The sequence below is a fragment of the Asaia spathodeae NBRC 105894 genome (assembly GCF_025994195.1).
Classification (GTDB): Bacteria; Pseudomonadota; Alphaproteobacteria; order Acetobacterales; family Acetobacteraceae; genus Asaia; species Asaia siamensis.
Map to the genome: position 1 here is coordinate 1 of NZ_BAPY01000019.1, position 57,671 is coordinate 57,671.

48 protein-coding genes (1 of these 48 running past the window's edge) are annotated in these 57,671 nt (G+C 59.4%); 24 read left to right on the plus strand and 24 right to left on the minus strand.

The annotated features are described in order from the left end of the window. The first annotated feature begins 168 nt into the window (after nucleotides 1–168). Complete coding sequence (locus AA105894_RS08515) at nucleotides 169–1,938, plus strand: methyl-accepting chemotaxis protein (RefSeq protein WP_267311347.1); 1,770 nt, start codon at nucleotides 169–171, stop codon at nucleotides 1,936–1,938. A 25-nt stretch (nucleotides 1,939–1,963) separates the two neighbouring features. On the opposite strand, the gene AA105894_RS08520 is transcribed toward AA105894_RS08515, so the two are convergent. Next, the gene (locus tag AA105894_RS08520) at nucleotides 1,964–2,803 is read right to left on the minus strand and encodes a MurR/RpiR family transcriptional regulator (RefSeq protein ID WP_267311348.1); all 840 of its coding nucleotides are present in this window, start codon (nucleotides 2,801–2,803) and stop codon (nucleotides 1,964–1,966) included. A gap of 212 nt (nucleotides 2,804–3,015) precedes the next feature. Between AA105894_RS08520 and AA105894_RS08525 the strand changes: the two genes are divergently transcribed. From AA105894_RS08525 to AA105894_RS08580, 12 genes are all read left to right on the plus strand, one after another. Next, the gene (locus AA105894_RS08525) at nucleotides 3,016–4,941 is read left to right on the plus strand and encodes a bifunctional 5-dehydro-2-deoxygluconokinase/5-dehydro-2-deoxyphosphogluconate aldolase (protein ID WP_267311349.1); all 1,926 of its coding nucleotides are present in this window, start codon (nucleotides 3,016–3,018) and stop codon (nucleotides 4,939–4,941) included. 17 nt (nucleotides 4,942–4,958) lie between these two features. Continuing rightward, nucleotides 4,959–6,815, plus strand: coding sequence for a 3D-(3,5/4)-trihydroxycyclohexane-1,2-dione acylhydrolase (decyclizing) (gene iolD / locus AA105894_RS08530; protein ID WP_267311350.1), 1,857 nt, complete (start codon nucleotides 4,959–4,961; stop codon nucleotides 6,813–6,815). Nucleotides 6,816–6,867: 52 nt separating this feature from the next. Then, a complete protein-coding gene (gene iolE / locus AA105894_RS08535) occupies nucleotides 6,868–7,767 on the plus strand; it encodes a myo-inosose-2 dehydratase (RefSeq protein WP_267311351.1) in 900 nt (299 codons plus the stop codon). Beyond that, nucleotides 7,764–8,564, plus strand: coding sequence for a 5-deoxy-glucuronate isomerase (gene iolB / locus AA105894_RS08540; RefSeq protein ID WP_267311352.1), 801 nt, complete (start codon nucleotides 7,764–7,766; stop codon nucleotides 8,562–8,564). The genes iolE and iolB overlap by 4 nt, the downstream gene beginning before the upstream one ends. 24 nt (nucleotides 8,565–8,588) lie before the next feature. After that, nucleotides 8,589–9,602: a Gfo/Idh/MocA family protein gene (locus AA105894_RS08545; RefSeq protein WP_267311353.1), complete on the plus strand. Its 1,014-nt coding sequence runs from the start codon at nucleotides 8,589–8,591 to the stop codon at nucleotides 9,600–9,602. 168 nt (nucleotides 9,603–9,770) lie between these two features. Continuing rightward, complete coding sequence (locus AA105894_RS08550) at nucleotides 9,771–11,237, plus strand: sugar porter family MFS transporter (protein ID WP_267311354.1); 1,467 nt, start codon at nucleotides 9,771–9,773, stop codon at nucleotides 11,235–11,237. A gap of 16 nt (nucleotides 11,238–11,253) precedes the next feature. After that, on the plus strand, nucleotides 11,254–12,375 hold the full coding sequence (locus AA105894_RS08555; RefSeq protein ID WP_267311355.1) for a Gfo/Idh/MocA family protein: 1,122 nt from the start codon (nucleotides 11,254–11,256) through the stop codon (nucleotides 12,373–12,375). A 60-nt stretch (nucleotides 12,376–12,435) separates the two neighbouring features. After that, nucleotides 12,436–12,825: a tautomerase family protein gene (locus AA105894_RS08560; protein WP_188425639.1), complete on the plus strand. Its 390-nt coding sequence runs from the start codon at nucleotides 12,436–12,438 to the stop codon at nucleotides 12,823–12,825. 31 nt (nucleotides 12,826–12,856) lie between these two features. Beyond that, complete coding sequence (locus tag AA105894_RS08565) at nucleotides 12,857–13,687, plus strand: TIM barrel protein (protein WP_267311356.1); 831 nt, start codon at nucleotides 12,857–12,859, stop codon at nucleotides 13,685–13,687. Between the two features lie 305 nt (nucleotides 13,688–13,992). After that, a complete protein-coding gene (locus AA105894_RS08570) occupies nucleotides 13,993–14,577 on the plus strand; it encodes a sigma-70 family RNA polymerase sigma factor (protein WP_267311357.1) in 585 nt (194 codons plus the stop codon). Then, complete coding sequence (locus AA105894_RS08575; RefSeq protein WP_267311358.1) at nucleotides 14,574–15,053, plus strand: hypothetical protein; 480 nt, start codon at nucleotides 14,574–14,576, stop codon at nucleotides 15,051–15,053. Before AA105894_RS08570 ends, AA105894_RS08575 begins: the two co-directional genes overlap by 4 nt. Further along, entirely contained in the window at nucleotides 15,050–15,502 is a 453-nt protein-coding gene (locus AA105894_RS08580) for a hypothetical protein (RefSeq protein WP_267311359.1), read from the plus strand. Before AA105894_RS08575 ends, AA105894_RS08580 begins: the two co-directional genes overlap by 4 nt. A gap of 102 nt (nucleotides 15,503–15,604) precedes the next feature. On the opposite strand, the gene AA105894_RS08585 is transcribed toward AA105894_RS08580, so the two are convergent. Further along, entirely contained in the window at nucleotides 15,605–17,137 is a 1,533-nt protein-coding gene (locus tag AA105894_RS08585; RefSeq protein WP_267311360.1) for a Hint domain-containing protein, read from the minus strand. 370 nt (nucleotides 17,138–17,507) lie between these two features. On the opposite strand from AA105894_RS08585, the gene AA105894_RS08590 reads away from it, so the two are divergent. After that, nucleotides 17,508–18,968 carry a catalase gene (locus tag AA105894_RS08590; protein ID WP_267311361.1) on the plus strand — a complete coding sequence of 487 codons (1,461 nt, stop codon included), beginning with the start codon at nucleotides 17,508–17,510 and terminating at the stop codon, nucleotides 18,966–18,968. 293 nt (nucleotides 18,969–19,261) lie between these two features. Here AA105894_RS08590 and AA105894_RS08595 read toward each other — a convergent pair whose 3' ends face one another. Further along, a complete protein-coding gene (locus AA105894_RS08595; protein ID WP_267311362.1) occupies nucleotides 19,262–20,338 on the minus strand; it encodes a tyrosine-protein phosphatase in 1,077 nt (358 codons plus the stop codon). 335 nt (nucleotides 20,339–20,673) lie between these two features. Here AA105894_RS08595 and AA105894_RS08600 point away from each other — a divergent pair, with 335 nt between their 5' ends. Then, nucleotides 20,674–21,027, plus strand: a complete 354-nt coding sequence (locus AA105894_RS08600; RefSeq protein ID WP_267311363.1) for a helix-turn-helix transcriptional regulator — start codon at nucleotides 20,674–20,676, stop codon at nucleotides 21,025–21,027. Here AA105894_RS08600 and AA105894_RS08605 read toward each other — a convergent pair. After that, nucleotides 20,990–22,003, minus strand: a complete 1,014-nt coding sequence (locus tag AA105894_RS08605; RefSeq protein WP_267311364.1) for a LacI family DNA-binding transcriptional regulator — start codon at nucleotides 22,001–22,003, stop codon at nucleotides 20,990–20,992. The two genes, AA105894_RS08600 and AA105894_RS08605, sit on opposite strands and share 38 nt — an antisense overlap. Before the next feature lie 588 nt (nucleotides 22,004–22,591). Here AA105894_RS08605 and AA105894_RS08610 point away from each other — a divergent pair. Beyond that, nucleotides 22,592–22,921 carry a carboxymuconolactone decarboxylase family protein gene (locus tag AA105894_RS08610; protein ID WP_188425646.1) on the plus strand — a complete coding sequence of 110 codons (330 nt, stop codon included), beginning with the start codon at nucleotides 22,592–22,594 and terminating at the stop codon, nucleotides 22,919–22,921. A 2-nt stretch (nucleotides 22,922–22,923) separates the two neighbouring features. Then, on the plus strand, nucleotides 22,924–23,664 hold the full coding sequence (locus AA105894_RS08615; RefSeq protein WP_267311365.1) for an SDR family oxidoreductase: 741 nt from the start codon (nucleotides 22,924–22,926) through the stop codon (nucleotides 23,662–23,664). A gap of 31 nt (nucleotides 23,665–23,695) precedes the next feature. On the opposite strand, the gene AA105894_RS08620 is transcribed toward AA105894_RS08615, so the two are convergent. After that, nucleotides 23,696–24,589 (minus strand): LysR family transcriptional regulator, encoded by an 894-nt coding sequence (locus tag AA105894_RS08620; RefSeq protein WP_267311366.1) that lies wholly within the window; start codon nucleotides 24,587–24,589, stop codon nucleotides 23,696–23,698. Nucleotides 24,590–24,715: 126 nt separating this feature from the next. On the opposite strand from AA105894_RS08620, the gene AA105894_RS08625 reads away from it, so the two are divergent. Together AA105894_RS08625 and AA105894_RS08630 are read left to right on the plus strand one after the other, a co-directional pair. Next, a complete protein-coding gene (locus AA105894_RS08625; RefSeq protein ID WP_267311367.1) occupies nucleotides 24,716–25,105 on the plus strand; it encodes a (R)-mandelonitrile lyase in 390 nt (129 codons plus the stop codon). Between the two features lie 40 nt (nucleotides 25,106–25,145). Next, nucleotides 25,146–26,129, plus strand: a complete 984-nt coding sequence (locus AA105894_RS08630; protein ID WP_267311368.1) for an aldo/keto reductase — start codon at nucleotides 25,146–25,148, stop codon at nucleotides 26,127–26,129. Here the strand turns inward: AA105894_RS08630 and AA105894_RS08635 are convergent. Beyond that, nucleotides 26,126–26,506: a winged helix-turn-helix transcriptional regulator gene (locus AA105894_RS08635; protein WP_188425651.1), complete on the minus strand. Its 381-nt coding sequence runs from the start codon at nucleotides 26,504–26,506 to the stop codon at nucleotides 26,126–26,128. The genes AA105894_RS08630 and AA105894_RS08635 overlap by 4 nt on opposite strands. Before the next feature lie 99 nt (nucleotides 26,507–26,605). On the opposite strand from AA105894_RS08635, the gene AA105894_RS08640 reads away from it, so the two are divergent. Continuing rightward, a complete protein-coding gene (locus tag AA105894_RS08640; RefSeq protein ID WP_267311369.1) occupies nucleotides 26,606–27,670 on the plus strand; it encodes an SDR family oxidoreductase in 1,065 nt (354 codons plus the stop codon). A 45-nt stretch (nucleotides 27,671–27,715) separates the two neighbouring features. On the opposite strand, the gene AA105894_RS08645 is transcribed toward AA105894_RS08640, so the two are convergent. Next, nucleotides 27,716–28,930: a DUF1501 domain-containing protein gene (locus AA105894_RS08645; protein WP_267311370.1), complete on the minus strand. Its 1,215-nt coding sequence runs from the start codon at nucleotides 28,928–28,930 to the stop codon at nucleotides 27,716–27,718. Between the two features lie 3 nt (nucleotides 28,931–28,933). Continuing rightward, nucleotides 28,934–30,250, minus strand: coding sequence for a DUF1800 domain-containing protein (locus AA105894_RS08650; protein ID WP_267311371.1), 1,317 nt, complete (start codon nucleotides 30,248–30,250; stop codon nucleotides 28,934–28,936). 217 nt (nucleotides 30,251–30,467) lie between these two features. Between AA105894_RS08650 and gmk the strand changes: the two genes are divergently transcribed. The 3 genes from gmk to AA105894_RS08665 all read left to right on the plus strand — a co-directional run bounded on the left by gmk (nucleotide 30,468) and on the right by AA105894_RS08665 (nucleotide 35,060). Next, nucleotides 30,468–31,097 carry a guanylate kinase gene (gene gmk, locus AA105894_RS08655; RefSeq protein ID WP_267311372.1) on the plus strand — a complete coding sequence of 210 codons (630 nt, stop codon included), beginning with the start codon at nucleotides 30,468–30,470 and terminating at the stop codon, nucleotides 31,095–31,097. Nucleotides 31,098–31,286: 189 nt separating this feature from the next. Further along, nucleotides 31,287–32,612, plus strand: a complete 1,326-nt coding sequence (gene tcuC / locus AA105894_RS08660) for a tricarballylate/proton symporter TcuC (protein WP_267311373.1) — start codon at nucleotides 31,287–31,289, stop codon at nucleotides 32,610–32,612. A gap of 258 nt (nucleotides 32,613–32,870) precedes the next feature. Next, nucleotides 32,871–35,060: a methyl-accepting chemotaxis protein gene (locus AA105894_RS08665; protein ID WP_267311374.1), complete on the plus strand. Its 2,190-nt coding sequence runs from the start codon at nucleotides 32,871–32,873 to the stop codon at nucleotides 35,058–35,060. 126 nt (nucleotides 35,061–35,186) lie between these two features. Here the strand turns inward: AA105894_RS08665 and AA105894_RS08670 are convergent, their stop codons facing one another. The 4 genes from AA105894_RS08670 to sdhC are packed head-to-tail and all read right to left on the minus strand — an operon-like array spanning nucleotide 35,187 to nucleotide 38,642. Continuing rightward, a complete protein-coding gene (locus AA105894_RS08670; RefSeq protein ID WP_188425659.1) occupies nucleotides 35,187–35,966 on the minus strand; it encodes a succinate dehydrogenase iron-sulfur subunit in 780 nt (259 codons plus the stop codon). A gap of 11 nt (nucleotides 35,967–35,977) precedes the next feature. Beyond that, on the minus strand, nucleotides 35,978–37,780 hold the full coding sequence (sdhA, locus tag AA105894_RS08675; RefSeq protein WP_267311375.1) for a succinate dehydrogenase flavoprotein subunit: 1,803 nt from the start codon (nucleotides 37,778–37,780) through the stop codon (nucleotides 35,978–35,980). Continuing rightward, on the minus strand, nucleotides 37,777–38,184 hold the full coding sequence (gene sdhD / locus AA105894_RS08680) for a succinate dehydrogenase, hydrophobic membrane anchor protein (RefSeq protein WP_188425661.1): 408 nt from the start codon (nucleotides 38,182–38,184) through the stop codon (nucleotides 37,777–37,779). Before sdhD ends, sdhA begins: the two co-directional genes overlap by 4 nt. Further along, nucleotides 38,181–38,642 carry a succinate dehydrogenase, cytochrome b556 subunit gene (gene sdhC / locus AA105894_RS08685; RefSeq protein ID WP_229719602.1) on the minus strand — a complete coding sequence of 154 codons (462 nt, stop codon included), beginning with the start codon at nucleotides 38,640–38,642 and terminating at the stop codon, nucleotides 38,181–38,183. Before sdhC ends, sdhD begins: the two co-directional genes overlap by 4 nt. A gap of 258 nt (nucleotides 38,643–38,900) precedes the next feature. Between sdhC and zapE the strand changes: the two genes are divergently transcribed. Beyond that, nucleotides 38,901–40,022: a cell division protein ZapE gene (gene zapE / locus AA105894_RS08690; protein ID WP_267311376.1), complete on the plus strand. Its 1,122-nt coding sequence runs from the start codon at nucleotides 38,901–38,903 to the stop codon at nucleotides 40,020–40,022. A 15-nt stretch (nucleotides 40,023–40,037) separates the two neighbouring features. On the opposite strand, the gene AA105894_RS08695 is transcribed toward zapE, so the two are convergent. The 12 genes from AA105894_RS08695 to pspB form a co-directional block, all read right to left on the minus strand. Beyond that, entirely contained in the window at nucleotides 40,038–42,341 is a 2,304-nt protein-coding gene (locus AA105894_RS08695) for a Ca2+-dependent phosphoinositide-specific phospholipase C (RefSeq protein WP_267311377.1), read from the minus strand. 3 nt (nucleotides 42,342–42,344) lie between these two features. After that, a complete protein-coding gene (locus tag AA105894_RS08700) occupies nucleotides 42,345–45,032 on the minus strand; it encodes a TonB-dependent receptor (RefSeq protein ID WP_267311378.1) in 2,688 nt (895 codons plus the stop codon). A 653-nt stretch (nucleotides 45,033–45,685) separates the two neighbouring features. Beyond that, complete coding sequence (locus AA105894_RS08705; RefSeq protein WP_267311379.1) at nucleotides 45,686–47,809, minus strand: M3 family metallopeptidase; 2,124 nt, start codon at nucleotides 47,807–47,809, stop codon at nucleotides 45,686–45,688. 100 nt (nucleotides 47,810–47,909) lie between these two features. Next, nucleotides 47,910–48,518, minus strand: coding sequence for an IMPACT family protein (locus AA105894_RS08710; protein ID WP_267311380.1), 609 nt, complete (start codon nucleotides 48,516–48,518; stop codon nucleotides 47,910–47,912). Nucleotides 48,519–48,611: 93 nt separating this feature from the next. Next, the gene (locus AA105894_RS08715) at nucleotides 48,612–49,982 is read right to left on the minus strand and encodes a hypothetical protein (protein WP_267311381.1); all 1,371 of its coding nucleotides are present in this window, start codon (nucleotides 49,980–49,982) and stop codon (nucleotides 48,612–48,614) included. A gap of 264 nt (nucleotides 49,983–50,246) precedes the next feature. Next, on the minus strand, nucleotides 50,247–51,629 hold the full coding sequence (radA, locus tag AA105894_RS08720; RefSeq protein WP_188425668.1) for a DNA repair protein RadA: 1,383 nt from the start codon (nucleotides 51,627–51,629) through the stop codon (nucleotides 50,247–50,249). 81 nt (nucleotides 51,630–51,710) lie between these two features. Next, the gene (locus AA105894_RS08725; RefSeq protein WP_188425669.1) at nucleotides 51,711–52,499 is read right to left on the minus strand and encodes an ABC transporter ATP-binding protein; all 789 of its coding nucleotides are present in this window, start codon (nucleotides 52,497–52,499) and stop codon (nucleotides 51,711–51,713) included. Next, nucleotides 52,496–53,281 carry an MlaE family ABC transporter permease gene (locus tag AA105894_RS08730; RefSeq protein ID WP_188425670.1) on the minus strand — a complete coding sequence of 262 codons (786 nt, stop codon included), beginning with the start codon at nucleotides 53,279–53,281 and terminating at the stop codon, nucleotides 52,496–52,498. The genes AA105894_RS08725 and AA105894_RS08730 overlap by 4 nt, the downstream gene beginning before the upstream one ends. A gap of 110 nt (nucleotides 53,282–53,391) precedes the next feature. Then, on the minus strand, nucleotides 53,392–54,801 hold the full coding sequence (locus AA105894_RS08735) for a DUF2807 domain-containing protein (RefSeq protein ID WP_267311382.1): 1,410 nt from the start codon (nucleotides 54,799–54,801) through the stop codon (nucleotides 53,392–53,394). 61 nt (nucleotides 54,802–54,862) lie between these two features. Beyond that, nucleotides 54,863–56,062: a GIN domain-containing protein gene (locus AA105894_RS08740; protein WP_267311383.1), complete on the minus strand. Its 1,200-nt coding sequence runs from the start codon at nucleotides 56,060–56,062 to the stop codon at nucleotides 54,863–54,865. Next, nucleotides 56,059–57,474, minus strand: a complete 1,416-nt coding sequence (locus tag AA105894_RS08745; RefSeq protein ID WP_267311384.1) for a hypothetical protein — start codon at nucleotides 57,472–57,474, stop codon at nucleotides 56,059–56,061. The genes AA105894_RS08740 and AA105894_RS08745 overlap by 4 nt, the downstream gene beginning before the upstream one ends. After that, nucleotides 57,471–57,671, minus strand: the 3' portion of a protein-coding gene (gene pspB / locus AA105894_RS08750; protein WP_188425674.1) for an envelope stress response membrane protein PspB. The gene runs 54 nt beyond the window's last position; 201 of the gene's 255 nt are visible here — the last part of the coding sequence; its start codon lies beyond the right edge, outside the window — the gene reads right to left on this strand; the stop codon is at nucleotides 57,471–57,473. The genes AA105894_RS08745 and pspB overlap by 4 nt, the downstream gene beginning before the upstream one ends.

The window sequence follows — 57,671 nt, forward strand, 5'->3', positions numbered from 1 at the left end:
ATATAACTGATAATATTTTAAATATAATATTATATATTATGCAAAGTTAAATCCTGCTTCCTGATTTGTTAAATAAATATTATAGAGATTCTCTTAACTTTTTTGAAATCGGTTTTTCCATAATCCCGAATGATCATGACTGTATGTGCCTGATGAATCGGTGAAGAGATGACAAAAAACATCAGTATTCTGGGAAAATTGACGCTGTCATTCTCCATCATTGTGGGGGTGGTGGTTATCTTCTCATTTGTCGCTTTCCGCTCGCTCTCGCAGATCAGGACGGCAGATCTGGGTAATGAGCAGGCGCAACAGACGATCACCGCACTCAATGATCTGCTCGATACGCTGGTCGAAAGCCAGAATGCGATGCGTGGCTATGTTGCCAGCACGAACAGGCAGTTCATTACCCGTATCGATGGCTATCAATCGCGCGTTCCGCCCCTACTGGCTCGGCTCGAGGGCGCAGTGCCGCGCGGTCAGATCGACAGCGATTATCGACCGCTTCTGGCTGCGATCAACGTCTTCAATGCCCAGATGGCGGGAACCATTGCGGCAATGTCGCATCCGGAGCTTATCGACCGGACGCGTGTCGAGATTGCCAATACGGCCCGGCTCACGGCGATCCGTCTGCATATCGGCAATCTCGTCAAGGCTGAACGGGAGACGGTCTTATTGCGAAGCGCCATGGCAGTGCGGGCTCATCGAACCGGCACGCTCACCCTGTGCGTCGGCGGAGGGGTGACGGCCCTTATTGCCATTGTCATGGGCGTGGTCCTACTGCGATCCATCGCCTCCCCGGTGGTCAGGATGACAGGCGCCATGAATGCTCTGGCGGCAGGTGATACCGCGATCATGGTGCCCGGTTCGGATCGACGTGACGAGATCGGCATCATGGCCGGATCTGTCGAGGTTTTTCGTCAGGGGGCGATTGAAAAAGCCCGTCTTGAAGAAGAGGCAAGACAAACGCAGCGCCTGCAGGAGCAGGAAAATCTGAAAAGACAGGCTGAAAGCGAACTCGCCGCCCGGCAGGTGCAGGAAGCGACCGATCTTCTTGCCGAAGGGCTTGCCAGAATGGCGAAAGGCGATCTGTCGGTTCAGATCAGCAAGGAATTTGCCCCGCAACTCGAGCCATTACGCGCAGATTTCAATCGATCCTTCGTTCAGCTCTCGCGTGCTTTTTCCAGTGTCTCGGGTTCGGCACTCGGAATCGGCAATTCGACAGAGGAGCTCGCCACGGCCTCCGATCATCTTTCCAGACGGACCGAACAGCAGGCCGCAACTCTAGAGGAGACGGCCGCCGCCCTAATTGCCATCACTCATCGTGTGCAGGAGACGACCGACGAGACGACCACCATGCACAGGATCATCGATTCCTCGAAGGCAGATGCCGAGCAGGCCGAGACTGTGGTGATCCGTGCCATTGAAGCCATGGGCCGGATCGACGGTTCGTCCAGATCGATCGCCAAGATCGTGCAGATCATCAGTGATCTGGCATTCCAGACCAATATCCTGGCCCTGAATGCGGGCGTCGAGGCCGCACGTGCCGGCGATACGGGACGCGGTTTTGCCGTCGTGGCGGGAGAGGTGCGCAATCTGGCGCACCGGTCGGCTGAGGCGGTCAAGGAGATTTCGGCTCTCATTGCCACGTCATCCGGGCAGGTCGAGGCGGGCGTTTCTTCCGTTCGTGAAACCGGTGAGGCGCTGCAGAGACTCCTTGGTCAGTTTGCGACGACAAGCACCCTGGTTGCCAATATCGCCCAGGCTACACGCGATCAGCTGACCAGTATCAGGCAACTCGATGCGGCCATGAGAAGCATGGAAACCGTCACCCAGCAGAATGCGGCTTCTGCCGAACAAAGCGCGGCAGCCAGCCGCCACCTTGCCACTATGGCGGGTGGCCTGAAAAAACTGGTCGGGAGTTTCGAACTGGCGGAATGAGAGAGGTCGCGCTCAGCCCCGGCGCTCAGCCCCGGCGCTCTGCCACGGCAGCGGCGAGCGTCGAGACCAGAACCATAGAGGCGGCGTTTGAGCGAAAGCCCTGAAAATCCGCCTCGTGTACTTCAAGCCATAGCCCTGATTGCGGAATGACCGGACTGGCAGCACTGTCGGTCATGGAAATGACGGGCACCTGTCGCGCCTCGAGGGCTTCGAACAATTCCACGGTGCGTGGAGCATAGGCCTTGTAGCTCAGAAGCAGGGCGGCATCTTTTGGCCCGGCATGGGCAAAGCTTTCTTCTTCCATGCCGGTTTCGAGCCCGATGATCTGGTGGCGGATATCGAGCTTTGCGAGAAGATAAGACAGATAGCGAATGACCGGCATCGAGCGTCTCAACCCGAGAAGATAGAGACACTCGGCCTGGGCCAGGGTTGTGACCGCAGCCTCGAGCCTGTCTGGCATCAGCTGTGTCTGAAGCGCGCGCAGCGATTCCTGGGCTGCTTCATAAAACCCGTTGAAAATGACCGAGGCTTCCACCGCCTCGCCATCGACGCGGTGCAGCGCATTGACCCGCTCCCGATAGGTGACATTGCGCACGCGCAGCCTGTCGCGAAAAACGGCCTGCATATCCGAAAAACCGGCAAATCCAAGCGTGCGGGCAAAGCGCACCACGGTAGAGGGCTGCACCCCGGCCTGGCTGGCCAGGGAACTGACCGTGCCCAGAGCGACTTCGTCGGGCGCATCGCTGACGAAATCTGCCAGCTGCACCAGTCTTTTCGGCAGTTCGGCGTAGCAAAGGCGCAGCCGGTGATGAAACGCGTCAAAATCGGATTGGGAGGGTGAGGGATCTTCGGGAATCTCGGTCAAGGCTGCACAATCCGAAAAGGGAATAAACATTCCATAGCATTTCACGCCCCCCGGACGAAGCGGCCGCACGATGCGCCCCGGGCGTTCGGCCAGACTTAATCACATAAGCGTGCGAAGTTAAAGAAAATTAGGGAATGTACGTTCTACGACGTGACCATGAACGGAATGTATGTTCTTATCATGTGCAACGTAACATGCTGCAGGAGTCGGGGATGCGCGGACAGGATCTCGATATCGTCGCAATAGGACGTTCTTCAGTCGATCTTTACGGACAGCAGATTGGCGGCCGTCTCGAAGATATGGCCAGTTTCAGCAAGGCTGTCGGCGGGTGCCCCGCCAATATCGCGATCGGCACCGCCCGTCTCGGGCTCAAATCGGCGCTTATCACGCGCGTGGGGCACGAGCATTTCGGCCGGTTCATCACGGAGCAGCTTCAGCGCGAGGGGGTATGCATCGACGGTGTGCGTATCGACCGCGACCGCTTCACGGCTCTGGCCATTCTGGGTGTGCGTGACCGTGAAAATTTCCCGCTGCTTTTCTATCGCACCGATTGCGCCGATGCGGCGCTTGACGAGGGCGATATCGACCCGGCGCTGATTGCACGCACCAGAGCGGTTGTCGTGACCGGTACGCATTTTTCACGTCCGGCATCGGCCAAAGCCCAGCGCAAGGCTATGGATCTTGTCCATGAGCATGGCGGCAAGGTCGTCTTCGACGTGGATTATCGCCCCAATCTCTGGGGGCTGGCCGGGATCGGTGACGGAGAGTCACGCTATGTCAGATCTGACAGCGTGACGGCCCATCTGAAAGAGATCCTGCCGCATTGCGATCTTATTGTCGGGACCGAAGAAGAGCTGCATATCGCAGGTGGCAGCGAGGATACGCTTGAGGCCATCCGTGCCATCAGGGCGGTGTCGAAAGCCACGATCGTCTGCAAGCGCGGACCGATGGGGTGCGTCGTGTTCGAGGGCGCCATTCCGCCTTCGCTTGAGGACGGCATTTCCGGCCCCGGCTTCCCCGTCGAGGTCTATAATACGCTCGGTGCGGGCGATGCCTTCATGTCAGGTTTCCTGCGTGGCTGGGTGAGGGGCGAGAAAATCGCCGAGTGCTGCCGTTTCGCCAATGCCTGCGGGGCTTTTGCCGTGTCGCGCCTGCTCTGCTCGTCGGAAATTCCGACCTGGGAAGAGCTCAGCTATTTTCTGGCAAAAGGCAGCAGCGAGCGCGCCTTGCGTCATGATGGCGCGCTCAACCACCTGCACTGGGTCACCACGCGGCGTCAGCAGGCCACGCCCATCATGGCTCTGGCCTGTGATCATCGTCTGCAGCTTGAAGAAATCGCGACCTCTGTCGGTGCTTCCTTCGACCGCATTCCCGCTTTTAAGAAACTCGCGGTCCAGGCGGCAAGATCGGTGGCGCAGGGGCGTCCCGGTTTTGGTGTCTTCATGGATGGGCGCTACGGTCAGGAGGCGTTGTTCGATGCCTCTCATGCCGGGCTCTGGACGGCACGCCCCATCGAGAAAACCGGTTCGCGCCCGCTCGATTTCGAAAGCGGCGGATCGCTTGGCGCCCATCTTGTGGAATGGCCGAGCGAGCAGGTGATCAAATGCCTGTGCTTCTACCATCCCGATGACAGCGAGGAACTCAAGGCGCGTCAGGAGCGCGAACTGATCCGTGCTCAGGATGCCTGCCGCAAACTGGGCAAGGAAATTCTGATCGAGATCATCGCGGGCAAGAACGGTGCGCTCAGCAGCAACACCGTCTCGTCCATTCTCTCGCGTCTTTACGATGTCGGGCTGCGTCCCGACTGGTGGAAGCTCGAAGGGCAGCGCGACCCGAAGGCCTGGGAGAATATCGGCGCAGTCATCGAAGCGCGCGATCCTCACTGCCGCGGTGTGGTCATTCTCGGCCTCGATGCCCCGGCAGAAGAGCTGATGGAAGCTTTCAGGGCTTCGGCAGCCACGCCCTGGGTCAAGGGCTTTGCCATAGGGCGCACCATTTTTGCCCAGCCTGCTCGTGACTGGCTGGCTGGAAAAACCACCGATGAGCAGGCCGTTGCCGAAATGGCGCGTCGTTTCAGCGCCTTCGTAGAGGCCTGGACATCGCGCGACCAGTCGGCGCTGTCCGGCGCCAACGCCTGAAGCCAGGGAGCAGGGGAATGAAAACGATCCGTTTGACCATGAGCCAGGCCCTTGTGCGGGCCATGATGGCGCAGAAGACCGAAATCGACGGGCGTATCGAGCCTTTCTTTGCCGGTGTCTGGGCTATTTTCGGCCATGGCAATGTGGCCGGTCTGGGTGAGGCGCTGCATGCACAACGCGATGCGCTGCCGACGCTGCGCGGTCATAACGAGCAGGGCATGGTTCATGCGGCCACGGCTTTTGCCAAGGCGTCGCGTCGCCGTCGGGCGATGGCCTGCACCAGCTCGATCGGGCCGGGCGCATTGAACATGGTCACGGGTGCCGCCGTCGCCCATGTGAACCGTCTGCCGGTTCTGCTTCTGCCGGGCGATGTGTTTGCCAATCGTATTCCCGATCCGGTGCTTCAGCAGGTAGAGGATTTCGGCGATGGCACGGTCAGTGCGAGCGATGCCTTTCGTTCGGTCTCCCGCTATTTCGACCGTATTACCCGGCCAGAGCAGATTATCCCTGCATTCAACCGTGCCATGGCCGTTCTGACCGACCCGGCAGAATGCGGCCCTGTCACCCTCTCTCTCTGTCAGGATGTGCAGGCCGAGGCCTTCGATTATCCCGAGAGTTTTTTTGCAGAGCGCCTTCACCGCATTCGCCGCCCGGTTGCAGATGAGGTCGAAGTGGAAGAGGCCATTGCCCTGATCAGCCAGTCGCGCAAGCCATTGGTGATTGCAGGTGGCGGTGTGCTCTATGCCGGTATCGAGAAGGAGCTTGCGGCTTTCTGTGCTGAGCGAGGCATCCCCGTCGGTGAGACCCAGGCAGGACGCTCCTCCCTGCCGACCTCGAACAGCCTGAACATGGGCGGTATTGGTGTCAGCGGCAGTTCGGCAGCCAATGCGATGGCCGCCGAGGCGGATCTTGTGATTGCTGTAGGCACCCGCCTGGCTGATTTCACTACCGGGTCCTGGGGGCTGTTCTCCAATCCCGATATGAAAATCGTCTCGCTGAATATCCAGCCTTTCGATGCCACCAAGCATCAGGCCCTGGCGGTTGTTGGCGACGCCGGTAAATCGCTGACGGCGCTTCAGAACGGCCTCAAGGGCTGGAAAGCTGCCCCGGAATGGACGGGCAAGGCGGAGCGCGAATACCGGAACTGGATGGAGATTTCTGCCCGCTATCAGGCACTGCCCGACGCGAGCCAAAAGACGCTGCCCACCGATGCGCAGGTGATTGGCGCCGTGCAGCGCGCCGGTCGCCCCACCGATACGGTCGTGTGCGCGGCGGGCGGTCTGCCAGCCGAATTGCAGAAGCACTGGCAGGCCGAGCAGCCCGGCGGATACCATATGGAATATGGCTTTTCCTGCATGGGTTATGAGCTGGCCGGCGCTTTGGGCGTCAAGATGGCCTGCCCTGATCGCGAGGTGATCGTGATGCTGGGCGATGGTTCCTGGCTGATGCTGAATACCGAAATCGCGACATCCGTGCTGCTCGACAAGAAGCTGATTGTCGTGCTGCTCGATAATCATGGCTATGGCTGCATCAACCGGCTGCAGCAGGAATGCGGCGGGGCCCCGTTCAACAATCTCTGGGAAGATTGCCAGCAGGTGCGCCCCTTCGCGATCGACTTCGTGCAGCTCGCCCGTGGGCTGGGCGCGCATGCGGAAAAAGTCGCTGGCCTTCCGGCACTGACCGAGGCTGTCGAGCGCGCCCGTTCTGCCGATCGCACCACGGTTCTGGTGATCGACACCGATCCCGCACCGACCACGACCGATGGCGGTGCCTGGTGGGACGTGGCCGTGCCGGCGGTCTCGCCAAGACCTCAGGTGGAAAAGGCCCGCGAAGGTTACGAACGCAAGCGCGGCGCACAGCGCATCGGCAACTGAGACAGATTCATGCCGCCCCGCCCAAGACAGGCGGCGGGGCAAGGAGACGAGTATGACGATCAAGATCGGCGCCAATCCTATCATCTGGTCCAATGACGACATGCAGTCGGTTGGCGCATCCACGACGCTCGAGATGTGTCTGGCTCAGGCCAGAAAGGCCGGGATCCAGGGCATGGAACTCGGGCATAAATTTCCCCAGACCGTTTCCGGCATGAAGGCGGCACTTGATCCGTTCGGGCTTGAATTCATTTCCGGCTGGTGGTCGACCGAGTTGCTGACGCGCAGCGCCGAGGAGGAAATTGCAGCCCTCAAGCCGCGTCTCGAACTGCTCAAGGGCATGGGATGCAAGGTCTGCATCGCGGCCGAGACATCGAATGCCATTCATGGCCAGATCGATACCCCGCTTTCTGCGCGCCCCTATCTGGCTGCTGGTGAGTGGCAGGAATTTGCCCGCCGCATGACGGTCGTGGCTGGTTTCCTTGCCGATCACGGGATCGACCTTGTCTACCATCATCATATGGGCACGGTCGTGCAGTCGCGCGAGGATATCGGGCGCTTCATGGATCTGACGGGGCCGTCAGTGAAGCTGCTGCTCGATACGGGTCATGCGCTCTGGGGTGGCTCCGACCCGGCAGAGCTGGCACGTTCCTATCGTGAGCGCATCCGCCATGTGCATGGCAAGGATATTCGTCCGTTCAAGCGCGCCCAGGCTGATGTCTATGACTGGAGCTTCCTGCGCAGTGTGCTGTCTGGCGTCTTTACCGTACCCGGCGATGGCTGCATCGATTATGCCCGCGTCATGCGCGAACTGCCCGATTATTCCGGCTGGATCGTGCTCGAGGCCGAACAGGACCCTGAAATTGCCAATCCGCTCGTCTATGCGCGCATGGGCCGCAATTATCTGGTCGATACGCTGATTGCGACGGGCCATATGAAAGGGGATGCGTCATGAGCTCCCGGCTTCTGGTGCATTCGCACAAGCCCGACGAGAAGAAACGTACGGTCTCGGTCACACCGCAATTGGCGGGGTGGGGTTATATCGATTTCAATGTCCGGTCTCTGGCCGCGGGTGAGCAGATTGCAGACCGCACAGGGCCGAACGAGGTCTGCCTTGTGCTGGTAAGCGGCAAGGCACGTATCATCGGCGCCGGGCAGGATTTCGGTGTGCTGGGTGAACGCATGGACCCGTTCAGCGGGGCGCCCTGGTCGGTATATCTTCCTTCAGGTGCGGAGTGGCGCGTCGAGGCTGAGACATCGGTGGAACTCGCCGTCTGCGGATCGCCCGCCAAGGGGAAATATCCGGCAAGGGTCATTCCCCCCTCAGAGGTCGGCGAACTGACGCGCGGCACCGGCACCAATCAGCGCTTTGTGCGCAATATCCTGCCCGATACGGCGCCAGCGGAAACGCTGCTTGTGGTTGAGGTCATTACACCGGGCGGACATTGGTCGAGTTATCCGCCGCACAAGCACGATACGGATGATTTTCCGAATGAGACCTATCTCGAGGAAACCTATTATCACCGTCTGAAACGCGGCAGCGGTTTCGCGCTGCAGCGTGTCTATACCAAGGATGGGTCGCTCGACGAGGCCATGGCTGTGGCCGATCGCGACGTGGTGCTGGTGCCCAAGGGCTATCACCCCGTCGGCGCCCCGCACGGGTTTGACCTCTATTATCTCAACGTGATGGCAGGGCCGCGCCGGGTGTGGAAATTCACCATGGACCCCGACCAGGCCTTTCTTCCCTACTGATCCGGAAAAGCGGAGTTCAGAGACATGACTCTCAAGATTGGTGTCATTGGCACGGGTGCCATTGGTGAAGACCATATCCGTCGCTGCATGCAGGCACTTTCTGGTGCTGAGATCGTTGCCGTGACGGATGTCAATCTCGATCGCGCCCGCGAGGTGGCTGGAAAATACGCCCCCGGCGTAAAGGTGCCCGATGACGGTGAATCGCTGATTGCCCTGCCCGAGGTCGAGGCGGTGATCGTGACCTCCTGGGGGGGCACCCATGCACGATATGTGCTCGAGGCCATCCGCCATAAGAAATATGTCTTCTGCGAAAAGCCGCTCGCAACAACGGCTGAAGATTGCCTGAAAATCGTCGAGGCCGAGGCGGCCTATGGCAGGAGGCTGGTGCAGGTCGGCTTCATGCGGCCTTATGATACCGGCTATCGCGCGCTCAAATCGCTCATCGACAAGGGTGAGATCGGTGAGGTGCTGATGATCCATGCAGCCCATCGCAACCAGCGTGTGGGTGCAAATTACAAGACCGACATGGGGATCACCGATACGCTCATTCATGAGCTGGATGTGTTCCGCTGGATGCTCGGTGATGATTATGTAAGCGCGCAGGTCATTTTCCCGCGCAGCAGCAGCAAGGCCATGGCGCATATCCGTGACCCGCAGATCGTTCTGCTGGAAACGAAAAAAGGCATCCGTATCGATGTCGAGATCTTCGTCAATTGCCAGTACGGCTACGATATCAAATGCGCGGTGGTCGGTGAGCTGGGTGAAGCCAGCCTGCCGATGCCGCCTGCCGTTGAACTGCGCAAATCGGCAGCCCTCTCGACAGAAATCATGACCGACTGGAAAGAGCGTTTCATTGCGGCCTATGACGTCGAGCTGCAGGATTTCATCAACGGGGTGAAGGCAGACGCGCTCAATGGCGCGACGTCATGGGATGGTTACTGCGCCTCTGTCGCCGCCGATGCCTGCGTCAGAGCGCAGGAAACCGGCCAGATCGAGAAAATAGACATGACAGCACGTCCGTCTCTCTACGGCGGCTGACCATTTTCAGGCGGAAGGAAGAAAACCGCATCGACAGGGCCGTCGGGATCTGCCGCGTCATCGCAGGCGCATGAGCAGCACAGGGCGCACAGGATCCAGAACGGCTGTCTGAACCCAATCAATGACTGTCCCTCCCGGCGATAAAGCGCCGGGAAAGGAGAACATTTCATGAGAAGAGTAAAAGATGTCGTCATGGTGCAATCAGAGCGTCATGATGTGGGCTATGTGCTGCGTATCTGTGCGATCGCGGCCCTGGGCGGTATCCTGTTTGGCTATGACACGTCGGTCATTTCCGGCGCGATTTCGCCCTTGCAGGAATATTTCCATCTTTCGCCGGCCCAGACGGGTTGGGCTGTCTCCAATGTCGTGATCGGCTGTATGGTCGGCGCCATTGTTTCGGGCGCCATGGCAGACCGTTTCGGCCGTCGTATCACCCTGTTCATCTGCGCTCTTCTATTCAGTGTGCAGTCGATCGGCACAGCGCTTGCCACCGATTTTACCTGGTTCGTCATTTATCGCATGCTGGGTGGCGTTGCTGTGGGCGTCGCCTCTGCCGTGTCGCCCATGTACATGTCCGAGGTCTCGCCAAAGGACATGCGCGGCCGTGCGCTCAGTATGGAGCAATTCGCGATCGTCTTCGGTCAGGTCGTGGTGTTTATCGTCAATTACCTCATTGCCCGTTCGGCCACGCCCGAATGGCTGCTGGATATGGGGTGGCGCTGGATGTTCGGGTCGGAAATCGTGCCCTGCATCCTGTTCTGCGCAATGATTTTCTTCATTCCGGAATCGCCGCGCTGGCACGTTCTCAAGGGGCGTCATGACGAAGCTCTGAAAACACTCACGCGTATCTCCAATGAACATCATGCCCGCAATCTGCATGCTGAAATCAGGCAGTCCCTCGGCGCAGTCGCCAAAAGCTCGCTGGGTTTCAGCAAGGTGCTGGGTGACGCCCGGGCGCGCTGGATCATTTTCGTGGGGGCCAGCATCGCTGCGCTGCAGCAGGTCACCGGCATCAATGTCATGATGTATTACGCACCGATGGTGCTGAAATCGACCAGTGGCAGCCTTCAGGCGGCCCTGTTCCAGACCATCTGGATCGGTTTTGCGCTTCTGCTCGGCTGCATCATCGGCGCCTGGATTGTCGATCGTCATGGTCGCAAACCTCTCATGCTCTGGGGTTCCATCGGGATGATCCTGGGTTTGCTGGTCGTGTCCTGGGGGCTCTACACGCAATCCACCGGTCTGATGGCGCTGTCAGGCATGCTCGTCTTCATGCTCATGTTCGGTCTGTCCTGGGGGCCAGTCTGCTGGATACTGATTTCTGAAATCTTCCCCAACCGTTTCCGCGCCGTGGGCATCAGCCTGGCCGTGACGTCGCAATGGGGCATGAATTTCATCGTCAGCCAGTGCTTCCCCATGCTGAGCGAAAACAAATACCTCTCCGAGCAATTCCATGGTGCCTTCTCGATGTGGCTGTTTGCGCTGCTCGGCCTGTTTGCCCTGTGGTTCGTGATGAAATTCGTGCCCGAGACAAAAGGGATCTCGCTCGAAAAAATCGAGGACACGATGATCAATCACCGCACGGTCTCGGCTTCCGCCTCGACGGTTGCTTCCAACACCACGCGTCATGTCTGAGCGAGGACTAACGACCATGAGAAAAACCATTCGCGTCGGTCTGATCGGTACCGGCTTCATGGGGAAAGCCCATGCGCTTTCCTATCAGGCCGCAGGCAATGTGTTCGACGATATCCCGCGCCCGGTTCTGCATGCCGTGGCGGATATCGATGGCGCACGGGCCGAATTGTTCAGGCATCAGTTCGGGTTCACCAGAGCCCTGACTGACTGGCAGCAACTGATCGAAGACCCCGAAATCGATGTAGTGTCGATCACAACCCCGACCCTGTTCCACAAGGAAATGGCGCTGGCAGCCATCGCTGCGGGCAAGCATGTGCATTGTGAAAAGCCACTGGCCATCAGCGCCACAGATGCGCAGGAAATGACGCTGGCAGCCGAACAGGCTGGCGTGCGCACGGCAAGCGGGTTCAATTATCTCAAGAATCCGCTCCTGAAATATGCCCGCGAGATGATTGCTGCGGGTGAACTGGGCGAGATTACCGACTTCAACGGCATTCACGCCGAAGGCTTCATGGCTGATCCGCAAACGCCCTGGTCATGGCGTTGTGACCCTGCCGGCGGTCAGGGCGCAATTGCCGATGTGGGCAGCCATATCATTGCCATTGCCCGTTTTCTGCTCGGGCCTGTGACACAGGTTTTTGCCCAGCTCGATACGCCCATCAAATCGCGCCCGGTCAAACCGGGAAGCAGCGAGCACAAGCCAGTGGGCGTGGATGATATCGCCCGCATGATCGTGGGGTTCGAGCGTGGCTGCTCGGGGACATTGCAGGCCAACTGGCTGGCGACTGGCCGCAACATGCAGCTCGGTTTTCAGGTTTCGGGCAGCAAGGGCACGCTGGTGTTCAACCAGGAGCGCATGAACGAACTGCAGTATTTCAAGGCAGGGGAAGACACGCGCAGCAATGGTTTTCGTGTGATCGAGTCCGGCCCGCAACATGCGCCTTATGGTGCGTTCTGTGTGGCGGGCGGTCATCATCTTGGCTTCAACGACCTCAAGACCATCGAAATGGCCGAGTTCATCCGGGCCATCGATCAGGGTGTCGCGGCGAGCCCCGATTTTCGCGAGGCATGGGAGGTGCAGCGTCTGATCGATGCCGCCGTCATGTCGCACAGGGACAGAACCTGGCTCTCGCTCTGAGCCCCGGCCCCCTTCCTGTGGCCTTGTCCGGGGAGGTGGCGTCAGAAACAAGGAAGTATCATGCCGCTGCTGCATTTTCATGTCGTAGAGGGACGCAGTGACGCCGAGATAAAGGCGATGCTCGATGCGGCCCATGAGGCCATGCTTGAAGTATTCGAAGTGCCTCGCGGGGATCGCTACCAGATCGTCTCGGAACACAGGAAGACCCATATGATTGTCGAGGATACCGGTCTCGATATCCCCAGAACCGACAGGATGCTGGTCTTGCAGATGTTCAGCAGACCTCGCGGTGAGGCCAAAAATGCTGCCTTCTACCGCCGTCTGACCGAGCGCCTAGAACGTGACTGCGGCATAGTGCCGTCTGATGTCATGGTTTCGGTTGTCGAGAATGAAGACGCGCACTGGTCTTTCGGTCATGGCCGCGCACAGTTCCTGACCGGCGAGTTGTAAGAGGCGTTTCTGCGTCAGGAGGAAAGCCATCATGCGTTCCGGAACCGGGCCGGAGGGCCAGTCGGATCAGTTTTCTCTCGCCGTCTGTGCAGAGATGGTGTTTCTCGATCTGCCTTTCATCGAGCGGGTGAGGCATCTCGCAAGAGAAGGATTTCTGGTCGAGATTTGGGACTGGACGCGTCATGATCTGAAGCGTCTCGCCGCCAGCGGCGCTGTTTTCTCCTCCATGACGGGCTATGTCAGTGGGACACTCGCTGATGACGCGGGCGCTCATGAGATGCTGCGCACGGCAGAACTCTCGATATGGGCGGCGAAGGATCTGGGCGTGCCGCGGCTCAATTTGCACGGCACCGGGCTTGGGCCTGGGGGGCTGCCGGTCAAACCCTGCGTCAGGGGAGCTGACGGGGCCATGTGGATGAAGGCCCGCGATACCCTGTCTCGTCTGGCTGACCTGGGAGAAAGGCACGATGTCATGTTCGTGCTCGAAAATCTCAACGCGGCGGTCGATCATCCCGATGTGCCATTCGGCCGGGCGGAGGATTGCCTGAGCCTTGTGCAGGCAGTCGATCATCCCTCCCTGCGCCTGATGCTCGATCTTTATCATGCGCAGATCGGGGAGGGGAATCTGATTGCCCTGCTGGAACGCGCCCTGCCGTTCATCGGCGAAATCCAGGTGGCTGATGTGCCGGGGCGGTGTCAGCCCGGAACAGGTGAAATCAATTATCCTGCCATTGCCAGAGCACTTCGCCGCCTTGGTTATCGGGGGGTAATCGGTCTTGAAAGTTGGGCAGAGGCGGGCGACAGCGACCGCGCCCTGCGCGATTTCGCCCAGGCGTTTAATCCTTCGGTGGCAACTGCGTAAGGATAAGCCTGACCCGGACGCATAGCGGTAACGGGAGTGGGGAGGCGGTTCGGATGCATCGCGGGTAATAACGAGCCCCGTCCGTCACGCTTCTGAATAAGATTTCAGAAGGGCGATTTCCGCTTCAACTTCCCGTTATTTGCGGCCAAGATGTCGTCCAGTTCATGCGGCGGACACGTATCAGCTGCGGGACAGGATGCCTTTTGCCCAGATTGAGTACGAGACGTCCTGTCCGCGATATGCAGGTGAAAATGACGATCTCGGCTTCGACGATACTGAAAATGCACAGCGCAGGATTTTTCTGAATGAGCAGGCAGGCAGAGAGCTATGCCAGTGCATCAGATGAATTGTTGATGGCATGGTCTGGCGAAGGAGATCCGGAGGCGTTCAGTCATATCGTCTCCCGTTACAGCCAGTTTGTGGTCAGGGTGGCTGCACGCACTCTGGGGAGTGTCGATATGGCAGAGGAAATCTCGCAGGATATTTTCATCAAGCTCTGGAAAAACGCAGATAGTTATACGAGCGATCGATCAAAATTCTCGACATGGCTTTATCGTATCGTGGTGAATGCCTGCATCGATATCGCTCGCAAACGGAAATGCGAGGCGCTGCCAGAAGCATTCGATCTTATTGATGAGAGCGAAAACCCCGAAGAAACTGTTTCCCGTAAGGAACTGGAAAGCATGTTGGCGGTGGCGGTGGATCGAATTCCTGTGCAACAGAGAGAGGCTATCACTCTGGTCTATGGAGAAGAGCGTACAGGTACCGAAGCGGCCCGACTGATGGGTCTCTCTAGAAAAAAGGTAGAGCGTCTCCTGAGTTCAGGCCGTTCACGCCTTCGGAAAGAAATGTTAGGAATGAGATCGAAATGGAACCCCAGGTCTTCATGATGGACATTCAACGTTTCACATCACTGGCAGGCACTTACGGGGCAGCTTTCGAGCGTTGGCCGGAAGAGGAGCGCCTTGCTGCACGGGCGTTTGTCGAGCATAGCGCCGAAGCGCAACGCCTGATCGCCGATGAGCGTCTTCTCGACGAGGTCATTGAACGTGGTCTGCGTCTTCGTACCAATGACCAGGCCGTGTCAGAGGCCGCAGGGCGCGTTGCCTTGGGTGTCATGAATACGATCAGGGCGAACGAGGCCGGGAAACGTGCCAGACACACGGGCGGTAGTCGATTATGGCAGCGCCTGGATGTCGTTCGCAGTTTTGTGGCGCGCCATATCGAATGGCGTTACGCAACCCTGGGTCTGTGTATGGTATCCGGGCTCGGAGGTATCTGGCTCGGGCTCGAGCGGCCGGACCACGTAATTGACGGGGTGACAATGGCGATGCTGAACGCGGCATTGAGCGGAGGCGGTCTGTGAGTCTGCCACGCCGTATGACGGGTCTAACTTATGCTGTTCTGCTCGTATCGGTCATGCTCAATGCTTTTTGTCTCTCATTTCTGGGGATACGGTACGTTCAGAATCGCGCGCCGATCTGTATCGACCATCGCGTGACGATCAACGGGCTGATTGCGAGCCTGCCTCGCGCTGATCAGGCCAAATTCGCAGCCGTCCTGAAAGAAGAGAAGCCGCAATATCTGAAGCAGCTCATGACGATTGGTGTTCGGCGCGCGGCGCTCGACCAGGCCGTTCAATCTGCGAGCTTTTCGCCCGAACTGGTCCAGCAGGAGTTCAAAAGCTGGCAGAATGCGTGGAATGATTTCATCTCTGTATTCGGTTTTACCCTGATCGACGCCACTGCCCGTATCTCTCCGGAAGGTCGGCGCGCGCTCATACAGGCCTTTCCCAATCATCCACATTGCAACTGAGCGGCCTGATCTAGGTGATCCGCTGGTGCCGGAATGCCTGATGACAGGTGCCACGCTGCCGGCCATTGTCATCAGGCGTTCCTGCGCACCGCTCTGCTGATGTCACTGCAGGAATAGGGCTTCCCTCTCCCCGAACTCCAGAGGAGAGATGTGGGGCGATGTGTCCTGCGTCTGGTTGAGGATATAGGGGCCGCTCAGCACCAGTTCGATCACGAGCAGCGCAGGGTTTTTCAGGTCGAAAGCCTCCAGAGGGAGTTCGGCAAGGCCATCTGTCCACCGATAGAGGGGATGTTCGCAGCCATGCCACCCCATCAGGAGCGGGTCCTGCCGGTAGCTGGTCACGTCAATCAATCCTGATGACGAAAAGAGAGAGAGGCTGGCGACAAGCACACCCAAAGACCGGCGATCATCCATGAACGGCCCGACATAATCGCAGGGACGACTGTGTCGTGAGCGGATCCAGACATGGGTTGTGCCAGGATCGATCAGGAAGACATAACGATTATCGGATTGCCGCCGCGGTTTGATCAGTGTCCCGTCATCAGCCAGAAGGCACAGGGCGGGATCATTTGTGGTGGTCAGATTGGGGCGTGATATCGCATATCCCAGGCTTTGGGCGCGAATGAGCAGGGATTTGTAAAGCGGCTCGACAAACTCGCGTGCCGTGCAGAGGGGCAGAGCGGCATCCGTGCTCCATGTCTTGCGCCGGGCGCCAATTGTCATGGAAGAGCGGCCTTTTTCCTGAAAGAGCGATCGATTGCCAGTGTCCAGATAGCTTTCGGAAAGGGCGCCATTGGCAATGAGAATGCCGTGCTGCTCCAGAGCCAGATGGTAAACCGTCGCCTCAAGCGCCTCGTCCTGGATGATCGTGGCGTTATTGACGAGCATTCTGGAGGGGACAAAGCAGTTGTCAAAAACGAGACTATGCTCGGGTGTGACAAGCAGATCCTCGAAGGGGATGCGTGGTGCGAAAGCATCACGTCGCACCCTGACCAGGCGGTCCTGATCATTCTCGATCCTGATCCTGCGCGAACCGATCCAGACGAGCGGGTGAGCCGTTTCCCGACCATCAATCATGACGCTCACCATATCGCCGACCTGCAGATCCTCGATACGGATCTGCCCCGCGGGGGTCTTGATGAACGTGCCCTCAGCATAGCAGAGGATACGGATCTGGCCGTCACCCTTGGAGGTGGCGAGCGTGATACTCTGCCCGACCTTCAGACCATTCGAATTGCCTGGTATGACGATGTAGACGGTGATCGAGCTTTTTATGGGAAAAATGCCACCGGTCACTTTCAGGGCAACGGTCGTCATGGTGCCATCATAGCTCATCGTCGCTTTGACATTGGGCGCATTGAGCGAATAGCTGATGATCAGTTCTTCGGGCGGGACATTCTGCAGATTGATACTGTATTCGTAATTTCCGGAAAAACCGCTGAAAATGGAAGAATCGAGATCGACATCGATCGTTCCCCCCTCCGGGCCGATAGTCGCATAGGCGTTGGACGTCTTGCCAAAACCCAGTAAACCGGCGCTCGTATCGAGTTGAAGCGTTCCGCCATTGATCAGGTATTTCTGCTGATCCTCATATTGAGCAGCTGGGTCATTGGGATCGAGGGTAATTACCGACATTATTCGTCATCCATATCCTGGTTTTCCGGTGATACGGCGCGGTTCTGTCAGGTGGTCGGCACGACATCTTATGTCGTATTCACAAGAACGGGAGATGCCCTTGCCTGTCGCAGGAGAGAGAACGGCATTGAAAGATCCGATTGAACCTTTCGGCGCTGCAAGGCGTTGGTTAATTTCCGTTTACAAGTATTCGGGCTTCTCTCGCGGGAGAAAATTCTACCGCAATAGTAAGAGATGAGATTCATTCTCAACTGCTTATAAGTTTTATCCGAATTTCTCTCTGGTTTTCAAAATATACCGATAAAGGGCTCAGGGAACCGTCTTCGTTGCGGGCCTTTATAGTGTCACGTGATTATACCGGAGAGCCTCCATGTCTGATACTCGTGCCAAACAAGCCACCACCGATTCAGGCACCCCTGTCGCCAGCACCGACTATTCGCTGAGCGTCGGCGCTGACGGTCCGATCCTGCTTCATGATCACTATCTCATCGAGCAGATGGCCGCCTTCAATCGCGAGATGATCCCTGATCGTCAGCCTCATGCAAAGGGCGGCGGCGCGTTTGGTCATTTCGAGGTCACGCATGACCTGAGCCGCTACACCAAGGCGAAGTTCCTTCAGAAAGGCGCGAAGACCGAGACGGTTGTGCGTTTCTCGACGGTTGCCGGTGAGTCGGGTAGCCCGGATACCTGGCGTGACCCGCGCGGCTTTTCGGTGAAATTCTACACCGAAGAGGGCAATTTCGACATGGTGGGCAACAACACGCCCGTCTTCTTCGTGCGTGACCCGATGAAATTCCAGCATTTCATCCACTCGCAGAAGCGTCGTGCGGATAATGGCCTGCGTGACAATGACATGCAGTGGGATTTCTGGACGCTCAGCCCGGAAACGGCCCATCAGGTCACCTGGCTCATGGGCGATCGCGGTATTCCTGCCAGCTGGCGTCACATGGATGGCTTCTCGAGCCATACCTATATGTGGGTCAACGAGGCTGGTGAGCGCTTCTGGGTGAAGTACCACTTCAAGACCGACCAGGGCATCAAGTGCCTGACGCAGGATCAGGCAGACAAGCTGGCTGGTAGCGACGCCGATTATCACCGTCGTGATCTGTACGAGGCCATCAAGCGCGGCGAGCATCCGAGCTGGACGCTCAAGATGCAGATCATGCCGTATGAAGATGCCAAGACCTATCACATCAACCCGTTTGATCTCACCAAGGTCTGGCCGCAGAGCGAATACCCGCTGATCGAGGTCGGCAAGCTCGTGCTTGACCGTAACCCGACTGATTTCTTTGCGCAGATCGAGCAGGTGGCTTTCGAGCCTAACAACCATGTGCCGGGAACGGGTCTTTCACCCGACAAGATGCTGCTGGCACGTTCCTTTGCCTACGCCGACGCGCATCGCGCCCGTCTGGGTGTGAACTACAAGCAAATCCCGGTAAACGCGCCGAAATGCCCGGTTCACTCTTACACCAAGGGCGGGACCATGCGGTCGCATAACGCCTCCGACCCGGTCTATGTGCCGAACTCGAAGGGTGGACCGGTCGCCGATTCCGAGCGTTTCCCTGAGAATGCCGTCTGGGCAGCCGATGGCGAGTTCGTTCGTGCAGCTTACAAGCTGCGTCCCGATGACAATGATTTCAGCCAGGCCAATGATCTGGTCAATCGTGTCATGGACGACGCAGCCCGCGAACGTCTGGTTCAGAACGCTGCTGGTCATATTGCTGGCGGTGTTGAAGAGCCAGTCCTGTCGCGTGTGTTCGAATACTGGTCGAACGTCGATGAAAAGATCGGCCAGCGTATCCGTGATGCGGTTCTTGCCCAGAAGGGCTGAACGCGCTCCGAAACCAGGTTTTTCTGAAGAGGGGAGAGCTTTCGGGCTCTCCCCTTTTTTTTGACAGGGCCTCCAGTGTCGCGCCTTCGATTCAAGGCGGATAGCGCTCTTTAAGCACGGTTCCCGGCGCCTGCTTTACAATAGTCCTGTTTCGTCGGGTGGCTTTCGGCTCTGCCGTTCAGGGCCGAGATTCCGACGCCAGCTCTGTCCAGCGTTCCCGGCATTGCGGCCCTTTTGCCCTCGCGCTTCGTAACTGCGGCGGGCCGAGAGAGTCTCAGCCCGCGCTTTAGCGATCAGTCCAGATAGAGACGACGCAAGGTCGTCAGTTGCTGCGGTCCGACATCGAGCTTCTGCGCCAGATAGGCATCGATCGATCCATACTGCTTTTTGATCGAGTCAAAAGCGGCCTTCAGATAGGCCGGATCGGAATCGAGCATGGCGCGCATGGACGGCGAAGCGGCCATGGCCCCGCCATTCTTCTGGTCAGCCATGGCCGCCTTGAAGCTTGGCGTCATATGGGCGCGCAGCAGATCACCGCTCATTGCATAATCTGTGAGGATCGTCTGCTCGGGCACACCGAGCGCATAGAGGATCATCGCGGACGCGAAACCCGTGCGGTCCTTGCCTGCCGTGCAATGGGTAAGAGTCGGCGTCTGATGCGCCAGCAGACGCGCGAAAAGAGCCTTGAGTTCGGGCGCGTAGTAATCAGGCATCTTCGCATAGAAGCCTTCCATCAATGCGCGCGCCTGGGCTTCGCCCATCGTCGCAAGATGGCTCCGGTCCGTCATGTCGGCGGGCAGGGTCGGTTTTTCAGAGGCGAAGAAGGCGGGGGAGGTGCCCTCCCAATGTGTCGGCTGCTTTTCCTGCTCGGCCTGGGTGCGCAGATCGGTCACGCTCTTGATGCCGAGCGTATCGACAAGGGCGTAGTCAGCCTGTGTCAGGCCACTGGGGGCAGCGGAACGATAGAAGACATCCCAGCGCACATGATGGTGGTCGGTTGTCTCGTAGCCGCCCATATCGCGGAAATTGGCCACACCCTCGAGCGGAAGAACACGATTGGACACCCAGAGCCCGGCGCCGCCCTTGCGGGGCTTGAGATAGAAATAGGCCCTGTTCCTGCCTGACAGCGGAGAGGCAAGGCTGAGTGATGTGGCGGTCACGTCGTGTCTGATGAGCGTCATTTTGCTCTGATCGGGCGCAGGTGCGGCATAGATATCGACCGGCCCAAGCCCGGCTGGCCAGCTCAGCGTGTAATGCGGGGCCATCGTCACCTCTGCCCTGACCGCATCAGGGGCTGCGCTCTGGGCATGGGCAGCGGAGACAAGGGTCATGGCTGAGGCAAGGGCAAGGGTCGTCTTTTTCAGAAGCATGAACTCTGGTTCCTTCAGCCCGGTCATCTATGGGCATGGTGAATAGGAATCCCCACGCCATGTGGGGCCTGGACTAGGCGCTGCAGCTCGTATTTCTGACTGGATCTTCCTGCAACGGAAACCGGACGCAGGCTGACTGCACGGAGCAGTAAAACCGGCCATTGCGGATCAGGACAAAAGGTGGACAGAATGAAATACCGGGCAAAAGCGTTAAACCGGGAGAATTGCCGCGAGCGCCTGTCATGGATAGTGAAAGTTTTCTTGCAGTATCCGTCCATCCTCATTGGATAGACAGGTTTACATCTTTTGTCATCTTCTGCGGACAAGGTCCGGTCATGACGCGTTCTTCCCGACTGCTTGACCTGCTTCAGCTCTTGCGTGGCTATCGCCAGCCTGTCACAGCAAAAGCGCTTGCTAAAGCCCTCGAGATCAGCCCGCGAACACTCTATCGCGATATTGCCTCTCTCATGGCCATGGGCGCGCCGGTGAGAGGAGAAGCCGGGGTCGGTTATGTGCTCGATTCTGGCTTTTTCCTCTGGCCTGCGATCCCGACGGTCATCGCCTGCGGGTTATCGCGCCGCCTGGCTGATGTCATCAGGCGGACGGCGTTCACGCAGCACACTCCAATAGCGTCTTGTGTCGATGGTTCACTCAGATCGTCTCGCGTGTATGCATGCAGAGCGGGATGAGTGGACCATCCAGTGGGGCGGGGCTGCGCCCCAGATGATGGCACAGCGTCGAGAGTGCCATGCGCGCTTCGAGCAGCGGATTCTGATCGAGCACGAGATCGATCATACCCGATTTGAGCAGGCTGGCGCGGTGCAGGGTCAGTTCATGGGTGATGAAAACCAGTCTCTCCGGAAGGGCGAGTTTTTCGAGCAGGCGTGCAATGGCGTCTGCCCCTGTGGAGAAGTGGTAGATTCCGACGATATCCCGATGCTCCTGCAACAGGGCATGGACGGCATCAGCCGCACGATCGTCGTTCTCAAGGCACTCCCGTGCAGGGGTGGCACAAAGCGCGGCATAACGCTCATCAAGCGCTGCCATGAAGCCCCTGTGACGCTGCTGGTGGCCGATATAATGCATGGTGCCCGCAATCAGCGCGACACGCCCGGTGCGCGGGCCAAGGAGACGCCCCATCATGTCGGCTGCGATGCGTCCCGCCCGGTAATTGTCAGAACCGATATAGGCCAGTCTGCCTGGTGACGTGATGTCTGAGGCGATGGTGACAATCGGGAGTTTCTGACCCGCTTCCGTGACTGCCTGTCGAATGGCCGGATGATCGGGCAGACATAGAGCAAGCCCGTCATAATTATGCGAGAGGGCGCGAATGAGAGCGGCTGAGCGCTCGGGATGCGCGAGAGGCGAATGATGCTCGAAACAGGCGATATTCTGCTCGCGATAGGCGGGCATGATTGAGCGAAAGGAATCCTGCAGGGCGGCATGAAAAAGATTGCCCGGCGGCTGCGTCACAACGGCGATACGCGCGAGCCTGGCGTGCGGCGCGATCAGTCTGCGCCTATCGCCCAGCTGACGGGCGGTTTCCAGAACGACACGTTCCTTGGCGAGCTTTACGCCACCGCGCCCGTTGATCACCCGATCGACGGTTGCGGTCGAGACGCCTGAATGGCGGGCAATGTCCTGTATCGTGGCACGCTGCGACATGAGAGACCCGACAAATATGTGACGTTGTCTGTGTGATCTATCTCATTCTCTTGGCGCGAACACATCAACTCTGCGCGTGTCCGTCCTGGCGCCCTGCGTCGCACACACAGTCCAGGGGGAGCGTGAAATCGGGCTGAAAGGCGCCACACGCCTATGCCCTTGGAGGTGAGTACGCGGTGCAGCCTCCGGTCATGGCCCGATGATGTTTGTAGCGACAACACGACGCTGGCTCGATACTGGTAGGGACGACCCGTAGCAGGAGCGCGAGTACCTGCCGAAAGCAGTGTGTCTGGCGCCAAGGCGAATGGGTCAAGGCTGCGGCAGGTTCCGGATGTCTGCCTGATCACCATGAATTTTGGGTCTGCCGTATTCATCTCAAGGATATGCGCTCAGTCTTTTCTTGTGCTTCCAGTTCCGGCCTTCCTGCCGTCGGGACCACCCGGGTCAAAGCCGCGCAAGTCACCCGCATTGCCCGAATGTTTCATGAATGACGCGCATAGGACCATGCCGGATTCATGATCTAATAAGCCGTGCCATGCCAATCTAGGTTCTCGTTGACCGTGCAGGACGGAAGAGGAGGATCAGGTCATGGCTGGGAAAAACGATACGGCTCAAAAGGCTTTTGGCGATGTGGCACCGGATCTGGCGCGCTACACCGATCAGGTTCTGTTTGATGAAGTCTGGGCACGTCCAGGTCTGACGCCGCGTGAACGCTGCATGGTGACCGTAACCTGTCTGATTGCGCTTTATCGCGGCAATGAGCTCGGGTTTCACCTGCGCAAGGCGCTGGATACCGGGGTCACGCAGGATGAGATCATCGAAATCATCACGCATCTCGCTTTTTATTCCGGCTGGCCCACGGCCTCTTCTGCGCTCGCCATTGCACGGCAGGTTTTTACAGATAGCAGGGAATCCTGATCATGACCCAGAATATTGCCGGAAAAGTTGTTGTCATTACCGGGGCGAGCAGCGGTCTTGGAGAGGCTGTAGCGCGCCGTCTGGTTGAGGAAGGCGCAAAGATCGTGATCGGGGCACGCCGCATGGATCGGCTGGAGGCCCTGGCGGACTCTCTGGGTCTTGATCGCGCTGCACTCGTCAGGACGGATGTCAGTCAGGCCGATCAGGTGCAGGCGCTGGTCGATCAGGCGGTCAGTCTTCATGGTCGTGTCGATGTGCTGATCAACAATGCCGGGCTCATGCCGTCATCGCCGCTTGAAAAGCGCGATATCGCTGCCTGGGATGCCATGATCGATATCAATCTCAAGGGCACACTTTATGGCATCGCCGCCGTTCTGCCGCAGATGCAGCGCCAGAAGAGTGGTCATATCATCAATGTCGCCTCCGTCGCCGGTCACAAGGTCGGGCCGGGGGGCGCTGTCTATTCGGCAACGAAAACCGCCGTGCGCGTCCTGTCGGAGGGGCTGCGTCAGGAGGTGAAGGCCTATAATATCCGCACCACCATCATTTCGCCCGGTGCCGTAGCCACCGAACTCACCGGCAGTGTCACCGATGCAGATACAGCCCAGCGTATGAAGGCCTTTTACGAGCAGGTGGCCATTCCGCCCGAGTCATTTGCCGAGACAGTGCTTTTCGCAATGAGCCAGCCCGAAGCGGTGGATATCAACGAGATCCTGTTCCGTCCGACAGCTCAGGAATACTGAACACACTCCCATCGCGCGCTGGTCCGGAAAATCAGCCGCGATAACGCAATGCTTCTACGACCAGCCTGAAGGCTGCAGAGGCATTGCGACGGCTCGGATAGTAGAGATGATAACCGGGGAAGGGCGGACACCAGTCCTCCAGCACCCGGATCAATCGGCCCGCCTGTACGTGCTCGTTCATCTGGTCTTCCATCACGCAGGCCAGACCGAAACCGTCCAGGGCTGCCTGACGCACCATGGAGGCGCTGTTGAAGGTCAACTGGCCTTCAACGCGTACACGCAGGGCGCGCCGGCCTTTTTCGAGTTCCCACGCATAGACCCCCCCCGAGCTGCGCATACGCAGGTTGATGCAGCGATGCTGTGCCAGATCCTGAGGGCGCAGCGGTTTCGGGTTGCTGGCGAAATACTCGGGTGACCCGACGACAGCCATACGCAGGGGCGGCCCGATGGGAACGGCAATCATGTCGCGGGCAATGGTTTCTTCCAGTCTCACACCCGCATCGAAGCGATCGGCCACGATATCGGTCAGGCCGGAATCGAGCGATAATTCGACATGGATATCGGGGTGCGCAGGCAGAAGCCTCTTGAGCTTTGGCCAGAGCAGGCTGGTGGCGGCATGTTCTGAGGTCGTGATACGCACCGTACCCGAGGGTTTTTCAGATAATTCGCTTAATGAGGCAATTTCCTCGGCGATGCTGTTCAGGGCAGGGGCGAGGGTCTGAAGCAGGCGTTCTCCCGCTTCCGTTGCCGAAACGCGCCGTGTGGTGCGCGTCAGCAGGCGCACGCCCAGGCGCGTTTCAAGCCGTCTGACTGTATGGCTCAGAGCCGATTGTGAGGTGCCCAGCCTGGCGGCGGCACGGGTAAAGCTCTGCTCTTCGGCTACGGCCAGAAAGGCGTTGAGATCGACCAGTTCGTCGCGTTGCATTCATGAAGTCCCGATATAGGTTCGTGCATATTATAGCATCTAATCGCATGGGCCTGTCTGTGGTCTTCTTCACCCTGTCGACAGGACGCTCCAGTTGCGTCTCCAACCCGAACAGGGAGTTCCCTCATGGAAATCAGACATCCAGGCTACGCCCCTTCTGCGCAGGGGTCTTCAGACTGGTTCACCGGAACCGTGCGTGTTGATTCTCCTTTTGCAGGCAGCGGCGCTCTGGCCTGCGCCACGGTAACCTTCGAAGCTGGCGCCCGCACGGCCTGGCATAGCCACCCTCTGGGCCAGACCATTCTGATCACGTCAGGGCTTGGCTGGGTGCAGCGCGATGGCGGACCGGTCGAGCAGGTTCAGGCGGGTGATTCTGTCTGGTTCGAACCGGGTGAGAAACACTGGCATGGTGCGTCTGCCAGTTGCGCGATGACCCATATTGCCATCACCGAAACGCTGGATGGCAAATCCACCGAGTGGATGGAGAAGGTGAGCGACGACCAGTATCGCCGGTAAGCCTGACATTTTTCCCATTCATGAGCAAAGGAGCGCGCAGATGAAGAAGCGTCTTCTCGGACAGAACGGTCTTGAGGTTTCCGCCCTCGGTCTTGGCTGCATGGGGCTGAGCTATGGCTATGGACCTGCCACCGAACGTGGTGAGGCTATTGCCCTGCTGCGCAGCGCCTATGAGCAGGGCGTGACCTTTTTCGACACGGCAGAAGCCTATGGTCCGTTCACGAATGAGGATCTGCTTGGCGAAGCCCTGGCGCCCTTTCGCAGGAATGTCGTCATCGCCACCAAATTCGGCTTCAGGAATGGCGATGTGTCCCAGGGAGTGGACAGCCATCCCGCCCGTATCCGTCAGGTGGCCGAAGATGCACTGAAACGCCTGCGTTCCGATACGATCGATCTGTTTTACCAGCATCGCGTCGACCCTGATGTGCCGATGGAAGAGGTGGCAGGGGCCGTCAAGGAACTGATCTGGGAAGGCAAGGTCCGCCATTTCGGCCTGTCCGAGGCGGGGGCTGCGTCCATCCGAAAGGCTCACGCCGTACAGCCCGTTACAGCGCTTCAGAGTGAATATTCCTTGTGGTGGCGCGAGCCGGAAAAGGAGATTCTGCCGCTTCTCGAAGAGCTCGGTATCGGCCTTGTGCCGTTCAGTCCGCTCGGCAAGGGCTTTCTGACAGGCGCCATCACGTCCGAAACGGTTTTCGGCAAGGATGATTTCCGCAGCATCGTTCCGCGTTTCGCAGCCGAGGCCGTTTCGGCCAATCAGGCGCTTGTCGAGGCGCTGAAAGCTCTGGCAAACGAGTTGAAAGTCACACCGGCGCAGATTGCCCTGGCCTGGCTCCTGTCGCGTAAACCCTGGATTGCACCGATACCGGGCACCACCAGACAGGCGCGCCTGACCGAGAATCTGGGCGCTGCGACGCTGGAACTGTCAGCGGAAGCGCTCGCCCGTATCGAGGCTGCCCTCGAGCGGATCGACATTGTGGGTGAGCGTTACCCGGCCCATCTGCGCGACAGGACTGGTCGCTAGTTTTCCGTAAGCTGATCGAGCAGCGCCCTGTTTTCCTCGCCCCAGCAATAGAGCATTTCGAGCGGCTCGATGAAGCGCTGCCCAAGCGCTGTCAGTCTGTATTCCACTGCGGGTGGCATGGTTTGCAGTACCACGCGCTCTATGATCCCCAGATCCTGCAATTCACGCAGGGTCTGGGTCATCATTTTCTTTGAAATACCGGGCAGGTTGCGTTGCAGGCTGCCGGGGCGTGCGGCGCCGCCCATCAGATGCAGTGCATGAAGCACCATCGTCACCCATTTGCCTGAGAACAGCCTGAGCAGACGGCGTGGGGCGCAATCCTCGGCGAAAGGACCCTTGCGATAGGGTTTGAGCGGGTCGGGTCTGGTTTCGGTCATGGTTCCCATCTGGTGCCCAGGGCACAAAAAAGTGCCGGATTGCGTTTTGTATCCATGACGCCCAGCTTCGGAAACAGGAAATGGATTTTCGGAGGGGTCATGACCCACAAGGCTCTTGTTATCGGCGCAACCGGCATGGTTGGCCAGAATCTGGCCAATCGCCTGGTTGCCGAAGGCTGGACTGTTTATGGTCTGGCGCGTCGCGTCGAAGCGCTGCCCTCAGCTGTGCTTCCCATCAAGGCTGATACGCTCGACCCCGCCGCCTTGCGAGACGCGCTTGCAGACGTCTCACCGAGCCATGTGTTCTTTACCACCTGGACGCGCCGCGCAACCGAGCGCGAGAACTGCATCGCCAATAGCGCGATGCTGCGCAATGTCTTCGAGGCGCTGCCGCATCCTGAGCAGATCGTACATGCGGCGCTCGTCACCGGGCTCAAGCATTATCTCGGGCCGTTCGAGGCCTATGGCAAAGGCGTGCTGCCGCAGACGCCATTTCGCGAGACATTGCCCCGTCTCGACATCGAGAATTTCTATTATGCTCAGGAAGATGTCCTGTTCGAGGCGGCAGAGAAGCACGGTTTTTCATGGAGCGTCCATCGCCCGCACACAATCATCGGTCATGCCATTGGCAATCTGATGAATATGGGCACCACGCTTGCGGTCTATGCATCGCTTTGCCGCGAGACAGGTCTTCCATTCGTCTTTCCCGGCTCGCCCGTTCAGTGGTCAGGCCTGACCGATGTTACTGATGCGCGCCAGCTTGCCCGACAGATCCATTGGGCGGCAACGAACCCGGCGGGGCGGAACGAAGCCTTCAATATCGTCAATGGCGATGTCTTTCGCTGGAGCGTGCTCTGGCCTGAGCTTGCTGCGTGGTTTGGTATCGAGGCAGCCCCTTATCCGGGAGAAGCTGGTTCGCTTGAGGCGATGCTGGCCGATAAGGGGCCCGAATGGGCGGCGCTGGCGAAAAAAGCCGGCCTTGTCGAACCGGCACTCGATCGACTGGCCTCAGCCTGGCACACAGATGCCGATCTGGGCCGCCCGGTCGAGTGCCTCACCGATATGAGCAAGAGCCGTGAAATGGGCTTTACGGGCTATCAATCGACGAGAAGTTCGTTTTTCGATCTTTTTACCCTGCTGCGCGCCCAGCGTTATATTCCCTGATCGCTGGCACAAAGGCGTTTGTCAGGCGGAATTCGGGACCGGTTTTTACGCCTGCCCGGTCACAATTCCCGAGAGCGGTTCTACCGGGGCATCGGGAAAGACTTTTCTGAGGGCGCTGCGGGGCATCTTCAAATGGGTGCAGAGCACCCCGGCGATGAGGCTGCGCAGATCGGTTGTGGGGGCCAGATCACGGTTTTCGAAAAGCTGGCCGGGGCGTAATCCTGGCCAGGTGCCCACTATACGCCCACCTTTGACCGCGCCTCCTGCCAGGAAAGTGACGGCTCCCGTGCCATGATCGGTCCCTCCTGTGCCATTCATACGCGCCGTACGACCAAATTCCGTCATGGCTACAACCACGCTCTGTGACCAGGCCAGACCGAGGCTGGTTTTCAGGGCGTCGATCCCTTCATCCAGTCGTGTCAGCGGGGCTTTCAGAGCGCCGATCTGACCGGCATGGCTGTCCCACCCACCGAGTTCGAGAGCCGCAACACGCGGGCCATCTGCCCGGGCCAGCATGAGTCCCGCCGCCGAGGCCAGGCGGGTGAAAGCATCGATTTTCCGCTCCGAGCCAGAGAAAGGCGTCGGGGCGATATCGTCGGAGTAGCCGCGCGCTTGCAGGCCCTTGCGTAATCCGGGGCCGATCTGGGGATCATGAGCATTGAGCTGGGCAATGGCGTGATAAAGATCTGCTGTCGGGTGCTGGCTTCCCGCCGGGGCATAGCTGCCGATGGAGGCAGGGCCGCGCAAAAGCAGAGGCACGTCGAGGCCAAGGGCAAGCGCAAAGCCGTCAGGACGCGTCACCCTGCTTGAGATGCTCTGACCCGGGAGGGCGGAAACGGCCCGGTTGAGCCAGCCACTATCGAGGCGGTGGCTGGCGCCGCTTTCGAGATAATCCTGCGCGTCGAAATGGGAGCGTGTGCGATAGGGCGCTGCCACTGCATGGACCGGCAGCATCTGGCCCTGACCATAGAGCTGGTGCAGCCCGGCAAGGGCCGGGTGCAGCCCGAAAAATCCGCCCAGATCCAGAAGCCCGCCATCACGCCCCGGCTCAGGCAGGAGCAGGTCGCGGCGCAGCGCCACCAGTCCGGAATCGCCATAAGGGGTGACGGCGGCCATGCCATCCAGCGCGCCACGAAGAAGGATGACGACCAGACGCGGGTCCTGCGCACCCGATGACGGCGCAGCGAGGGCGAGGGATGCCCGGCCAAGTGACCAGCTTGCAGTGAGCCCGAGCAGGGCAGAGCGACGGGAGAGTCTCATGACCTAGCGCCTCTGGAATTCGGGGGAGGAAAACAGAAGGGTCAGGGCATCCTGACGACTGCCTGCACGGTGCATGGCCAGTTGGGTTTCCGGGCGTAGCGAGCCCCCGAGTGCGGCATGGGCAATCGCCATAGGGTCGCGATCGCGCAGCGTGGCGGCATAGCGATAGGCCCAATCCGTTCGGGCTAGCAGATCGGCCGGGGCCGACCATTCTGCCGCAGCGTCGCTCCAGCCATTGGGCATGGGGGCGGTCCAGAGCGGCTGACCCAGAGCCGCGCAGCCACTAACCAGAATGCGGGTGGGGTTGTGAGGCGTGTCGGGTGGCATAGCCTCGGGCGTTGCTCCCGAAGCGCGCAGAACCGCCATGACAAACTCCATGGGCGAACGCAGCTTGCCCATGGTCGCACCAGGTGCAGCAGCGCCGGGAAGGTCGATCAGAGCCAGAGAGGCGGCGCGCAGACTGCCCTGTGTTTGGTTCAGTGCGTCGAACACAGGGGCGATTTGAGTGGCTGAGGGCATGTCTGTCAGGAAATGCCTGACCATTTGCGTGGCGATATGGCGGTAAGTAGCCGGATGGGTGCCCAGAAAATCCAGTGCTGCCAGACCGCCTTCCTCTCCTTGCGGGAAGCGCTGACCAAGAAGCATTTTTTCGCCGGGCTGATGCGCGCGCGGGGCAAAATGGAACCCCGGGCGCTCGGCCTTCATATCGACGCCCCATCCGGTCAGGATCGCAGCGAAAGACGTGACATCGCTCTGGCTGTAGCCCGCAGCGGGCGAGACTGTGTGCAGTTCGAGACATTCGCGTGCCAGATTTTCATTCAGGCCGCGATGCTGGCGCAGCCCTGCCGGGCTATCGGGTCCGACCGAGCCGGTATTATCCAGATAGAGCAGCATTGCCGGGTGGCGCATGACCGCCATGAGCAGATCGACAAAGCGCCCTGTCAGATGAGGCCTGATGGCCTCGCGCATATAGGCACCCACTACGCCCTTCACGCGGTCCTGCTTCTGGCTGACCGTGAAATGATTGAACCAGAACCATGCCAGACGGTCTCGGAAGGGCTGCTCTGTGGAGAGAAGCGCTGCGCTCTGGGTTGCAAGTTCGGCCTGAAGAATGGGTTTGACCAGAGGGTTGCCGCGCAGTTTGTTTTCGCGCTGCGTGCGCAGGGCAATCAGCCCATCGGCGCAATCGCCTACTCCGGTGAAGCGGGTCGGATCGTCAGGGCCGAGCTGCGCCGCCAGCCAGTCCCGCCATGGCGTTGTGCGCGTTTCGCCGGGGCGTGCGCCCCAGCCGAAGCGGTTTTCGACCTGAATGCCTTGCATGAGGCCTCCGTGAGGGCGTCTTCACGTAAGAATTGATTATGTCAAACCATGTCGGGATTTATGGCGTGTTTTATGGCGAAAAGACAGCGATGATGTGACGCTGCGATGCAGCCGGTCGTTTGCCTGTTACGCCCTGTCTCAGGCCGCCCTGTTTTCAAAAGCCGTCCGAGCCGCTATGGCTCAGCACGGCACCCGGAAACGATGATGGAGGAATGACATGACGACCGTAGCAAGACGTGGCGTCTGTCTCGTTATTTCCGCGCCTTCCGGGGCGGGTAAATCCACCATTGCCAATGCCCTGCGCGCCGGGGATTCCAGCCTCGTGCATTCCGTCTCGGTCACGACCCGTGCCCCGCGCCCCGGTGAGAAGGAGGGGGTGCATTATTACTTCCGCTCGCTGGAAGAATTCCGGGCCATGGCAGAAAACGGCGAGTTGCTCGAATGGGCCGAAGTCTTCGGGCGTGGCTACGGCACGCCGCGTGCACCGGTCGAGGCAGCGCTGGCCAGCGGGCGCGACATGGTGTTCGATATCGACTGGCAGGGCCACCGCCTGTTGCGCGATGCGCTGCCCGATGATGTCGTGAGCCTGTTTGTTCTGCCGCCTTCGATGAAGGAGCTGGATCGTCGCCTGCGTTCAAGGGCCTCTGACGATGCGGCTGAAATCGACAAGCGCATGGGAGCGGCTCTGGCCGAGATCTCGCATTGGAGCGAGTTCGACCATGTGATCATCAATGAGGAACTCGATCGCGCGGTACGCGAGGCGCAGGCGATCCTCGTTGCAGCCCGGCTGCGCACCAGACGCCAGCATGGTCTGGCTGCGCTGATGAAGGAATACGAGGCGCATTGATGCCTCTGCCCCGGTTGCAGAATACGCCTCTGCTCGGGGAAAAACCGGTCGGCCGTGACTGGTAATCAAAAGATGATCTGACAACACACCCAATATTGCAAATAATTCATGTTCGGGGCTGTGCCTGTATCCGTAACGCGGGTGAGGGCGCGCTTCGCCTGAGTGCAGTGCAAGGAGCATGATATCGAGATGACTGGCACCGATCAGGAGACCGCCTTGCGTCCCGCCGACCAGCCGGCAGCCCCACCTCGACCGGGGCTGATCAAGGCAGTCGGGCAGGTTGCGAGCGGCAACATGCTCGAAATGTACGATTTCATGGTCTTTGGCTATTACGCTGGCGATATCGGCAGGGCGTTCTTCCCTTCGGGGAATGCACAGGCCGAACTGATGCTCTCTTTCGCGACATTCGGCGCCGGGTTTCTGATGCGTCCGCTGGGGGCGCTCGTTCTCGGGGCTTATGTCGACCGGCTTGGGCGTCGTCGCGGTCTGATTCTGACCCTCACTCTCATGGCGATCGGCACGATCACCCTGGCGCTGACGCCGGGCTATAATCGTATCGGTATCTTCGCGCCGCTTATCGTCCTGTGCGGGCGGTTGATTCAGGGGTTTTCTGCCGGGGTCGAGGTCGGGTCGAGCTCTGTCTATCTCTCAGAGATCGCGACCGAGAAAAATCGCGGCTTCGTGGTTTCCTTCCAGTCCGCATCCATCCAGCTGGCTGTCGTGGTTGCGGCGGCTGTAGGGTTTGGCCTGACATCCTGGCTCGGGTCGCAGACGATGTCGGACTGGGGCTGGCGTCTGCCTCTGCTTTTCGGGTGCCTTATCGTGCCCGTTCTGCTCTTCCTGCGCCGCAATCTGCAGGAAACAGCGGCTTTTGAAGCCGAGACGACCCATCCCGACCTGCGCGAGATTTTCACCACGCTGCGTGATCACTGGCGCCTTGGTGGCATTGCCGTGTTGACTGCCCTGATGAGCACGGTCTCGTTTTATGTTCTGACAGCCTATACCCCGGCTTACGGCACGCGCATTCTGCATCTGGGCCGGCTCGACAGTCTTTTCGTCACGCTCTGCGTGGGGCTGGTCAATTGTCTTCTCGTGCCCGCCTTTGGCGCCTTGTCCGATCGTATCGGTCGCCGGGCGCTGCTCAAGGGCGCCACCATTCTGGCGATCTGTTCGGCCTATCCGCTCATGCACTGGCTGGTCGCAGCGCCCGATATGGGGCGCCTGATGGGGGCGGAAATCGGGCTGGCGGTGCTTTACAGTGCCTATAACGGGGCAGCCATTGCGTGGCTGACCGAAATCGTCCCGCCGCGCATCCGCACCACCGGATTTTCGTTTGCGTATAGTCTGGCCACCTGTATCGGCGGGTTCAGCCCGACGATCTGCACTTGGCTGATCGAGGCCACCAGTAACCGCGCCATGCCCGCTTTGTGGCTGTCTCTCGCCGCTCTCTGCGGCCTGCTGGCGGCGTTTATCGCACGCCCCTATCGTGAAACGGAAACCTCATCCCAAGTCTGATGGCATGAAAGGTTAACGTGTCGTTTCCTGATGGAGGCAGGTCGTATGCCTGCCTTGGGAAACACCGCCAAATGGCGTTTTCAGTAAAGTTCCGTGACGAATGCGCAACAGATTGACGCATGGTGGGAGATGTGGCTGAGTCACGTCTTATTTACGCACGTCGTGTGACGATCGCCCCTCACGCTCTCCGGTAAGGGCGCGCGGTATAGCGGCGTGTCAGCCAGTCTATTTGATGGTAGCCGGATCGGAGAATTTCAGATGGTGCCCCCCTCGTCGCAGCCGCGCACGTCTCTTTCGACGAAAATCATCCTGATCTGCGGCCTGTCTTTCGTGTTGATCCAGCTTGTTGCCGTCACGCTTTCCGGCTGGCTGATGAAGCAGCAGGTCGAGAAAAACGTCTATGCCGAGGCAATTTCCAAAAGCCAGATCCTTGGTGAAAAGATCATTCTTGCCCTGACGGAGCAGAATACCGTCGTGCGCAATATCCAGAGCACGATCGAGACGGCGCACAAGACCGGCATTCTGAACAAGCAGTTCATCGTTGATCTGCTTGTCGAGGACATGAAACGCTTTCCTGCCATCTATGCGATGGATTTCAAGGAAATCCCCGGTGGCTTCGATGGCACGCAGGTGCCCGGTGGACCAGGCACGAACAGCCATGGCATTTTTTTCCCGTCCGTGCTGCGAGGCCCCGATAACAGGGTAACGGTCTCGACACCGCCCGAACATTACAGCGCGGTCTACTGGAATATCGTCAAGACGGGCGAACTCGACGGTCTGGAGCCTTACATCGACCACGACACGCATGTGCCGATGGTTTCTCCGACCTATCCGATTACCTTCGATGGCAAGCGTATCGGTGTGGTTGGGGCTGATATTCCGCTTGGCTGGCTCGCCCCGCTTCTGCGCAGTGTGCAGATTGCCGATGGTTCGAGCATCGGGCTTCTTTCCGCTCAGGGGGCATGGATCGTCACGCCGGATCCGGCGCAGGCGATGAAGCATTTCAGCGATAATGCCAGCAACGACCTCACCCGCGCTCTGGCAACCCGAAAGATCACCATTCTGCCGGCTCATGGCACCGGCATCGATCGCATTCTCGTCCCGCTGAAAATGGGTAATTTCAACATCTACTGGACGCTGGTTGTCGAAATCCCGAGAGCCGCCATCACGACACCCATCTGGCACACCATTTACATGCTGGTCGTGCCCGGTGTGGCGCTGATCGCCCTGTCACTTGTCATCATGGTGCTGGTGTTCCGCCGTCTGCTCAATGCCCCCCTGCGCGGTTTGCAGAATTCCGTCTCGGCCCTTGAAGAAGGGCAGTATGAGGTCGTCGTCTACGGTACGCGCCGCGATGATGAAATCGGCTCTGTTGCGCGCGGGCTCGACAGTTTCCGCGGTGCGCTGCTCAAGGCGCGCAAGGTGGACGAGGCTGTTGCCGCTGATCGTATCAGACAGGAAGAAGATCAGGAGCGTCGGCACAAGGAGGACGAGCAGCGTCTGGATGATGTCAAGCAGGTGATCGAGACGATTGGCAGCGGGCTTACGGCGCTCTCCAATGGCGATCTCTCGGCGAAGATCGAAAAGCGCCTTCCCCGCGAATTCGACCTGCTGCGTGAGGATTTCAACCGTTCGGTCGAGCGTCTGGCGGGAACGATTTCGGGCATCTCGCTTGCGGCAGACACGATCAGCGAGGGCAGCCGCAGCCTCGCCACAGGCGCAGAGGACCTGGCCAAGCGTACGGAGCAGCAGGCCGCTGCCATCGAACAGACAACCGCGGCCATCAGTCAGATCACGCACAAGGCAGCCCATTCAGAAACCGTGCTGACGTCTGCCCAGGCTACGGGTGAGCAGGCCTGCCAGTCTGCAGGTTCTTCGTCTGAAATCATGCGCCGTACGCGCGAGGCCATGAAACAGATCGAAGACAGCTCGTCTCAGGTGGCGGCCATCGTGCAGGTGATCGAGAATATTGCCTTCCAGACCAATGTTCTCGCCCTCAATGCGAGCATCGAGGCAGCGCGCGCAGGTGATTCCGGCAAGGGCTTTGCGGTTGTCGCCAACGAGGTGCGGACACTTGCCCAGCGTTGCACCGAGGCAGCAGGAAGCATCAGCGAGCTTGTTGGCAAGACGGTTGAGGAAATCCGTGCAGGGGCTGTGTGCGTTCGGGATACGGAGCAGGCGTTGGAGACCATCACCACGCTCGTAACGGCAATGGGCGAGAAACTCGACACCATCGTCCATAATGCTTTCGAACAGGCGGCCAGCCTCAAGGAGGTCGGCACGGCGATTGCGGTGATGGATCAGAGCACGCAGAAAAGCGCCTCGATTGCCGATGAAACGCGTTCCTCCTCGATCATCCTTTCGGATGAGGTCGGGTCGATGGGTGAACTGGTTGCACGCTTCTCTCTGCCGCGTGAAACAGCCCGCTCTGTGGAGATGGCGTATTGAAAAAGCGCCTGCCCCGGTTCTGAGAGGACCAGATCTGACAGGGCTGGGAACAAGAAAGGGGGCGCCGCAAAGGCGCCCCCTTTCTGTTTTCAGTGACTGCTTGTGTTGCGCGCCTGTCGGGCAGGATTATTCGCGCTCGACCTGCAGCTTCTTGATGTTTGCGATGGCCTTGGCCGGGTTCAGACCCTTGGGGCAGGTCTGGGTGCAGTTCATGATGGTGCGGCAGCCATAGAGCTTCATGGAGTCATCCAGCGCCTCCAGACGCTCGCCCGTATGGTCGTCGCGGCTATCCATGATCCAGCGATTGGCGGCCAGAAGCGTCGCAGGGCCGAGATAGCGATCGCCATTCCACCAGTAGGACGGGCAGGACGTGCTGCAGCAGAAGCACAGGATGCATTCCCACATGCCGTCCAGCTTCTCGCGCTCTTCGATGCTCTGCAGGCGCTCGGTATCGGGCGGCGGCGGGGTGTCGCTCTTCAGCCAGGGTTGGATGGATTCGAGCTGGGCGTAGGCGCCGTTCAGATTGGGAACCAGATCCTTCACCACCGGCATATGCGGCAGCGGGTTGATCTTGACCGTGCCCTTGATCGAACTGATGGGCTTAAGGCAGGCCAGCGTGTTTTCGCCATCGATATTCATGGCGCATGACCCGCAGATTCCCTCGCGGCAGGAGCGGCGAAAGGTCAGGGACGCATCGATATGGTCCTTGATATACAGCAGCGCGTCGAGAACCATCGGCCCGACCTTGTCGAGATCCAGCTCGTAGCTGTCGAGGCTCGGGTTGGAATCGTCATCGGGCGACCAGCGATAGACCTGAAACGTCGCCTTGTGCTTGGCATCGGCAGGAGCCGGATAAAACTTGCCGGGGCGGGTCGTGCTGTTTTTGGGCAGGCGGAGTTCAACCATGGTGAGGCTCCTCAGTAAACACGTTTCTTGGGCGGAAAGACCTCGACGTCGTTTGTCAGGGTCTGCATCCGCACCGGCCGGTAGAGCAGGCTCACCGCTCCGTCCTTGTCGAGATAAGAGACAGTATGCTTCATCCAGTGCTCGTCATCGCGCTCGGGATAATCGTCATGCGCGTGGGCGCCGCGCGTCTCATGACGGGCATGCGCGCTTTCGATGGTCACGGTCGCATTGGCCAGAAGATTGGCAAATTCGAGCGCTTCCATCAGATCGCTGTTCCAGATGAGCGAGCGATCCGCCAAACCCATATGCTGCGCGTCTTTCCAGAGGTCCCGTATCTTCGCGCACCCTTCAGCGAGCGATTTGGTGTTGCGGAACACGGCAGCATGGCTCTGCATGATGCGCTGCAGGCGCTCGCGCAGCTCGGCAACGGTAAATTTGCCCGAAGCCTCACGTGTCTTGTCGAACGCCTCGAGGATGGCTTCCCCCGCGTTCTTCGGCAAAGGCGGCACGGGCGTCGTCGGATCGATGATTTCCGCAGCCCGCTTGCCAGCGGCGCGACCGAATACGATCAGATCGAGCAGGGAGTTGGTGCCCAGACGATTGGCACCATGCACCGAGACGCAGGCAGCCTCGCCAACGGCCATGAGACCAGGCACAACTGCCTCAGGGTTTTCGGCGGTCGGGCGCAGAACCTCGCCATGCAGATTGGTCGGTACGCCGCCCATGTTGTAATGCACGGTCGGCAGCACCGGTGCCGGCTCCTTGGTCACATCCACACCGGCGAAAATGCGCGCGGTTTCGGAAATGCCTGGCAGACGCTGATGCAGCAATTCCGGGCCGAGATGCTCCAGATGCAGCATGATATGGTCCTTTTTCGGACCACAGCCACGCCCTTCATTGATCTCGATGGTCATGGCGCGCGAGACCACATCGCGTGACGCCAGATCCTTCGCCGTCGGGGCGTAGCGCTCCATGAAGCGCTCGCCCTCGGAATTGGTCAGATAGCCGCCTTCACCGCGACAGCCTTCCGTCAGCAGACATCCTGCCGGGAAAATACCGGTGGGATGGAATTGCACGAATTCCATGTCCTGGGTCGGCACGCCAGCGCGCATGGCCAGACCGCCACCATCACCCGTGCAGGAATGGGCAGAGGTGCAGCTCTGGAAGGCGCGACCGTAGCCGCCCGTTGCCAGAACAACCATCTTGGCGTTGAAGCGATGGATCGATCCGTCATCGAGGCACCAGGCCACGATGCCGCGACAGGCGCCGTTCTCGTCCATGATCAGGTCGAGCACGTAATATTCGACGAAGAAATCGACGCGATGCTTGAGGCATTGCTGATAGAGCGTATGCAGAATGGCATGACCCGTGCGATCGGCTGCCGCGCAGGCGCGGGCGACAGGGGCCTTGCCATATTCGCTCATATGGCCGCCGAAGGGACGCTGATAGATCTTGCCATCTTCGGTGCGCGAGAAGGGCACCCCGAAATGCTCCAGCTCCATGACGGCGCTTTCGGCCTCACGGCACATGAACTCGATCGCGTCCTGATCGCCCAGCCAGTCCGACCCCTTGACGGTGTCATACATATGCCAGCGCCAGTTATCCTCGGACATGTTCCCCAGAGAGGCACCGATGCCCCCCTGTGCTGCCACTGTATGGCTGCGCGTCGGGAAAACCTTGGTAACGCAGGCCGTACGCAGGCCTCCGGCACCCATACCCAGCGTGGCGCGCAGACCCGAGCCCCCGGCACCGACGACCACGACATCATAGGCGTGATCGACGATACGGTATTTCTTGGCGGATTCCGCGCTCATGACTGGCCCTCCTTCGGGCGGGTAATCAGAATACGGGCAAGCGAGGCACAGCCCAGCGCCACGAAAAGAAGCGTGCTGAGGCGAATGACCAGACGCAGGCCGAAGCGCCGCCAGCCACGTGAATAATCAGAGGCCACGACCTCAAGCCCGAGCTGGGCATGACGTGCGGTCAGGGCAATAAGCAGGCCCAGAGGGGCGGCATTCTGCACCCTTCCGGCCCAGGCAAGAATGGACTCGCGGTCACGCCCGGCCAGACGCAGAACCTGCGCAACCCCCCAGATCGTGAGCGGACCGAGAAGGGCGGCGGAGACACGCTCGGCTGTCCAGTGTTCGGCACCATCGGCCAACCCGCCCAACCCCTTGGCGCGGGCGAGCGGGGTGCGCATGTCGGAAAGGCGGTTCATGCGCGTGTTCCCTTGCTGCGAAGACGTGCCAGCGTGACGAAGGCAGCGGTCAGGGTGACGCAAAGCCCGGCGGTCACGAAGACCGAGCGACGTCCATCCTCGTCAATTTCCTTCTTTTCGAAGCGGGCACCGCTATCCCAGATCAGATGGCGGATACTGGCTACGAAATGATAGGTGGTGGCCACGCCCCAGCCGAGAAATACGAGGCGCCCCAGCGGGTGGGTTGCAACGCGCTGTGCGCGGGAAAAGGCACGCGGCCCCTGGGCCAGGGCTGCCAGCCAGGCAACGGCCAGACCCGCACCGAGCGACGAGGCGACGCCTGCCATGCGATTGCCGATCGAGAGCGCCATGGAGAGGCGAAAACGATAGACATCCAGATGGGGCGACATGGGACGCCGTATGGCCCGTCCCTGCGTGTCGGTGCCGTGATAGAACGCTTCGCGTCCGTCGGAAGCCATGGCGATACCTCGGAATTCTGTCTTCGGGCTATGCGATACCTTACCCACATAGTCGCATTCCCATGGTTCGTCATGTGCATATTGATGTGAGAATTGGCACTGAATTTGTCTTGTATTTCATGCAATTCCGAGGCTTTCGCATCTGTATCGTCTCACCAAGGCGTGACGCTGTTTCAGGGGCGCGTTACGCTTTCCCGCGTGATAGGACTGATTGAAGAGCCCGGTAGAACCCGGGCAAGCGACAGCAGAGAGAGCCCGATGTCAGAACTGAATCCTGCCGCCATCAGCCGTCCTTCAGGCAGTGTGTCGAAGGCCTATCGACGTCTGATCGAGCAGAGACAGATCGAAGCCGATGCCGTGCAGGCGCGCGCTGCCACGGCTCTGGATCAACTTGCGCAGGCGCTTCAGGCGCGCCACGACGTAAAGGACAGCTTTTTCTCGCGCCTGGCAAAGCGTCGCCCGGCTCCCATCAAGGGGCTTTATCTCGTTGGCGAAGTCGGTCGTGGCAAGACGATGCTGATGGATCTTTTCTGTCGCGAGGTTGCGGTCGCCAAAAAGCGGCGTATTCATTTTCATGTCTTCATGCAGGAAGTCCTTCGTGCGCTGCACAAGGGGCAGAGCCGTGGCGAGCGTCGCGAAGACCCGGTGCGCGAACTCGCGCAGAAAGTGCATGAGCAAAATGACCTGCTGTGTTTTGACGAATTCCAGATCAACGACATGTCCGATGCCGTGCTCGTGCTGCGCCTGCTGGATATGGTGATGGAGCTAGGAACCGTTGTCGTGGCCACATCGAACACGGCGCCAGCGGATCTGATGAAACATCAGGCGCAGAACCGCGCCACGATGCGGCCTTATCTTGAGGCATTTTCGGCGCATATGACCGTTCTCACGCTTGAATCGGCACGCGATTACCGGCGGGGTCGCGACATCGATGCACAGAGATGGCTGGTGCCGGATACGGAAGAAAGTCGGGCCCATCTTCGGCAGAGATTCGAGACCATGACCGGGGGCGAGGCCGCACCGGGCGCGGTCGAGATAGGGTCACGTCGTATTGCTGTGCCCTCCTGCCATGGAGACAAGGCCTGGTTCACTTTCGATGCGCTGTGCGGCCAGCCTCTTGGGCCTGCCGATTATCTGGCTGTTGTTGGTCGGTTCAGAACCGTGTTCATTGAGGGTATTCCGGCACTGGTACCCGATCAGTATGACAAGGCCCGACGCTTCATCACCCTGATTGATGTCATGTATGAAAGTCATACGGTCCTTTTTGCCACCGCCGCAGCCGAGCCCGAAGCCCTGTATCAGACGGGCGAAAATGCTAAGGCATTCGAACGCACAGCATCACGTCTCGATGAAATGCGTTCGAATGGATGGGTCATCTGAACACGGGCCAGCCCTTCAGGGGGCAAGTGCCGTTGTCAGTTCCCGTATCTCGCAGCTTCCGTCTTCCATCCCGCAGGCAGGAACAGCCGGATAACTCGTGAGGAGTGAGGCATGGTCAGGATCACGCCGCACGGCCTCTGGTATTTGTGAGAGAAAAAGCACCCGGACAATGCTGCGGCCGCTCGGGTTTCGGTAAAGGGCAAAGCCGAGCGCAGCCCCGACGGGAATCTCGTTTTGGGCATAGCCAGGTGCCCTGACATTGATGTCGAGTATGCCGAGCAGAGGGGCGATGGTGTCGTCATGCCCCATATAGATTTTGAGCCTGGGTCCGTCAGGCGTCGTCAGATCCCTGATAATCGCCTCGCGTAACAGGCGGGAGGTTAGAGAGGCTAGCGGTCTCGGTCGTACCAGAGTGTCGAGCATGGCCGCATGCAGGCCGGAGAGTGTCTCAATTATCGCTGCATCGACCGGTTTGCCGGCGTGATCGGGCAGTGTTTTCCCATCGAGAAAACCGAGTTCCAGTGCCTCGGCATAGGACGAGCTTTCGTTGATTGGACCTGACAGAATGAAACCACTCCTGCCGTGACTCAGGCCTATATGACTCGGTTCATGAAGAAACGGGCAAAGACGCTGCGTGCAGTTCATGATGGTGCCAAGCAGGGTGAGTGCGTTGCCCTGTGAAGAAAAAGCCTCGTTCGGATCGGGCATGGCCGCCACAAGGCGCGTCATGTCGGTCGCGCCATCCCAGAGTATCTGCTGTGAAAAAAGCGGGTCGGCGATGGCTATCGGGAGATGATCGACCGTGACGGCACAAGCTGGCGCTATCCCTCGTGCAAAGGCATCGGCACTTGCGATGGTTCGTGGCTCGGTATTGGCATGAATGACGATCTGCCCGGATGCAGGGCAAGCCGCAGCAGAAAACAGGTCGTTCAGATTCAGCCATTCCCTCAGAGAGTGCGCTGCCGCAGACAAGGCTCTTGCGCCGCGGGGTGTCAGGTCTCCAGCGCGCCCCTCCCAGACAGGCCATGAGGCGGGTAATGTTGCCAGTGAAGGGTGCTGTCCGTTCAGGGCAGACCGTATGCCATGGCGCATGACAAGCACCAGACGGCTTAGTACGAGATGATTTGCCCCATTGGGTTCGAGCCTGTCATCGCGGCAGAAACGCGGTTGCGTGACCGGATTGCAGCGCGCTGCCCCCCCTGCAGGAAACCCGACATGATAGCCGCTCCAGCGTGCCGGCTCGCTATCGGGATAATCTGTGCTGACCAGTTGAGCCCCGCTTGCCATCAGCGCGTCACGCCGCCCTGTGGCGCCTGTGCGCCCTTCGATCGTATTGGCATCGGCCCGAACCCGGACAAGCCAGTGACGTGAGACGAGGGCAGGAATGGCGTCTGCTGGCCCGTCATTCAGCTCTGTGAAAGCGGCATCCGGTGCGTCACTCTGCTGAGGCGCCACGTTGGGGAACGCGATACGGCCTCGCAGCCCGGGATGGCCTTTTTCGTAGATAGGGCCGTCAGCGCGCTGGTCGAGCAGGAACACGACCTTGCCCCGGTTTTTTTCGAGGTCAGGCCAGCCGCGGGTCGAAACGGCATGGGCAAGCGTCTCGTCGGGTCTATGCAGATCGTCTGGTGTCAGCAGGCTGGCAGCCGGAAAACTCGAGCGGATATCGGTATCGAGGGTATCGTATGTTTCATGCGAGAAAGGTTCGACTGGGGTCGTGCCCGGTATGTCGTTGTGCTGTTCAGTCTCGAGAATGACGAATATGGGAACATGGCCGGGATGGGCACGCGACCAGTGGCTTATCTCCGCTAGGCAGGCGGTAAAGGGCTGGCAGCTGGCGTGCTGGTCCAGATCAGGGATATGCATGACCTTGATGCCGGGCTGTCTCATCACAGCCTCTTCCCGGGGAGAAAGAGGCCAGCGCTCATCGGTATGACCGGGGCGATGCGGCGTGGCGAAGCGCCCACCCTGTGTGTCAGCGTAAAGGTCGAGCTCGATCTGGCGTATGCCGTGATCCAGCTGGTTGGTCAGACTTGCATGACGGTAATCGAGAAGCGATGCCAGTTGAGGTGCTTCTTCGGCGATTAGGGCCAGGCGCGCGGGAGCGATGCCTGCATGATAGGAGTTATGCGACCCGATGACCTGAATCTGGTCGAGGCGGATGCTGGCGTGACTTTCCGATAAGCCATCCTTGCTTCTGCCCGGGTCTGGCGAGAGGGAGCGGGGTGCTGGCGCTGCAAGTCCTGCTGAAAGCGAAAGGAGGCTGACGCCCAGTGTGAGGATTGTCAGCACCCGGGGCGTGCGAGGGAAAAGAGGCATTTTTCAGAACTCGCCGTTGAGCCCGGCGAGATACATGCGTCCTGTACGGACATAGGCACCATTAGACCCGCCGTCATAGGCGAGATAGGATTTGCCCTTGCCATAAGTTTCCCAGAAGGCGGGGGTATTCAACAGGTTTTGCATGGCGAGCGTGCCGGTGATGCCCCAGCCGAATTTGTATTTCATGCTCAGATCGAGGCGCTGCGTAGGCTGCAGGTAGAAATCAGGAGATTTTTCATTAACGCTCAGAAGCTGGGTACCGATATAATTGTAATTCAGATCGAAATGCATCGGACCGCGGCTGTAATAGAAGCCGAGATTATACATCATCTCGGGCGCGCGCGGCAGGGCGGTGTCGGCATGGCCCGCAATACTGCTTGTCGCATTGGAGTGCTGGAGCGTCACATTGCCGTTCACCCCAAAACCGCTCATCCAGCCAGGCAGGAAGTAGAGATTCTGCTGGGTAGCCAGCTCGATGCCTTCAAGCGTTGCGCCCTTGCCATTGGTTGGCATCGAATAGAGCGTCCCGCCATCTGTGAAAGAACTGGTAGGCACATTGCCGCCAAGCGTGGCGCTGTTGCTGGTGTTCGAAACAGAAGTGAAAATGAATTTCTGGATCTGCTTGTAATAGACGGAGGCGGAAATGACGCCTGCATGCCGGTTATAGAGCTCGCCCGAAAAATCGAACATGGTTGCGGTCGTCGGGCGCAGATTGGGGTTGGGTTGCGAGATGGACAGGATCTGGTTGGTAACGGGATCTGTCGAGAGTGTGGTGGCGCCATTGATCAATCCGAAAGCCGGACGTGTAAGCCCTCGTCGGACCGAAAAGCGCAGAACACTCAACTCACTCGGGCGCCAGTTGACGTTCAGATAGGGCAGAGGTGAACCGTAGTTCTGATGGATCCTGACAAAACGGCCATTGATGTTATCGCCAGCTGACTGCCAGTGAGTCCCGCCGAAATCGGTGTATTCGTAACGGAAACCAGGATGGATATCGACCGGACCCGCCTGAAGATTTAGGGCAACAAACCCGGCATAAATCTTTTCCGAGCCGGTGCTCGTATTCGCGTTCCAGTCGTTTCTGGTATAATTGCCGGCACCATTCGGATCGTTCTGATATTTATAAGGTAGCGTTGTGTTGCGCACCCAGTCGCGATCGAGGATGCGAAAATCGCCGAGCTTGCCGCCAAACGCATCAACCTGATAGCCTGGGATATTGCCAATAGTGGGCCCTGCGGCGTTAGTGGATGGCCAGTTCTGGCCCCCGAAGAACGGACCATTATAAATAAAATTATTATTGTTATGAAAAAGAGGATGGGACCATGACAGGCGCTCGGTATCGCTGATCTTGAAGCCAAAAATGATCGATTTCAGGATATCATTTCTGAAGCGATAGGCTGCGTCGGCATGGATGCCGAACATGTCTGCCGTGCTCTGTGAATCTCCACCCTGTGTTTTCCAGAAGCGGCTCGTATTCTGGTTACGCAATTGGCTCATGGCCGAAGCGGGGCCGCTTGCGACAGGCAGGGTTGTGTTGGCGGTGTCGAGATAGAAGGGGCCGGCTATGCTGCCGCTGCCATACATACTGGCTTCGACCGTGTTGGGGGTGGCCTGCACGCCATAGCTGTTGAAGATATCGTAATTGACGGTCCAGCGGTCGAGATGGCTTATGCCGCCGATTTTCTGGGTGGTGAGAAGCTGAGCCGAGTCATTTGTGATGAAATATCCGGCGCGCTGGCCAAGCTGCGAGCGATAGATACCATCTGCCCCATAGCCTGAATTGCTGCCGCGAAAGCTGACCTGATTGTCATCCATCTGCACATTGTACTGCCCCCATGTGCCAAGGGCATAAAACTCATGACGATCGCCCTTGTAGTTGAGGGAGAGCGAACCGCCATAGCGTTTGATTGAGCTGGTGAAGAGATCATATTTGAGCTGTGTGGTGGTGAGTTGCGACGCCTGATCTGGTGTTTTGACGCCCGCCTCGGACGCAAAACTGGGCACGTAGCTTCTGTTTGGCGCTGCAGCATCAGCGAGAACATTTTTCGACGAGTAGTAACCGGTTGCATAGACGCCAAAGCGTCCATCATGACCAAAGCGGCGGGCAAACTCGATTTGTGCGGTACCTCCAAGAGCGGGTGTTCCCGTCTGGGCAGCATTGTCGTTCAATTGTCCCTGGAGGATGATTTTCCGATAATTCCCGGAGAAGTCGAAAGCTGTCGGGGTACGAATATCGATGGCTCCGCCTATCGAATCGCCATCTGTTTCGGCAGTCGTGCTTTTGGAGACCTTGATGGATGTGATGCCATAAGGTGCCAGCATGTCGAACGATATGGCGCGGGTCGAAGGGTCGGCCGGTGCGATGCGCTCGCCGTTGAGCGTATAGGCATTATAGCTGGAATCGAGACCACGAATGGTCATGTACTGGGCCTCACCCGTCGCAGCCTGGCCGTTACTCATATTGCTATAGGCTGAAACGCCCGGCAGACGGGTGAGGATATCCGACAGATTGGTTTCCGGAGCGCGGTCGATCTGCTCGCGGGAAAGAACCGAGGCCACGCCCGTGCTACGGCGTTGTTCGTCCAGCGCCGCAGCGACTGTGCCGCTGCGCAGGGCTGTCACTTTTATATGCTCATGCACGGAGTCTTTTTCGAGCGGTTTTGTCGGGCCAGTCGGGGTTGAAGCAGGCATCGAAGCGAGCCCGGAAGCGGAGCTGACGGATTGGCTTGCACTCTTTCGCCCCTCTTTTTTCTTGTGATGAAGACTCTGGGCGTTTACGGGTGCCACCGTACCCAATGCGACAAGAGTGGCCAGGCAACCGGTCAATACAGGTTTACAGGACGTCATTGGGCGCATCCTCACGAGCGCGCACGAGCACTCCCCGCCATCCGGACTGCGTAATACCTCGTTATATGAGCGAGGTATTCCAGAATCGGAGAGGACGATGCGTCGTGGGCGAACTATTGATTTGTTACTTGATTCATAAAACCGTACAACGACGAACAATGCTTGTGTATTTCTGCCACTTGTTTCGAATCGATATTTAAAATGAATCAGCCAGGCAGAGTGTGAAGGCTTTATTAAATGTCGAATGACATCACAATGTAACGATCGGTTGCGATCGAGGTTCACTCTGTCTGCGGGGAGCCCGTTATGTAGAGGGCGATGGGTGCCGACCGTGTCCGGCTCTTCTCCCTGTTTGCGCCCGTATCAGACACGAGGGTGAGAGAAGAAGAAACGCCCAAAGTGGGCGACGTGAGGAAGCGTCTATAGTTTTCGCAGAGATGACCCTGTCCGGCCGTGTTGCTGAAAGAGCAATACGACCGGACAAGGGAAGAGGGTCGTTACTTCGCTGCGGGCAGAAGGCCGCGATGGGCCAGCATCGGGCCGATTTCGGGGTCCTTGCCGTAGAAGGCCTTGAACATCGGGCCGTAATCCATGGTGTGACCCTTCGACAGGATCATATCACGGAAGCGCTGGCCGTTTTCACGGGTCAGACCGCCATGCGACTGGAACCAGGAGAACACGTCCTGATCGAGCATTTCAGTCCAGAGATAGGCGTAATAGCCAGCCGAATAGCCATTGCCCCAGATATGCAGGAAATAGCTTGAGCGATAACGCGGCGGCACGTTGGCGACATCGAGACCGGTCTCCTTGAGTGCCTTGGCTTCGAACTGATCGACATCCTGGCGCGGTGCATCGGCAGACAGGCCGTGCCACGACATGTCGAGCTGGGCCGCTGCCACGATTTCACCCAGTGCATAGCCCTGGTTGAAATGCGCGGCCTTCTTGATCTTCTCGACCAGTTCGGCAGGCATCGGGGCGCCGGTCTTGTAGTGACGGGCGTAATGGGCGAACACTTTCGGATCCATTGCCCAGTTTTCGTTGAACTGCGACGGGAATTCCACGAAATCGCGTGCCACTGCCGTGCCCGAAAGCGACGGATAGGTCTGGCTGGCAAAGAGGCCGTGCAGTGCGTGGCCGAATTCATGGAACATGGTCGTCACGTCATCAGACGTGATGAGCTGCGGCTGGCCCGGAGCCGCCTTGGTGAAATTTGCCACGTTATAGATGACAGGGCGCGTCTTCAGCAGGTCGCTCTGACCCACGAAATTCGACATCCAGGCGCCACCCGATTTGTTGTCGCGCTTGAAGTAGTCGAAATACATCAGACCCAGCGGCGAGCCGTCCTTGTCCTTCACCTCGAAGACCATGACGTCGGGATTATAGACCGGGATATCCTTGCGCGGCTCGAAGGTGATTCCATAAAGCTGGTTGGCTGCATAGAACACGCCGTCGGTCAGCACGGTGTGCAGCTCGAAATAGGGCTTTACGTCATTCTGGTTGAGGTCGAATTTCTGCTTGCGCACGCGCTCGGCATAGAAATTCCAGTCCCAGGGCTTGAGCGCGAAATTCTGATGGTCGTCGCCGATGGCCCTCTGCAGCTCATCCGCCTCACGATGCTGCTCTGCAGCGGTCGCCGGAACGAGCTGGTGGATGAAGCTGTTCACAGCCGCCGGGGTCTTGGCCATCTGATCGTACAGCGTATAGGCGGCATAGCTCGAATAGCCGAAGAGCGCGGCTTTCTCAGCGCGCAGCTGGGCAATTTCCGCAATTGTCTGGCGCGTATCGTTGGCATCGCCTTTTTCAGCGCGTGTCCAGCTCTGATTGAACAGGGCTTCACGCGTGCTGCGATCGCTCAGCGAAGCCAGATCGGGCTGCTGGGTCGTGTTCTGAAGCGGCAGAACATATTTCCCGCTCAGCTTGCGGCCTTCGGCGGCTTTCTGTGCGGAGGCAATGGCGCCATCATCAAGCCCGGCAAGAGCCTCTTTCCTGTCGACCACAAGGGCGCCAGCCTTGGCGCTGGCGATCAGCTTCTGGTTATAGGCCGTTTCCAGTTTCGAGAGCTGGGTGTTGATCGCTCGCAGCTTCTGCTGGTCAGGGTGAGACAGTTCGGCGCCCGAATGGACGAATTGCTGATACGTCACCTCAAGCAGCATCGCCTGCTCGGGGTTCAGGTTCAGCTTTGCGCGGTTGTCGTAAAGCGTCTTCACGCGGTGGAAAAGCTTCGGGTTGAGATAGATCTCGTCCGAATGCTGGCTGAGCTTGGGCGCTTCCTTGCTGTCGATGGCGTCCATGGCGTCATCCTTGTCAGCCGAATAGACACCGTAGAACACGTTCTGCACGCGGCCCAGCAACTGGCCCGAACGCTCCATGGCAACAATCGTGTTGTCGAAATTCGGCGCCGCCTTGTTGTTGGCGATCGCCTGCATTTCCTTCAGCTGGTCTGCCATGCCCTTTTCGAAGGCCGGCACGTAATCACTGTCCTTGATCTTGTCGAAGGGGGGCGCCTGATAGGGCAGGGGGCTTGCCTGAAAGAGCGGGTTGGCAGGGGCTGCCAGCGCGGTGGAGGAAAGCAGGGGAAGGGCAACAGCCGCCAGAGCGGCGGCGTGTCTGAAAACGGGCATGAAAAAGGATCCTACGATCGTAACATGATATGTTACCGTAGGAAGGAAAGAGGGGAGCGTCAAACCCCGATGGTCGTTTCACCTCCGCTTCGATTGGCGCCTACTCGAAGCCGGGCTCATTCTCCTCATCGAGCACCTTGATGGCGGCACCGCGCAATAGATCCTGCAAAATGTTCCTGACAGTCTCTGCCGCGCGCAGCGGCACGGAAATTTCCAGCCCCGCGCCGGTTTCATCGAACAGGCAGCTCTCCTGCAGTGCGCTCCACTCGTTCAGACGTGCCTGGATGATCGGCAGAACCCCGAAGGACGCATGGAAACCGAGGCGCTGCATGGGCACGATCTCGATGGCGTCGCCCTGCTTGAGGCAGGAAGCGGCAGCCCCGCCATAGGCGCGCACAAGCCCTCCTGCACCCAGCTTGATGCCGCCGAACCAGCGCACGACAATAACGGCCACGCGGTCGAATTCCTGTGAATCAATGGCTTGCAGGATGGGCCGTCCCGCTGTTCCGCCCGGCTCGCCATCATCGAAACTGCGATAGCGTGCGCCAAGCCGCCACGCCCAGCAATTATGGGTGGCGTCGATTTCACGGACGCGTTCGAAAAAAGCGATGGCTTCTTCCTCATGGGCAATGGGCGCAGCATGAACGCGGAACAGGCTCTTCTTCACCACCGTATCCAGCTGCGTTTCGGCTACCAGGGTCCGGGTCATGAAGGGTTTTCCTGTCCTGTTTTTTGACTTCAAGAAGCAGGGTCGCCGCGTTCTTGCAAGAGGTGTGTTCCGGTCTCGCAGGTTGTCCGGGATTTATCGCGTCGAGAGAAAGTCCTTCACCTCCTGGTGCACCTTCACGGCATAGGACAGTTCCGGAAAGATCAGCTTCACATAGCGCGCGTCCTCCATCCCAGGCTGCCAGGAGAGCACGACGGCACGAAGGTCGCTGGCTGCCCTGATTCCGGCCAGACCTGACGCCATCTGAAAAAGAACGAGCAGAACGGCAAGGCCTGTCGCTGTTTTCAGATCGGATTGACCAACGTAGCAAGGGCGCGAGCGGAGCCATACGAGCGCGCGCATGATCAGTCCTGCATGGAGCAGGACGACATAAAGCGCGTAACGCGCCGGAGCGATAAGCTCGACGTTTTCATTGAGACGGCCGAGGCTCGCCATGAGGGCGACCCCGAGACCGATCAGGATCAGCCCGGTTGAGACAAGCGAAGCACGTGTGGCTGTCTTCCTGCGCAGGCAGTCATTGACAAGCACGGCAAGAGCAACCAGCCCGAGGCAAAGGCCGAACACCATGGCAGGCAGGGCGAGGGCTGCAAGCCTCGAAAAAGGCAGGCCGAGAAAGATACCGGCATAGGCGATCATACGCTCAAGCGCGGCAATGCCGTGTGCGCCTGAATGCACTGCAGGCGCTGTTGAGTCGTGCCACAGATAGAGGCTCGTTTCGATAACGGCCAGAGACAGTATGACCGCAAGGATCGACGGTTTTGCTTTGGCCTGCCAGCCGAGCCAGAGCAGCACGGGCCAGATTCCAAGGCCTGTCATGTTGCTGAATGGCGAAAGAAGCGCACAGAGTATAGCCCCTGCGAAAAGAGGCGCGACGTTCTGCTGTGCGGTCACGGCACGTGCGAAGAGCACGATGGCGGCTACAGAGAAGACGAGGGAAATTGGATAGACGCAGTTGATCGGTACGCCGATATCGAGTGCCGAGGTGCTGCTCAGAATCAGCATGGGAACAAGGAGAGCCAGCAGCCTTTCCCTGTTCGAGGCACCCTCTGACAGGGTGCGCCAAAGCAATCCGGCGATGACAAGAACAGACAGAAGCGATGCGGCGATGAACGCGATCTGGTGGCCACCGCCGATTTCGAGGTCGACCAGCGTGAGTGCCCGCTCAAAGGCGATGCGATGCTCGTTATGCGGCAGCAGGAAATGATGGAGCCAGTTGGCTCCATCATTTACCCTCAGCGCCTCAAGCGCTTCATGCTGCCAGGTCAGCATGTCGAGATAGGGCGTTGTCATTGCCGTGCCCCAGACGACGAAGGCAAAAATAATGACATGCACGGCAAACAGGCTGACCAGCCAGACATCATAGGGTCTGTTCTGGCGATTATGCGTGAGCATGGAGAAGGGAGAGCGGCGCTGTCCGCCCGGATTTGAGGATGACGCGGCCAGCATAGGGCATTCTCCCGGGATGAAGCGACAAGGGAGAAACCTCTCCCGCGTCATGTCAGGCAGTTAAAGAGCAGAAGTCGGGCGTAAAGGCCCCATCGTCAGAGCTCCTGCACCGGTCAAATTCTTGGCCCATTCGTTTACACGAAGGATACATCTGCGCAAATGAGAGTGGTTGAAGGAATTCCTCGGGCGGCCGCGGTAAAAACTGCGGGGCAGCAGTAATGGGGGCAATCTATGCTCCCGACTGCCCGGTATCAGACTACTGACTCAGTCTTCGACTGGCTGGAAGAGCTCGACCAGATCATTGAGATGCCCGATCTCTTTGAGTGCCAGACCTTCAGGGGGTTTGGCGCGCGCGGCGCCACTCGCGACACGGCGTGGCAGGATAGCTTGGGCGAAACCGAGCTTCTGTGCCTCCTTCAGGCGCAGATCGGTCTGGGATACCTGACGCACCTCACCGGACAGACCAACCTCGCCGAAATAGGTGGCCCCTGACGAGGTCGGTACGCCGGTCGCTGCAGAGATCAGGGCCGCCGCCACCGCCATGTCGCAGGCAGGCTCGCTGATACGCAGGCCGCCTGCAATATTCAGATGGACATCCATCCCTGCCATCTTGAGACCGCAGCGGGCCTCCAGCACGGCGAGCAGCATATTCAGCCGCGCCGTTTCCCAGCCTACTACGGCCCGTCGTGCCGCGCCCTCTCCGGCCTTTGGGGAAACGAGCGCCTGGATTTCCAGCAGAACAGGGCGCGTGCCTTCCATGCCTGCGAAAACGGCAGAGCCTGCTATATTGCCGCGTCTTTCGGCCAGAAACAGGGCAGACGGATTGGGTACTTCGGTCAGCCCCGTATCGGTCATGGCGAAAACGCCAATTTCGTCTGTCGCCCCAAAACGGTTTTTCGCAGCACGAAGGATGCGGAATTGATGGCCGCGATCGCCTTCGAAATACATCACCGCATCGACCATATGCTCCAGGACGCGCGGACCCGCCAGAGCGCCTTCTTTCGTGACATGGCCGACAAGCACGAGTGAGAAGCCGACTGTCTTGGCAAGCCGTATCAGCTCGAAAGCACAGGCGCGCACCTGCGCCACCGAGCCCGGCGCACTTTCGATGGTTTCCAGCCACATGGTCTGGATGGAATCGATGACCACCACATTATGCTCGCGGTCCTGTTCCAGCGAGCTCGCGATTTCCGAGACGTTGATGCTGGCTGCCAGATCGAGCGTCGGCGCCTCCAGTTTCAGGCGCCGCGCGCGCAGGCGTATCTGGTCTACGGCTTCTTCGCCCGACACGTACAGCACGCGCCGCCCTGCCCTGGCGAGGGCGCAGGTGGCTTGCAGCAGCAGCGTCGATTTGCCGATACCCGGATCGCCGCCCACCAGCACAACAGAGGCAGGCACCAGCCCTCCACCAAGCACACGGTCGAACTCGGCAATCGATGTTTCAATGCGCGGCGGCGGGGTGAGATCGCCGTCGAGATGCATGAGCGTCAGCTTGCCTGCGCGCTTTCGGCTCTCACGGTTCGTGGGTTCGACCGCCTCTTCGACAATGGTGTTCCATTCACCACATCCATCGCAACGCCCCGACCATTTGCTGGTGATCGTGCCGCAGGCCTGACAGACGAAACGGGCAGTGGGGCGTTTGGCCATTCTGGGGGGGGCTTTCAGGCGAGAGGTTCAGTCTGAAAGATAGGGCAGGCGTGGAAACATAACAAGAACGAAGGGGGTGCTCTATTTCCGCAATTCCATCCCGATCGGCCCATCCTTGCGTCCATGGGTAAACTGATCGACCATGGCGTTGCCACTGTTCATCAGTTCCGAAGCGAGGCCCTTCCAGACCAGCTTGCCGTGGTAGAGCATGGCGGCCTGATCACCGATGCGCTGGGCAGAGGCCATGTCATGGGTGATGGCAATGGCGGTCGAGCCAAGACGCTTGACGCAATCGACGATCAGACCGTCGATCACAGCGCCCATGATGGGGTCGAGCCCCGTCGTGGGTTCATCGAAAAACAGGATGTTGGGTGTGCCTGCAATGGCGCGGGCGAGGCCGACACGTTTCTGCATGCCCCCTGACAGTTCTGAAGGCGCGAGTGCCCCGACCGTCGGGTCGAGACCCACCTGTTTGAGAATATCGCCCGCCTGTTCACGCGCCTGGGCTTTGGTCAGGCGATGCGCCTTGCCGCGTCCCTTGGCACGCAGACCGAACATGATGTTGTCTGCCACGCTCATGCTGTCGAACAGGGCCGCATTCTGGAACAGCATGCCGATCTGTTCGATCAGGGCGATACGTCGTGCAGGCGTCGCGGTCAGAACATTCTCGCCATCGATTTCGATCGTGCCGGAATCTGGCGTGATGAGCCCCAGAATGCAGCGCAGCAGCACCGATTTACCGCTGCCCGACCCGCCGATGACGACGAAAGACGTGCCGGCCTCGACATCGAGATCGATGCCATCCAGCACCGTTTTTGAGCCGAAGGACTTGGTCAGGCCGCGAATGCGGATCTTGGGCAGGGCGCTCATGAGGCGAAGAACAGATCCGTCAGGAGGTAATCGAAGGCCAGAAGCAGGATCGAAGCTGCAACGACGGCGGCGGTTGTGGCAGAGCCCACGCCCTCTGCGCCACCCCGGCTGGTATAGCCGTGATAGCAACCCATCAGGCTGATGATGAAGCCGAAGACGGCGGCTTTCGAAAGGCCGACAATCACGTCGAGCGGCTTCAGCGCGTTGAACGTCGCGATGATGTAGTTCTGCGGGTCGAAGCCGAGCTTGGAGACAGATACGGTAAATCCGCCCAGCACACCGAGAATATCGGCCACCAGCACCAGAAAAGGCAGGGCCAGGGTGCCCGCAAGCAGGCGCGGCGTCACCAGATATTTCATCGGGTCGGTCGAGAGCGTACGCAGCGCGTCGATCTGGTCGGTCACGCGCATGGTGCCGATTTCAGCCGACATGGCGGCGCCCACGCGGCCCGCTACCATGAGACCGGCCAGCACGGGGCCAAGTTCGCGTACCACGGCCAGAACGACAATGCCGGCAATGGCGCTTTGTACGTGATACTGGGCAAATCCGGCATAGGATTGCAGGGCAATGACGCCACCCGAGAAAATGGCCGTCAGGGCGACCACAGGCAGCGAATAGAAGGCGATCTCTATCAGGCTGTTGAAAAACACCCCCCAATAGAAAGGGGGGCGGAGCAGATGAGACAGGCCTGCCAGCGCGAAAAGCGCCAACGCGCCGGCCTTGCGCACGATGCCGAGAAAGGCACGCCCAATGGCTGCGACAGGATCGAGGATGAAATTCACGGTCAGCAGCCGCCAGCAGGGAGGATCATGAGTCAAGCCCTAGCCTGACTGGGGCGTCACGTCAAAGCCCTTGCTGCGCCCTTTGGGCACAGGCATGGGCTGCTGCCTGCTCAGCCACTATTGCGATCCAGATCGCGGAACTGCGTGTGCAGATGGAAGTCGCGAGAGGTCACGCAGGTCTCGACTGCCCCGATACGCCGGTCGAGCTTCCGCAGCCGTTCGGTCAGGTCGAGAAGCTGCGGCAGCTGGGTTTGCGGCATGGGCGTGGTGACACGCGTCATGAGCGAGAGAAGAAACGGTTCCAGCCGTTTCGCGAGGGCCGGATTGGCGGCGTGCAGCAGGGGGATCAGTCTGGGAATGATCCGCCGACGCAGCAGCACGATCCCCAGCACAACCAGAACGATCACCCCTGAGGTCATGCTGCCACTATCGGTCGAGACACTGAAAGATGCCTCGGTCTTGGGGTGACTGTCAGTATGCGTGTGAATGGTCGTGGCGTGCATTGCGCTATCTGTGGTTTCCGGAGGGGTTGGCGGCTCGGGCGGTTCAGGAGGCTCTGGCGGTGTCGGCGGCACAGGAGGCGTTGCTTCGCTGGCAGCATGACGCAGCGCATCGAAATCGACGATCGTGCCATCGGCCTTGATCATGCGATGGGCATTGATGCGCGTTCCGTCAGGCAGCAGCATGTCATCAGACGTGATGCGCGTGCCGTTATTCGTGATGCTGCTGTTGGTAGACCCGGTGAACGTCTCGCTGTGACCGGATGAGTGCGCAATTTCTATCTCGCCACTCGCGCTCGAATGGGTGTGTTCTTTCTCCACCACCTGATGCACACGGATATCGCCTGACGCGCTGGTGCGTAATGTGGCAATGCGCGCCGCACCGTCGAAAATCGCATCGCCGGGGCCGGAAAGGGTGATGGCAAGCTGATCGACCGAGCCACCCCCTATCACGACATCGCCCGGACCGCTGGAGCCGATGATGATCGAGGGAGATTGTGCCTTTTCAATATGGATATCGCCCGGGCCTGAAATGGCGATGGTTGCCGGGCCGGTCAGGCTTCCCATGATGAGGTCGCCGGGGCCGCCGCCGCGATAGAGCAGGGCACTGGCCTTGTCGACATGGATCGTGCCGCGTCCCTGACGCAGCGAGAGCGGCCCTTCGACCCAGTCGATCTTCAGATCGTCGTAATTCATGGTGGTCGAGACGATCGCTGCCCCGGCCACAAGCTGAATGGTTGCGTTCTCGCCACAGGCACTGCCTGTGAGCCAGGCATCATGCGATCCGGCCTGAAAAGACAGCCCGGACGGCACATCACGCATATCGGCTTGCTCATGCAGCCCGGCAGCACCCTGGATATGGAGTGTGCCGATGCAGCTGGTTCCGACATGCAGCGTATAGGGCGCTGCGGTGAGGGCGGCCTCGGGTGAGCTGGGCGCTGCGGCCTGCGCCAGCGCTTTCTGGGCAGGGACAGTCGAGACCAGAATCAGAGAGAGAGCGCTCAGGTGAAGACGGTTCACTGCGTGTTTCCCTTTGTTCCTGCAGGCCTCGTATCGGGCGTCAGCATAATCGGTTCGTTTCTCACCCGCAGCGGCGAGAGAGGGTGTGAAATTCGCGATGCAGATGGAAATCACGCGAGGTCACGCAGTGCTCGACGTCACCCACCCGTCGTTCCAGACGTTTGAGCCGTTCAGTCAGATCTGCGATTGCAGGCTGCTCTGTCACGAAGGCAGGCTGGCGGTCTGAAGAGACGACCCGTGAGCCCATGATGCGGCGCATGAGCGGGACAATCCGTTTGCGCTGGGCGACGCAAAGCACCACGCCCAGCAGAAAGAGCCAGCCCGCAGAATGATGATGGTGCGGCGCCTGAGAGGTTTGCCCCGTATCTGCCGCCTCGTCATCATCGGCTTCCGCCTTGTCGAAGGCGATGATCGTCCCGTCGGGTTTGACCAGATCATGGTCTGTCACCACCGTCCCGTCAGGAAGGGTCAGCAGAGGATGGGTGGCTGGGGGGCTTTTGGGCGGCGCCTTTTCGTGGCGGACAGTCACCGAAGCCGCGCCATGAGCTTCCTTCTGAACCTCACCCGTCACCGTATCAACGGTGATGGTGCCAAAGCCGGTGGTTTCCAGCGTGGCTTTTTGGGCAACGCCGTTGAAATTGAAATTGCCCGAGCCATGCAGATGGGCGTCGAGTGCGGCAATCCTGCCAGCAGACAGGGTGATGTTGCCAAAGCCGCTTGATCGTACCGCAACGCTGGGGGAATCGACACGACCGATCATGATATCACCACTACCGTTCAGGGTAATGGAGGCAGGGCCATGCAGCCAGCCGAGCTTCAGCGAGCCGAAGCCGCCTCCGTCGAAAGCAAGTGCCGTCACCTGATCGGCGGTGACCTCACTGCTGCCTCTGTGCGTGACAGAAAGAGGCCCATCGACGCGGGAAATGCGCAATGTGCCGAAACGACTCATCCTGGCGATGATGGCGGTGCCCACAGGAACACGCAGATGGGCAGGGCCTGTGCATTCCTGCCCACTGAGGGTGGCGGAATGGGCATCCGAGGTGAAGGACAGCCCCTCTGGCGCCTTGTCACCCTCTGGCAGCAGCGCGGCACCCTGCTCACCTCCTGCGCCTTCAACCGTGATGGCCGAGACGCATGGGGCCTCGAGTGTCAGGGTAAAAGGCGCTGCGTCCAGCGCCGCCTTGGGCGTATCCGGGCTGGCAAGAGCGAGGGTCGGTAGCGCGCCAATGACGAGCGTAAGGCTGAGGCTGAGCCGTATCACCTTGTCTGATCTCCCTTTACCGCCGGTGTAGCGCTTGTGGCTGGTGCCTGCGCCGGAGTCGTATTGACCGTCGATCCGTCAGGCTGGGTCCTGCCCTGAGCGGGGGTAGTCTGGCTGTTGACTGGCCCGCCTTGCGGAGCCTGTGTCCCGGTGGAGGGGATATCGGTGGGGGAAACCGCCCATGGCTGCTCATCCGGAACGGCAGGGCTGTTCTGACCGGGCTGTGCGGTGGACGCGCCCGGTGCGGGCGTTGTTGGTGCGGGCGTTGTTGGTGCGGGCGTTGTCGGCGTGGCAGGCTGTGGCACAGGCTGTGTGGGCGACGCCGTGGCGGGAGCCGAGACTGTCGCTCCATTGACGGGTCTCGGCGAGGCCGGTGTCGCGGGGGGAATCGGCAGGTTCGCGCTGCCCGAAACAGCGGAAGAGGACGCCGAAGAGGGGGGCGCAGAGGGGGAGAGCGGCTTCGTCGGGGCGACTGGCGGCGAAGGGGGCTGTGTCTGGCTTGCCGGTACGCCGACACCCGAAACGGTCGGGGCTACCGGCGCAACCGGCGGGGTGATGACCGGTGCGGTCGGTGCCGCGGGCACAGGCGGCGCAGGCTGTGAGGTTATCGGGGCGGAGGGCTGCGCGATGGCTGCGGCGGCCACCGGGCCTACCTGCACGTTGCCGGTACGTGTTAGGGCGCCACTGACCGTCGGAATGGCGACGAGACCCGTGCCATTGGCTGAGACCGTAGCGGTGTTGAGCGTGCCGCCCAGGCGGGCGCTGGCCGCATTTTCGACCATGAGCGTCAGCACGTCGACACGGCCATCCGTTACGGTGAGATGGCTGGTTTCGGAAAGCTGGGCCGAAAACGCATCAAGCTCGGCATGATCGACCACGAGACCAGAGGCCCCTGTCTCGACAACCTGCGCCGCACGATTGAGGTGAGCGATATGCACCTGCTCGGTGCCGCGCAGGCTGAGGTCGAGCGACTGGATCGTATCGGCGTCGAGCTGTCCGGCTTCGAGGCTGGCTTCAAGAGAGGCCAGCGTGCCGTTGATGACGAAATGCGTATCGTGGCTGTCGTGGATCAGAACGCCCACGCTGGGGGCGACAAGAATCGAGACCTTTGCAGTAGGGGCGCAGCTCTTGCTGGTGATGAGAACCTTGGAAGAGCCCTGTGTCTTGCCCGTGCGCATGGTGAGATGCGCGCCGCCTGTTGTCGAACTGTCGATCGAGACCCCGTCGCTCATGGCCGGGTCGACCGTAATCTCGAAGCGCCCCAGACAGGGTACGCTCAGATCGAGGTCTTCTGCATCCATGACAACCTGAGGCGCCGCGTGAAGCGGCGTGGTCATGGCAAGGCCGGAGAGAAGCAGAGCCGTCAGAGCGATACGCTGCATGGGCGGGGTCAACAGGCGGACAGACATCATGAAAAGCTCCGTGTCCTCCATCCCGGCACATCCTCATCAAGAATGCGCTCAAGCTGATCTACACGTTCCTCGAGTCTCCGGGCCTGGACATGCGCCATGTTGAGCGCTGCCAGGTCGGATTCCTGAAGCTTGCTGGCCGTGGCACGGGAGCGGGCACGAATGGTCACGATATACATGACCATGACGAAAGGCATGAC

Excerpts from the sequence above, each read along its gene's own strand:
- AA105894_RS08630 (WP_267311368.1), top strand. The coding sequence starts at position 25,146 with ATGAAGAAGCGTCTTCTCGGACAGAACGGTCTTGAGGTTTCCGCCCTC.
- AA105894_RS08565 (WP_267311356.1), top strand. The coding sequence starts at position 12,857 with ATGCGTTCCGGAACCGGGCCGGAGGGCCAGTCGGATCAGTTTTCTCTC.
- iolB (WP_267311352.1), top strand. The coding sequence starts at position 7,764 with ATGAGCTCCCGGCTTCTGGTGCATTCGCACAAGCCCGACGAGAAGAAA.
- AA105894_RS08525 (WP_267311349.1), top strand. The coding sequence starts at position 3,016 with ATGCGCGGACAGGATCTCGATATCGTCGCAATAGGACGTTCTTCAGTC.
- AA105894_RS08585 (WP_267311360.1), bottom strand. The coding sequence starts at position 17,137 with ATGTCGGTAATTACCCTCGATCCCAATGACCCAGCTGCTCAATATGAG.
- AA105894_RS08600 (WP_267311363.1), top strand. The coding sequence starts at position 20,674 with ATGACGCGTTCTTCCCGACTGCTTGACCTGCTTCAGCTCTTGCGTGGC.
- AA105894_RS08550 (WP_267311354.1), top strand. The coding sequence starts at position 9,771 with ATGAGAAGAGTAAAAGATGTCGTCATGGTGCAATCAGAGCGTCATGAT.
- AA105894_RS08665 (WP_267311374.1), top strand. The coding sequence starts at position 32,871 with ATGGTGCCCCCCTCGTCGCAGCCGCGCACGTCTCTTTCGACGAAAATC.
- AA105894_RS08710 (WP_267311380.1), bottom strand. The coding sequence starts at position 48,518 with ATGACCCGGACCCTGGTAGCCGAAACGCAGCTGGATACGGTGGTGAAG.
- AA105894_RS08590 (WP_267311361.1), top strand. The coding sequence starts at position 17,508 with ATGTCTGATACTCGTGCCAAACAAGCCACCACCGATTCAGGCACCCCT.
- AA105894_RS08515 (WP_267311347.1), top strand. The coding sequence starts at position 169 with ATGACAAAAAACATCAGTATTCTGGGAAAATTGACGCTGTCATTCTCC.
- gmk (WP_267311372.1), top strand. The coding sequence starts at position 30,468 with ATGACGACCGTAGCAAGACGTGGCGTCTGTCTCGTTATTTCCGCGCCT.
- AA105894_RS08695 (WP_267311377.1), bottom strand. The coding sequence starts at position 42,341 with ATGCCTCTTTTCCCTCGCACGCCCCGGGTGCTGACAATCCTCACACTG.
- radA (WP_188425668.1), bottom strand. The coding sequence starts at position 51,629 with ATGGCCAAACGCCCCACTGCCCGTTTCGTCTGTCAGGCCTGCGGCACG.
- AA105894_RS08725 (WP_188425669.1), bottom strand. The coding sequence starts at position 52,499 with ATGAGCGCCCTGCCCAAGATCCGCATTCGCGGCCTGACCAAGTCCTTC.
- zapE (WP_267311376.1), top strand. The coding sequence starts at position 38,901 with ATGTCAGAACTGAATCCTGCCGCCATCAGCCGTCCTTCAGGCAGTGTG.
- tcuC (WP_267311373.1), top strand. The coding sequence starts at position 31,287 with ATGACTGGCACCGATCAGGAGACCGCCTTGCGTCCCGCCGACCAGCCG.
- AA105894_RS08560 (WP_188425639.1), top strand. The coding sequence starts at position 12,436 with ATGCCGCTGCTGCATTTTCATGTCGTAGAGGGACGCAGTGACGCCGAG.
- AA105894_RS08625 (WP_267311367.1), top strand. The coding sequence starts at position 24,716 with ATGGAAATCAGACATCCAGGCTACGCCCCTTCTGCGCAGGGGTCTTCA.
- AA105894_RS08705 (WP_267311379.1), bottom strand. The coding sequence starts at position 47,809 with ATGCCCGTTTTCAGACACGCCGCCGCTCTGGCGGCTGTTGCCCTTCCC.
- AA105894_RS08595 (WP_267311362.1), bottom strand. The coding sequence starts at position 20,338 with ATGCTTCTGAAAAAGACGACCCTTGCCCTTGCCTCAGCCATGACCCTT.
- AA105894_RS08645 (WP_267311370.1), bottom strand. The coding sequence starts at position 28,930 with ATGAGACTCTCCCGTCGCTCTGCCCTGCTCGGGCTCACTGCAAGCTGG.
- AA105894_RS08545 (WP_267311353.1), top strand. The coding sequence starts at position 8,589 with ATGACTCTCAAGATTGGTGTCATTGGCACGGGTGCCATTGGTGAAGAC.
- AA105894_RS08605 (WP_267311364.1), bottom strand. The coding sequence starts at position 22,003 with ATGTCGCAGCGTGCCACGATACAGGACATTGCCCGCCATTCAGGCGTC.
- sdhC (WP_229719602.1), bottom strand. The coding sequence starts at position 38,642 with ATGGCTTCCGACGGACGCGAAGCGTTCTATCACGGCACCGACACGCAG.
- AA105894_RS08555 (WP_267311355.1), top strand. The coding sequence starts at position 11,254 with ATGAGAAAAACCATTCGCGTCGGTCTGATCGGTACCGGCTTCATGGGG.
- AA105894_RS08640 (WP_267311369.1), top strand. The coding sequence starts at position 26,606 with ATGACCCACAAGGCTCTTGTTATCGGCGCAACCGGCATGGTTGGCCAG.
- AA105894_RS08650 (WP_267311371.1), bottom strand. The coding sequence starts at position 30,250 with ATGCAAGGCATTCAGGTCGAAAACCGCTTCGGCTGGGGCGCACGCCCC.
- iolE (WP_267311351.1), top strand. The coding sequence starts at position 6,868 with ATGACGATCAAGATCGGCGCCAATCCTATCATCTGGTCCAATGACGAC.
- AA105894_RS08700 (WP_267311378.1), bottom strand. The coding sequence starts at position 45,032 with ATGCCTGCTTCAACCCCGACTGGCCCGACAAAACCGCTCGAAAAAGAC.
- AA105894_RS08715 (WP_267311381.1), bottom strand. The coding sequence starts at position 49,982 with ATGCTGGCCGCGTCATCCTCAAATCCGGGCGGACAGCGCCGCTCTCCC.
- AA105894_RS08635 (WP_188425651.1), bottom strand. The coding sequence starts at position 26,506 with ATGACCGAAACCAGACCCGACCCGCTCAAACCCTATCGCAAGGGTCCT.
- AA105894_RS08620 (WP_267311366.1), bottom strand. The coding sequence starts at position 24,589 with ATGCAACGCGACGAACTGGTCGATCTCAACGCCTTTCTGGCCGTAGCC.
- AA105894_RS08615 (WP_267311365.1), top strand. The coding sequence starts at position 22,924 with ATGACCCAGAATATTGCCGGAAAAGTTGTTGTCATTACCGGGGCGAGC.
- AA105894_RS08670 (WP_188425659.1), bottom strand. The coding sequence starts at position 35,966 with ATGGTTGAACTCCGCCTGCCCAAAAACAGCACGACCCGCCCCGGCAAG.
- AA105894_RS08610 (WP_188425646.1), top strand. The coding sequence starts at position 22,592 with ATGGCTGGGAAAAACGATACGGCTCAAAAGGCTTTTGGCGATGTGGCA.
- AA105894_RS08575 (WP_267311358.1), top strand. The coding sequence starts at position 14,574 with ATGATGGACATTCAACGTTTCACATCACTGGCAGGCACTTACGGGGCA.
- sdhD (WP_188425661.1), bottom strand. The coding sequence starts at position 38,184 with ATGAACCGCCTTTCCGACATGCGCACCCCGCTCGCCCGCGCCAAGGGG.
- iolD (WP_267311350.1), top strand. The coding sequence starts at position 4,959 with ATGAAAACGATCCGTTTGACCATGAGCCAGGCCCTTGTGCGGGCCATG.
- sdhA (WP_267311375.1), bottom strand. The coding sequence starts at position 37,780 with ATGAGCGCGGAATCCGCCAAGAAATACCGTATCGTCGATCACGCCTAT.
- AA105894_RS08570 (WP_267311357.1), top strand. The coding sequence starts at position 13,993 with ATGAGCAGGCAGGCAGAGAGCTATGCCAGTGCATCAGATGAATTGTTG.
- AA105894_RS08745 (WP_267311384.1), bottom strand. The coding sequence starts at position 57,474 with ATGATGTCTGTCCGCCTGTTGACCCCGCCCATGCAGCGTATCGCTCTG.